This is a genomic window from Streptomyces sp. NPDC006393, from assembly GCF_040628575.1.
Classification (GTDB): domain Bacteria; phylum Actinomycetota; class Actinomycetes; order Streptomycetales; family Streptomycetaceae; genus Streptomyces.
In genome coordinates this window covers 1-41,246 of record NZ_JBEXZD010000076.1, presented here as the reverse complement: position 1 = coordinate 41,246, position 41,246 = coordinate 1, and the positions used below count along the sequence as shown (strand labels likewise).

General features: G+C 73.2%; 39 protein-coding genes. 20 read left to right on the top strand and 19 right to left on the bottom strand.

Annotation, left to right across the window (positions count from 1 at the left end):
* Positions 1 to 809, top strand: an 809-nt coding sequence (locus ABZ484_RS26610) for a SigB/SigF/SigG family RNA polymerase sigma factor (RefSeq protein ID WP_358868445.1), incomplete at its 5' end; no start/stop codon positions are given.
* Between the two features lie 145 nt (positions 810 to 954).
* On the opposite strand, the gene ABZ484_RS26605 is transcribed toward ABZ484_RS26610, so the two are convergent.
* On the bottom strand, positions 955 to 1,845 hold the full coding sequence (locus ABZ484_RS26605) for a DMT family transporter (RefSeq protein WP_358868444.1): 891 nt from the start codon (positions 1,843 to 1,845) through the stop codon (positions 955 to 957).
* 185 nt (positions 1,846 to 2,030) lie between these two features.
* Between ABZ484_RS26605 and ABZ484_RS26600 the strand changes: the two genes are divergently transcribed.
* Positions 2,031 to 3,395, top strand: coding sequence for an FAD-dependent oxidoreductase (locus tag ABZ484_RS26600; protein WP_358868443.1), 1,365 nt, complete (start codon positions 2,031 to 2,033; stop codon positions 3,393 to 3,395).
* Between the two features lie 283 nt (positions 3,396 to 3,678).
* Here the strand turns inward: ABZ484_RS26600 and ABZ484_RS26595 are convergent, their stop codons facing one another.
* Entirely contained in the window at positions 3,679 to 3,918 is a 240-nt protein-coding gene (locus tag ABZ484_RS26595; protein ID WP_358868442.1) for a chaplin, read from the bottom strand.
* A gap of 313 nt (positions 3,919 to 4,231) precedes the next feature.
* On the opposite strand from ABZ484_RS26595, the gene ABZ484_RS26590 reads away from it, so the two are divergent.
* Complete coding sequence (locus ABZ484_RS26590; protein ID WP_358868441.1) at positions 4,232 to 5,410, top strand: hypothetical protein; 1,179 nt, start codon at positions 4,232 to 4,234, stop codon at positions 5,408 to 5,410.
* Between the two features lie 105 nt (positions 5,411 to 5,515).
* Here the strand turns inward: ABZ484_RS26590 and ABZ484_RS26585 are convergent, their stop codons facing one another.
* Positions 5,516 to 6,592, bottom strand: coding sequence for a hypothetical protein (locus ABZ484_RS26585; RefSeq protein WP_358868440.1), 1,077 nt, complete (start codon positions 6,590 to 6,592; stop codon positions 5,516 to 5,518).
* A gap of 295 nt (positions 6,593 to 6,887) precedes the next feature.
* Here ABZ484_RS26585 and tgmA point away from each other — a divergent pair, with 295 nt between their 5' ends.
* Both tgmA and tgmB read left to right on the top strand, forming a co-directional pair.
* A complete protein-coding gene (gene tgmA / locus ABZ484_RS26580; RefSeq protein ID WP_030175376.1) occupies positions 6,888 to 7,079 on the top strand; it encodes a putative ATP-grasp-modified RiPP in 192 nt (63 codons plus the stop codon).
* Positions 7,080 to 7,094: 15 nt separating this feature from the next.
* Entirely contained in the window at positions 7,095 to 8,078 is a 984-nt protein-coding gene (gene tgmB, locus ABZ484_RS26575) for an ATP-grasp ribosomal peptide maturase (protein ID WP_358868439.1), read from the top strand.
* 74 nt (positions 8,079 to 8,152) lie between these two features.
* Here tgmB and ABZ484_RS26570 read toward each other — a convergent pair whose 3' ends face one another.
* From ABZ484_RS26570 to ABZ484_RS26555, 4 genes are all read right to left on the bottom strand, one after another.
* On the bottom strand, positions 8,153 to 8,410 hold the full coding sequence (locus ABZ484_RS26570) for a DUF5133 domain-containing protein (RefSeq protein WP_358868438.1): 258 nt from the start codon (positions 8,408 to 8,410) through the stop codon (positions 8,153 to 8,155).
* A 145-nt stretch (positions 8,411 to 8,555) separates the two neighbouring features.
* Positions 8,556 to 8,801 carry a WhiB family transcriptional regulator gene (locus ABZ484_RS26565; RefSeq protein ID WP_358868437.1) on the bottom strand — a complete coding sequence of 82 codons (246 nt, stop codon included), beginning with the start codon at positions 8,799 to 8,801 and terminating at the stop codon, positions 8,556 to 8,558.
* A gap of 425 nt (positions 8,802 to 9,226) precedes the next feature.
* Positions 9,227 to 9,772 (bottom strand): hypothetical protein, encoded by a 546-nt coding sequence (locus tag ABZ484_RS26560; protein WP_358868436.1) that lies wholly within the window; start codon positions 9,770 to 9,772, stop codon positions 9,227 to 9,229.
* Positions 9,773 to 9,815: 43 nt separating this feature from the next.
* Positions 9,816 to 10,343: an ATP-binding protein gene (locus tag ABZ484_RS26555; protein WP_358868435.1), complete on the bottom strand. Its 528-nt coding sequence runs from the start codon at positions 10,341 to 10,343 to the stop codon at positions 9,816 to 9,818.
* Between the two features lie 209 nt (positions 10,344 to 10,552).
* On the opposite strand from ABZ484_RS26555, the gene ABZ484_RS26550 reads away from it, so the two are divergent.
* Both ABZ484_RS26550 and ABZ484_RS26545 read left to right on the top strand, forming a co-directional pair.
* Positions 10,553 to 10,783, top strand: a complete 231-nt coding sequence (locus ABZ484_RS26550; protein ID WP_358868434.1) for a DUF397 domain-containing protein — start codon at positions 10,553 to 10,555, stop codon at positions 10,781 to 10,783.
* 120 nt (positions 10,784 to 10,903) lie between these two features.
* Entirely contained in the window at positions 10,904 to 11,824 is a 921-nt protein-coding gene (locus ABZ484_RS26545) for a helix-turn-helix transcriptional regulator (protein ID WP_358868433.1), read from the top strand.
* Positions 11,825 to 11,951: 127 nt separating this feature from the next.
* On the opposite strand, the gene ABZ484_RS26540 is transcribed toward ABZ484_RS26545, so the two are convergent.
* Complete coding sequence (locus ABZ484_RS26540) at positions 11,952 to 12,770, bottom strand: SAM-dependent methyltransferase (protein WP_358868432.1); 819 nt, start codon at positions 12,768 to 12,770, stop codon at positions 11,952 to 11,954.
* A 315-nt stretch (positions 12,771 to 13,085) separates the two neighbouring features.
* Here ABZ484_RS26540 and ABZ484_RS26535 point away from each other — a divergent pair, with 315 nt between their 5' ends.
* From ABZ484_RS26535 to ABZ484_RS26525, 3 genes are all read left to right on the top strand, one after another.
* On the top strand, positions 13,086 to 13,964 hold the full coding sequence (locus ABZ484_RS26535; RefSeq protein ID WP_358868431.1) for a Gfo/Idh/MocA family oxidoreductase: 879 nt from the start codon (positions 13,086 to 13,088) through the stop codon (positions 13,962 to 13,964).
* Between the two features lie 278 nt (positions 13,965 to 14,242).
* The gene (locus tag ABZ484_RS26530; RefSeq protein ID WP_358868430.1) at positions 14,243 to 15,439 is read left to right on the top strand and encodes a beta-1,3-glucanase family protein; all 1,197 of its coding nucleotides are present in this window, start codon (positions 14,243 to 14,245) and stop codon (positions 15,437 to 15,439) included.
* Positions 15,440 to 15,495: 56 nt separating this feature from the next.
* The gene (locus ABZ484_RS26525) at positions 15,496 to 16,611 is read left to right on the top strand and encodes a PP2C family protein-serine/threonine phosphatase (RefSeq protein WP_358868429.1); all 1,116 of its coding nucleotides are present in this window, start codon (positions 15,496 to 15,498) and stop codon (positions 16,609 to 16,611) included.
* 269 nt (positions 16,612 to 16,880) lie between these two features.
* Here the strand turns inward: ABZ484_RS26525 and ABZ484_RS26520 are convergent, their stop codons facing one another.
* Positions 16,881 to 18,350, bottom strand: a complete 1,470-nt coding sequence (locus ABZ484_RS26520; protein ID WP_358868428.1) for an MFS transporter — start codon at positions 18,348 to 18,350, stop codon at positions 16,881 to 16,883.
* 525 nt (positions 18,351 to 18,875) lie between these two features.
* Positions 18,876 to 20,375: a helix-turn-helix domain-containing protein gene (locus ABZ484_RS26515; protein ID WP_358868427.1), complete on the bottom strand. Its 1,500-nt coding sequence runs from the start codon at positions 20,373 to 20,375 to the stop codon at positions 18,876 to 18,878.
* Between the two features lie 682 nt (positions 20,376 to 21,057).
* Between ABZ484_RS26515 and ABZ484_RS26510 the strand changes: the two genes are divergently transcribed.
* Both ABZ484_RS26510 and ABZ484_RS26505 read left to right on the top strand, forming a co-directional pair.
* Positions 21,058 to 21,678, top strand: coding sequence for an L-threonylcarbamoyladenylate synthase (locus tag ABZ484_RS26510; protein ID WP_358868426.1), 621 nt, complete (start codon positions 21,058 to 21,060; stop codon positions 21,676 to 21,678).
* A 187-nt stretch (positions 21,679 to 21,865) separates the two neighbouring features.
* On the top strand, positions 21,866 to 23,368 hold the full coding sequence (locus ABZ484_RS26505) for a metallophosphoesterase (protein WP_358868425.1): 1,503 nt from the start codon (positions 21,866 to 21,868) through the stop codon (positions 23,366 to 23,368).
* A 15-nt stretch (positions 23,369 to 23,383) separates the two neighbouring features.
* Here the strand turns inward: ABZ484_RS26505 and ABZ484_RS26500 are convergent, their stop codons facing one another.
* Positions 23,384 to 24,376 carry a TauD/TfdA family dioxygenase gene (locus tag ABZ484_RS26500; protein ID WP_358868424.1) on the bottom strand — a complete coding sequence of 331 codons (993 nt, stop codon included), beginning with the start codon at positions 24,374 to 24,376 and terminating at the stop codon, positions 23,384 to 23,386.
* Between the two features lie 282 nt (positions 24,377 to 24,658).
* Here ABZ484_RS26500 and ABZ484_RS26495 point away from each other — a divergent pair, with 282 nt between their 5' ends.
* Positions 24,659 to 25,489, top strand: coding sequence for an aldo/keto reductase (locus tag ABZ484_RS26495; RefSeq protein WP_358868423.1), 831 nt, complete (start codon positions 24,659 to 24,661; stop codon positions 25,487 to 25,489).
* Positions 25,490 to 25,606: 117 nt separating this feature from the next.
* On the top strand, positions 25,607 to 26,221 hold the full coding sequence (locus tag ABZ484_RS26490) for a DNA polymerase ligase N-terminal domain-containing protein (protein ID WP_358868422.1): 615 nt from the start codon (positions 25,607 to 25,609) through the stop codon (positions 26,219 to 26,221).
* 64 nt (positions 26,222 to 26,285) lie between these two features.
* On the opposite strand, the gene ABZ484_RS26485 is transcribed toward ABZ484_RS26490, so the two are convergent.
* The gene (locus ABZ484_RS26485; protein WP_358868421.1) at positions 26,286 to 28,625 is read right to left on the bottom strand and encodes a SpoIIE family protein phosphatase; all 2,340 of its coding nucleotides are present in this window, start codon (positions 28,623 to 28,625) and stop codon (positions 26,286 to 26,288) included.
* A 31-nt stretch (positions 28,626 to 28,656) separates the two neighbouring features.
* On the bottom strand, positions 28,657 to 29,037 hold the full coding sequence (locus ABZ484_RS26480) for a MauE/DoxX family redox-associated membrane protein (protein ID WP_358868420.1): 381 nt from the start codon (positions 29,035 to 29,037) through the stop codon (positions 28,657 to 28,659).
* 215 nt (positions 29,038 to 29,252) lie between these two features.
* Between ABZ484_RS26480 and ABZ484_RS26475 the strand changes: the two genes are divergently transcribed.
* Complete coding sequence (locus tag ABZ484_RS26475; RefSeq protein WP_358868419.1) at positions 29,253 to 30,236, top strand: ATP-dependent DNA ligase; 984 nt, start codon at positions 29,253 to 29,255, stop codon at positions 30,234 to 30,236.
* 612 nt (positions 30,237 to 30,848) lie between these two features.
* Positions 30,849 to 31,784 carry a hydroxymethylbilane synthase gene (hemC, locus tag ABZ484_RS26470; protein ID WP_358868418.1) on the top strand — a complete coding sequence of 312 codons (936 nt, stop codon included), beginning with the start codon at positions 30,849 to 30,851 and terminating at the stop codon, positions 31,782 to 31,784.
* 84 nt (positions 31,785 to 31,868) lie between these two features.
* Here the strand turns inward: hemC and ABZ484_RS26465 are convergent, their stop codons facing one another.
* From ABZ484_RS26465 to ABZ484_RS26450, 4 genes are all read right to left on the bottom strand, one after another.
* Positions 31,869 to 32,399 (bottom strand): hypothetical protein, encoded by a 531-nt coding sequence (locus ABZ484_RS26465; protein ID WP_358868417.1) that lies wholly within the window; start codon positions 32,397 to 32,399, stop codon positions 31,869 to 31,871.
* 214 nt (positions 32,400 to 32,613) lie between these two features.
* Positions 32,614 to 33,474, bottom strand: coding sequence for an ABC transporter permease (locus ABZ484_RS26460; RefSeq protein WP_358868416.1), 861 nt, complete (start codon positions 33,472 to 33,474; stop codon positions 32,614 to 32,616).
* Positions 33,434 to 34,312 carry an ATP-binding cassette domain-containing protein gene (locus ABZ484_RS26455; RefSeq protein ID WP_358868415.1) on the bottom strand — a complete coding sequence of 293 codons (879 nt, stop codon included), beginning with the start codon at positions 34,310 to 34,312 and terminating at the stop codon, positions 33,434 to 33,436. Before ABZ484_RS26455 ends, ABZ484_RS26460 begins: the two co-directional genes overlap by 41 nt.
* On the bottom strand, positions 34,309 to 34,764 hold the full coding sequence (locus tag ABZ484_RS26450; protein ID WP_358868446.1) for a MarR family transcriptional regulator: 456 nt from the start codon (positions 34,762 to 34,764) through the stop codon (positions 34,309 to 34,311). The genes ABZ484_RS26455 and ABZ484_RS26450 overlap by 4 nt, the downstream gene beginning before the upstream one ends.
* Positions 34,765 to 35,140: 376 nt before the next feature.
* Between ABZ484_RS26450 and ABZ484_RS26445 the strand changes: the two genes are divergently transcribed.
* Both ABZ484_RS26445 and ABZ484_RS26440 read left to right on the top strand, forming a co-directional pair.
* Positions 35,141 to 35,932: a SigB/SigF/SigG family RNA polymerase sigma factor gene (locus ABZ484_RS26445; RefSeq protein WP_358868414.1), complete on the top strand. Its 792-nt coding sequence runs from the start codon at positions 35,141 to 35,143 to the stop codon at positions 35,930 to 35,932.
* A gap of 191 nt (positions 35,933 to 36,123) precedes the next feature.
* On the top strand, positions 36,124 to 36,933 hold the full coding sequence (locus tag ABZ484_RS26440) for a VOC family protein (protein WP_358868413.1): 810 nt from the start codon (positions 36,124 to 36,126) through the stop codon (positions 36,931 to 36,933).
* A 25-nt stretch (positions 36,934 to 36,958) separates the two neighbouring features.
* Here ABZ484_RS26440 and glgX read toward each other — a convergent pair whose 3' ends face one another.
* Positions 36,959 to 39,109, bottom strand: a complete 2,151-nt coding sequence (gene glgX, locus ABZ484_RS26435) for a glycogen debranching protein GlgX (RefSeq protein ID WP_358868412.1) — start codon at positions 39,107 to 39,109, stop codon at positions 36,959 to 36,961.
* Entirely contained in the window at positions 39,106 to 39,633 is a 528-nt protein-coding gene (locus ABZ484_RS26430; protein ID WP_358868411.1) for a pep a2, read from the bottom strand. The genes glgX and ABZ484_RS26430 overlap by 4 nt, the downstream gene beginning before the upstream one ends.
* A gap of 358 nt (positions 39,634 to 39,991) precedes the next feature.
* Here ABZ484_RS26430 and ABZ484_RS26425 point away from each other — a divergent pair, with 358 nt between their 5' ends.
* Both ABZ484_RS26425 and ABZ484_RS26420 read left to right on the top strand, forming a co-directional pair.
* On the top strand, positions 39,992 to 40,297 hold the full coding sequence (locus ABZ484_RS26425; protein WP_358868410.1) for a DUF5133 domain-containing protein: 306 nt from the start codon (positions 39,992 to 39,994) through the stop codon (positions 40,295 to 40,297).
* 260 nt (positions 40,298 to 40,557) lie between these two features.
* A partial coding sequence (locus tag ABZ484_RS26420) for a maltotransferase domain-containing protein (RefSeq protein ID WP_358868409.1) occupies positions 40,558 to 41,246 on the top strand: 689 nt, incomplete at its 3' end.

The window sequence follows — 41,246 nt, the reverse complement described above, 5'->3', positions numbered from 1 at the left end:
GTACGGAGCTGCCGGAGGTGGCCGACCCCTCGCAGATCGCGCCGAGTGACGCGCGGGCGCTGTCGCGGCTGTTCTTCGACCGGCTGGCGACCCTGGAAGAGGGCACGCACGAGCATCAGTACGCCCGTAACACGCTGATCGAGATGAACATGTCCCTGGTGCGCTACGCCGCCGGCCGCTTCCGAAGCCGGGGCCCCCAGGAGATGGAGGACATCGTCCAGGTCGGCATGATCGGGCTGATCAAGGCGATCGACCGGTTCGAGCTCGCCCGCGAGGTGGAGTTCACGTCCTTCGCCGTGCCCTACATCGTCGGCGAGATCAAACGCTTCTTCCGGGACACCTCCTGGGCCGTGCACGTGCCGCGTCGGCTTCAGGAGGCGCGGGTGGAGCTCGCCCGGGCCACGGAGGAGCTCGGCAGCCGGCTGGGACGCAAGCCCACCACGCAGGAGCTGGCCGGGCTGATGAACCTGCCGGAGCATGAGGTCGTCGACGCCATGGTGGCCTCCAACGGCTACACCTCCGCCTCCCTGGACGCGGCCGTCGGCGGCAGCGAGGAAGGTGAGAGCGTCCTGGCCGACTTCATCGGCGCCGAGGACATGACCATGGAGCTCGTGGAGGACGTGCACAGCCTGGCCCCGCTCCTGGCGGACCTCGACGAGCGGGACCGGCAGATCATCCACATGCGGTTCGTCGAGGAGCTCACCCAGGCACAGATCGGGGAGCGGCTGGGCATCTCCCAGATGCACGTGTCCCGTCTGCTCAACCGTCTGCTCGCCCGGCTGCGGCAGGGACTGCTCGCCACGGGCTGAGCCGACACCGGGTCCAGGGGCCGGACGCCGCCGTCCTGGGGAGGTGGGCGGCGTCCGGCCCCGTTTCGCGTGCCCGCCGAGGCGGGGGCGGGGGCGAGGTTCGTACGTACGGTGGCTCAGCGGCCTGCCCGGGTGCCCGTGCGGCTCAGCGGCCGGCCCGGGTGCCCGTGCGGCCGTCGCCGACCAGGGTCTGCTGGGCGTGCGGGACCACACGCGTCAGCCGGACCACACCCCACGCGATGAGCCCGGCCCCCACGAGTTCCGGCAGCAGCCACACGCCCGTACGGACGTGCTCGCCGAACAGCATGACGCCCAGCAGCAGGCTCACCGTCGCGTCGCCGATGGTCAGCGCCGGCTGGGAGGCCGCCAGCGATCCGGCCTGGAGGGCGTTCTCCAGCAGCAGCAGCGAGCTGACGCCCACGATGGCGAATCCGTAGGTCTGCCAGGTGGCGAGGAAGGCATCGAGGCCCTCGGCGTCGAGCACGCCGCTCGCGGACTTCAGCATGGCGGCGGTCAGGGCGTTGCCGATGGCCGCGGCGGCGGCCAGGACGGCGGCCCGGAACAGCGGAGGACGCCCCGGGCGGGCCAGGACGACCGCCCCCGCCATCGCCCCCAGGCACAGGATGAGCGCGGGGACCCAGCGCACCATGGACGCCTGGTCCTTGGACCCGGAGGGCGAGGCCGCGACCAGGACCAGCACCAGACCGCAGACGACGCCGGCCACGGCCCACCATCCGGCGCCGGGCAGCCGGCGGCGCATCAGGACGCCGGCGGCCAGCAGGGCGAACGGCAGTTCCATGATGAACAGCGGCTGCACCAGCGCCATCGGCCCGTTGACCAGCGCGAGCGCCTGGAACATGGCCGAGGCGAGCACTCCGCAGATGCCGGCCAGCCAGACCGGCCGCCGTGCCAGGGCGAGCAGGAGCCGCAGTCCGCCGCCCTGTGCGACGGTGGAGGCGGCCTTCCGCTGGAAGGCGGTGCCCATCGCATTGCTGGCCGCCCCCAGGACGGCGAAGACCACGGCCAACCCGATCACAGCTCCACCATGCCCGACGGAACGCGTCCCGTCCTGCCGCAGGGCACCGCCACCCATCACGGCTCCTTTGTCAACCCATAATCGAGCCTTATGACCTCATAGACCGGACCCCGGTACCAACTTAGGTTTGCCTTAATTTAGGGTTGCCGTCGAGTCGCCTGTCACCGCTCGAAGGGAACCTGATCATGCCCCGCCCCCTGCGGGTAGCCATCGTCGGAGCCGGCCCCGCCGGTATCTACGCCGCCGACGCCCTGCTCAAGTCCGGCGTGGCCGCCGAGCCGGGCGTGTCCATCGACCTCTTCGAGCGGATGCCGGCGCCGTTCGGCCTGATCCGCTACGGCGTCGCCCCCGACCACCCCCGTATCAAGGGCATCGTCACGGCGCTGCACCAGGTGCTCGACAAGCCGCAGATCCGGCTCTTCGGCAACGTCGACTACCCGAACGACATCACCCTGGACGACCTGCGCGCGTTCTACGACGCCGTGATCTTCTCCACCGGCGCCACGGCCGACCGGGCCCTGCCCATACCCGGCATCGACCTGGACGGCTCCTACGGCGCCGCCGACTTCGTCTCCTGGTACGACGGCCACCCGGACGTGCCGCGCACCTGGCCGCTTCAGGCCGAGAAGGTCGCCGTGCTCGGGGTCGGCAACGTCGCCCTCGACGTCGCCCGGATCCTGGCGAAGACGGCGGACGAACTGCTGCCGACCGAGATCCCGCCGAACGTGTACGAGGGCCTGAAGGCCAACAAGGCGCTGGAGATCCACGTGTTCGGCCGGCGCGGTCCCGCGCAGGCGAAGTTCAGCCCGATGGAGCTGCGCGAGCTGGACCACTCCCCGAACATCGAGGTCATCGTCGACCCCGAGGACATCGACTACGACGAGGGCTCCATCGCCACCCGGCGCGGCAACAAGCAGGCCGACATGGTCGCCAAGACGCTGGAGAACTGGGCGATCCGCGATGCGGGCGACCGGCCGCACAAGCTGTTCCTGCACTTCTTCGAGTCCCCGGCCGAGATCCTCGGCGAGGACGGCAGGGTGGCCGGCCTGCGCACCGAGCGCACCGAGCTCGACGGCACCGGCAACGTCAAGGGCACCGGCACCTTCAAGGACTGGGACGTCACCGCCGTCTACCGTGCGGTGGGCTACCTCTCCGACCCGCTGCCCAAGCTGCCGTGGGACGACGAGACGGGCACGGTTCCCGACGAGGGCGGCCGGATCATCGGCGAGAGCGGCGAGCACGCGCAGTCGACGTACGTCACCGGCTGGATCCGCCGTGGCCCGGTGGGCCTGATCGGTCACACCAAGGGCGACGCCAACGAGACGGTCGCCAACCTGCTGGAGGACTACGCGGCGGGGCGCCTGCACACCCCCGCCTCCCCCGGCCCGGAGGCCGTCGACGCCTTCCTGGCCGAGCGGAACGTGCGCTTCACCACCTGGGAGGGCTGGTACCGCCTCGACGCCGCGGAGAAGGCGCTGGGCGAGCCGCAGGGCCGGGAACGGGTGAAGATCGTCGAGCGCGAGGACATGCTCCGGGCCAGCGGGTCGTAGCGCCGCGACGGCAGGCAAGGCGCGGCGGGGAACCGCGTGCCGCGCACGGGACCCGCGCCCCGCGCACGGGGTGTGCGCGCCCCACCCGGCCGCGCGCCCGCACTCCTGTGTCGCGGGACGGCACCGGCGACCACAATGGTCGGCGGACGGGGCCCGCCCACCATCCGCATCGGGGCGTGCCCCGTCCGCGGTGCCGGAGGAACACACCGGGCCCCGCGCGCGAACGAGCCGTACCCCGGGATCGGGGTACGGCTCGTCCGGCTGCTGCCCGTCGGGGGCTTCCTTACTTGTTCGCGCACGCGTTCCCGGCGGCGGGATTGAGCACACCGATCACGTCGACGGTGTTCCCGCACACGTTCAGGTCGAGGTCGAGTGGGACCTGGATGACGTTGCCGGAGATCAGGCCCGGGCTGTTGGAGGCGGTGCCGGTCGCGGTGGCGCCGTCGTCGGCGACGGCCGTGCCCGCGCCCGCCACCAGTGCCGCACCAGCCAGGACCGCGGCGGCCGTCATTCGGATCCTCATGAGAACTCCTGTCGCTCGAAGTAGCAGGTGCCTCCACAGTGAGGGCGTCAACCGCCGCCAGACCATCACCCCACGGCCGAACGGAGTAGACATGTCAGTCTCCCCGGGCGTCGGTTGGACCGAACGGGGAACCGGGTGTGCGGCCGTACGGGCGACGCCGCAGGCAGATCGGGCGCGCGGCGACCTCACGCCGCGGCGCTCCGGGCCGGCCGGCGCGCCCGACGCGGGCCCGGCACGCGCCCCGGTCGGCCGATCATGATCCGCTCTGGTTGATACTGGAAAGCGCACGCCGTCCCCGCACGCAGATTGGCCCATGTCGAACTCTTCCTCCTCCCGTCCCGCGGCCCCGCCCACGGTGTGGTCGGCGCGCGGCCGCCACACCGGTCCCGGCGCGGCGGACGCCGTACGGCGCCACCTGGAGAAGCTCAAGGCCGACGACGTCGTCCACAGCCATCTCGAACCCGACGATGCCGACACCGCCCGCGAACACGTCTTCGAAGCCCGCTGGCTCGCGCCCGGCGAGGTGACCGTACGCGCCCGGCTCGCCCTGTCGCCCCGCCGCGGCTCCGCGGAGGAGCAGGACTGGGTGCTGGTGGCGGAGGCGGAACGGGCCTGGGATCCGCGGTGGCCGTCCCCCGCGACCATGTTCTGGCCGCGGCGGTCCGACGCCGGCTGGGACCGGGAGGCCGTCACCGGACTGCGCCTGGGGGACGTCAACCCGCTCCCGGACGACGACAAGGAGCTCCGGCGCGTGCTGCGGCACGCGGTGCGCGACACCTGGTGCGTCCATGTCGTCGTGCACGAGGCCATGACTCCCGACGAACGGGGCCGTGCGACGCTGCTGGGGCCGCTGCCGGAGGGCCTGCGCCACCGGGTCGTGGAGCACCGTGCCGCACCGCACCGGCTCAGGGCCGTCAACTGGGTGCTGGACGACTTCGGCACCCGGGTGCCCCGCGGCGGCGCCGTCGTCCTGCCCGGCCACCCGGCGGCGCCCGGCTACGAGGCGCAGGAGTTCTCCGTGCGCAGCGTCTTCCTGGACGGCACCGAGCCGACCGAACTGCTCGACGCGATCACACGGTTCGCCGCGCTGCGCCGGCCCCTGCCGGACGGCGCCGACGACGCCCTGACCGCGCTGCGCGAGCAGTGGCACCTGAGGACGCTGGAGGAGGAGCTCGCCCACGCCCGTGAGCTGGTGGCCATGTACGCCGAGGCCCTGGAGGCGATGACGAAGTCCCGGGACCTGTACCGCGAGGCGGCCGACCGGGCCCACGAAGCCCTCGCCGTCCTCCGCGAGGCCGGAGCCGAGGGCGTTCCCCCCGCGCGGAAACCGGCCCGTGCCGCCACGGGATCTCCCTTCCGGCAACTGGCGCGCGGCCTGGAGCGGCTCAGGGGCTCGGCCCCGTCGCCGCGCCCGGGCACGGTCCCGGAGCAGGAGGACGCCGGGGATGCGGGCCCCTCACCGGGCCCCTCGGACCCGCACGGCGGAACCTGACCCCGCCGCCCTCCCCCACTGCCTCAAGGGCGTGGGGGGACCCTCAGCGGCGTTGTCGTCGGTTGCCGACTCCCCCGCGTCCGCAGACGTGCCGGCCGGGCCGGGTCAGCCGGAGGGCCGTGGAGCCGGATGCCGCTCGGCCACGTGCACCATGAGCAGCAGCGAGAGGGCGGCCAGCGAGGCCAGGGACGCGCACACCGCGGTGAGCCCGGCGCTCGCCGGGGGAGCCAGGGTGATCGCCAGCGCCCGGGACAACTCCGCCGAGGCGAACCGGCCTTCGACGTAGCCGAGGGCGGCCAGGGCTCCCGGCACCACCGCTCCCGCGACCAGCACCGCCACCCCGGGCCGCAGGGCCAGCGCGAGGGCGAGCGCCCCGCACAGCACCGAGGCCGCGAAGGTCATGCCGTAGGCGTAGACGGGCGCGCCCTCGCGGCGCAGCGGGAAGTGGGCGGCGCCGCACACCACGAGCGCCGCCGCGGCCAGCCAGCTGGGCCAGAAGGCCAGCCGGCCCTTCCACCCACCGGACCGCGGCGTGCCGCTGTCCGTCCCTTCGGCCTCGGGCGCGTCCGGGGCTCCGGAGTAACCGCCGGGTCCGATCGTCCCGGTCATCGGCTCCTCGCCGGGGAGCGCCGGCGCGTGCCCGGCGCCGTGGGGCTGCGCGGGGTCCCGGTCGCGGGCGAGCCGGCCGATGAGTTCCACGAGGTCCTCCGCGCTGCGGGCGTCGGCCGCCGCCCGGACCGCCGCCCGGCCGCAGTGGGGCAGTTGAGGTTCCCGGTGCAGCAGGGTCACCAGCCGGGTGACGTCCTCGACGGGCCGGTGTTCGACCGCGGCGCGGATGGTGTCGTCGGCGCTGTCGGCAGGAGACGGCGGCCGGGTGAGCTCGGCGACCAGCCGGGCCACGTCCTCCACCGGGCGGTCCACCGCGACCGCGCGCAGCACGGGGACGGCGGCGTCCGCGTACTGCGGCGACTCCCGGAGCAGGGTGACGAGCCGGGCGACCTCCTCCACGCTCCGGTCGCCGACGGCGGCCCCCGTCAGCCCGCTCGGCGCATCGCCGTCCGCACGCTCACCGGCGCCCTCGCCGCCGCCCGCCGTCCCGCCGGGCGGTCCGGCCCAGGGGACCTCCTCGGTGAAGGAGATGACGGACTGGTCCGACTGGGGTGGTGAAGGGCGGGTGGTCATCTGGGCTCCAGGGGAGGGGTGCGGCCGCTCCTGCAACCCCGAAGTGCGGCACGCGACTTACCCTGACCATTACTAGAGCGGGCTCCGCCCGTTCGCCACCCGGGAGAGCCACCGGGGTGAGCGAGGCGCACGGCAGGCGCGCGGTGCCCCGGCGGCCATGACTACGCTCCGTAAGGAAACCATTCACCCGTTCGATTCGTATAAGTCTCGGGAACCCGAAACGAAGTCAGCGGGCCAAGCGACGCCGCAAGGACGACCACCGCTTGATCGCGGCTGCACCGACAGGGGAGAGACGATGCAACCGTTCGCGCTCAACTACGCACGTCCGGCCGTGGAACGCGAGGCCGCCACGCCGTACGTCTACGACTCCGGACTGCAGCTGAACGTGCTCCTCGACGGCCGGATCGCCGCCTGCGACCACGCGCTGCTGAGGGAGCTGGGCACCACCACCTCCACGGCGGGCTCCAAGACGCACTTCGACGACTGAACACGGCCGGCGACGATGACCGTACTCATCCTCACCGGCGAGGAGGACGTGACGGCGGACATGGTGGTGGTGCACCTGAACGCCTCCTCGGTCCCGGTGGTCCGGCTGGATCCGGCCGATCTGACCGCGGGCGTCGCCCTCTCGGGCGAGTACGTGCACGGCTCCTTCCGCGGCCATCTGTCCGCGGGGGGACGGCTGGTGAGCGTGAGCGGCCTGAGGTCCGTCTGGGTGCGCCGGCCGGGGGTTCCGGCCGCCCGGGCGCCCGAGCCCTCGGCGTGGCTCACCGAGGAGGCGTCACAGGCGCTCTACGGCATGCTGCGTGGCAGCGGGGCGCGCTGGATGAACCATCCCGACGCGGCACGGCGGGCCCGGCACAAGCCGTGGCAGCTGCGGCTGGCACAGCGCTGCGGCCTGCCGGTGCCGGCCACGCTCATCACGACCTTTCCGCAGGTCGCCCGGGAGTTCGCCGAGCGGTTCCCGGATCTGGTGGTCAAGCCGGTCTCCGGCGCGCATCCGCAGGATCCGCCGAGGGCGGTGCCGGCCAGCCGTGTCGCACCCGACACGGACTTCGCGGCGGTGGCCTACGGCCCCACCCTGCTGCAACGGCGGATCGCCAAGCGGGCCGACATCCGGCTGACCGCGGTCGGCGAGACGCTGCTGGCCGCCCGGAAGGCGACCCCGGCGGACGCAGACCCGGACGAGGTGGACGTCCGTTTCGCCCCCTCCACCACTGAGTGGCTGCCGGTGGAGGTCCCGCCGCGCGTGGCGGCGACCGTGCGCCGCTATCTGAAGGAGGCGGAACTGGCCTACGGCGCCTTCGACTTCGCCGAGGACTCCGACGGGACCTGGTGGTTCCTGGAGTGCAACCAGTCCGGTCAGTTCGGGTTCGTCGAGGTGGAGGCCGGTCTGCCCATCGCCCGCACCGTCGCCGCGTGGCTGGCCCGCTCCGCCCCGGGGGAGCCCGGGTATGTCGACGACCGGCGCACCGTCGCTCCGTGAGACGGCGGCGGTGCGCCGCGTCGGCACGCAGTGCCATGAAGTGCCGCGGAGGTCCCGGACGTTCGTGCGAAGCGTCACACGGCCAGGGACAGGCCGTCCGCCCCGTCGGTGTCCGTGGGGGCCTGCGCCGCCCGGCCCGCGTCCAGCAGCAGCGCGTCCGCCCGGGCGATGGCGTCGTCGATGCTGGTGGCGCCCATCATGACGCACAACGTGTAAGTGACGTCCTCCAGCTCCCGAGCCGTCTCGGCCCGTTCCCTCTCCGCCTGAGCGATCTTCAGCGATGCGTACCGAGTCAGCAACGTCCTGACGACCTTCGGGTCCGGAACCAGCACGGAGCGCCCCTCTCTCGAATTTTTCCTGCGTATGCCCCAGGCACGCCGTGCCATGCATACCGACCGCCTAGCGGCACATGATTGTCCGGTTTCCGTCGATTTCCGGTGGATCAACAGCGGAGCGACGTCGGGGGCCCGTGGGCCGTCATCGGCGACGGTCCCCGGATCTGCCGCGCGCCGTGGCGCGGCGCTCCCCCGCGGTCATGCCGCCCCAGACGCCGTCGTACTCGCTGTGGCGCAGGGCGAAGGCCCGGCACTCGCGCAGCACGGGGCACCGTCGGCACACCGCGCGGGCCTGTTCCGTCTGCCGCAGCGACAGAACGCCGTCCCCGAGCGGGAAGAACAGTTCGGGGTCCTCGAAGCGGCACGCTCCGCGCTCGCGCCAGTTCATGGCCACTTCTCCGTCGCACCGCGCGCGGTGCGGGACGCCTGGAGCAGCGCGCGGCTTGCTCGCGCGCCGCGCTCGATTCCTTGGGTGATGCCCACCGGGGCCTCCGCTGAACACTCGGCCGCACATGTCCGGGCAGCTCCCGTCTGCGGCGTCTCGGCGCCGCACGACCCGGCAGAGGTATCCGCAATATAGGTGCTTTGAGGGCCTTCGGCCAAGATTGGGTCAACGGCACGCAGCAGGCGGCCAGAAGAACAAGCCGTCATGAGCCGCCCAGGACGCACGCCTTGCGGCGACGGCGGTGGTTCGGCGGGGAATCTCCGCGCCCGCTCGGGGACCCGAGCCGCCCGGGCACACGGCGAGGTGCCGGCCGGTGCCGACGGAGAAATGCCGGCGCCCGCCCGGCCGGCGAGCGCTTCGGCACCCGCTCAGTCGGCGAGGGCGTCGGCGAGCTCGCCGGAAGCCCGGGTGATCTCCCGGTCCTGTTCCGCCAGCAGCGTCCGCAGGGCTCCCCGTCGCGCCCGGACGGCCTGCCGCGCCCTGCGCTCCCACACCACGGGGTTCTCGCGGTGGTTGAGGAGTTTCGGGTAGACGGCGGCGACGGACTCCCACTGGCGGGCGTCGGCGATGTTCTTGAGCAACTGGATGATCTGCGCCCGGCAGGTCACGTGCGGCAGCTGGGCGAGTTCCCACAGGAACGGGACCGTGGCGGCGGTCGCCTGCTCCACGACGAAGCCGTACTGGCAGATGCGGGTGCGCAGGTCCTCCAGTGCGGCCCGGGCGGTGTCCGCGTCCGCGCGGGCCACGCTGCGCAGCAGTTGGGGGATGGCGCTCGCGGGGCCGGTGGAGTCCCTGATCTCGCTCCAGGGCACCTGTCCCAGTGCCGACAGGGGCGTGGTGGCGGCCACGCCGGTCGGGGTCGTCGCGCGGTCGGTGCGCTGTGTGCTCGGCTGCTCCGTCGGTGCGGTGCGCATGGCGTCGGGCCTTTCCGCGGCGGGCGTACGGGGGAAGGGTGGGTCAGTGGGGCGGGCGGGTCGGCAGCCTGGCCCAGACGGTCTTGCCCTCCGGCGGTCTCGGGGTCCAGCCCCACTCCTCCGCCAGGGCGTCGACGATGCCCAGGCCCCGGCCGTGCTCCGCCAGGCCGGGGCCGGCCGGGTGGGTGGGCACGGGGCGGCTGCCACAGGGGTCGGAGACGGTGAGCACCAGGTGAGCGCCGTCGAGGGCGAGCCCGAGCCAGACGTCCGTACACCCCTCGGGGGCGAACGGCACCGCGTGCGTCGCGGCGTTGGCCGCGAGCTCGGTGACGACCACGGCGGCATCGTCACCGCAGTGGTCGAGCGACCAGCCGGACAGTGTCCGGCGCGTGAAGGAGCGGGCCCGGGCGAAGCCCTCCCGGCCGCACTCGATGCGCAGCGCCGCGGCCGCGAGCGCCCCGGTGACCACGTCCGGCTCCCGACCGGACGGGGTGCCCGGCGGAGCCGTCCACGGCGCTGCCATGGTCGGCGCGCTGGGCGTTCCGAGCTGCGGGCTCGCGGGTGAAGGCACGGCATCTCCCTGATGCGACGTCACCGTGGGGCGCCGACCGAGGGGTTGACGCCACGGCTATTATCCACGCTGAAGGCCTCCGCGTGCAATTGCACGCGAAATTTCTCGTGAAAGTGCTCGGCGACGTGAAGGGTCCGGTGGGACGCGGCCGGCCCCGGCAGCGGGCCGGGCACTCCTCACGGCGGAACGTGAACAGCAAGGAGAATGTGGTGCCACCAGTGCGCAACGGAGTGCGGGCCAGTTCCCTGGACACCCGCTGGATCAAGAGCCGGCACAGCAACGCCGAGGGCAACTGCGTGGAGGTCGCCGCCCTCGTCGGCGGGGACATCGCGCTGCGCAACTCCCGCGACCCCGACGGCCCCGCCCTGGTCTACACCCCGGCGGAGGTGGCCGCGTTCCTGGCGGGCGCGAAGGAGGGCGAGTTCGACCACTTGCTGTGAGCCGCGCCGCCCGCGCGGCGAAGCGGAAGGGGTGTAACGACTTGCGCTGACGGATGCGCTCCGCAGCGGGGCGGTGCGATAGTGTAAACCTCAAGTCTGCCGGTCCACTGGGGAGTCAGGATGTCAGCCGAGCCGCATCGCCTCTCCCGCCTCGAACCGTATCTGGACCGGTCAGAGCCGGCCCCGACGCTTTTGAAGATGCTGGTCGGCGTCCAGCTGGCGGGTTTCCGCGAGGACGCCGGTCTGTCGCAGGAGCAGGCGGCACGCGCACTGGGGTTCAGCGCCGCCAAGCTCTCCCGTATCGAGTCGGGCAAGGGACGTCGCCCTCCGGCGGAGGCCGACGTCCACGCCCTGCTGCGGTTGTACGAGACCGACGACTACGAGTCCTCGGTCCTGCTGAAGCTGCTGCGGCGCGCCGGCGAGCCCGGCTGGTGGCAGCGCTACGACAAGCGGCTGATGCCCGAGTGGTTCGACCGGCTGGTCGGGCTTCAGGAGGCGGCCGCCGCGATCCGCACCTTCGAGATCCAGTACGTTCCCGGTCTGCTCCAGACCCCGGCGTACACCCGGGCCGTGGTGGAGCGCGGGCTGCCGACCGCCTCCGCCGGCGAGGTGCAGCGGCGCGTGGAACTGCGCACCCGACGCTCGGAGTTGATCACACGCCAGGACGCGCCCCAGCTGTGGGCGATCATCGACGAGTCGGTGCTGCTGCGCGTGCTGGGCAGCCGGGAGGTCATGCGCGACCAGCTCACCCGTCTCGTCGAGATGGCCCAGCGCCCCAATGTGACGTTGCAGGTCGTGCCGTTGGACGTGACGAACGCCTCCGCGCCCAACATCCCGATCACGTATCTCCGATTCGGCGGGCTCGACCTGCCCGACGTCGTCTACCTCGAGCACATCCGGAGCGCCAACTTCCTCGAGGACCGCGACGAGACGGAGGAGTACCGGATCGCGCTCGACCGGCTGGCCGACGAGGCGCTGACGCCTCTGGAGTCCCTGGCGCTGCTGCGCAAGACGGTGAAGGACCGCTACGCGGCGCCCTGATCGGCACCGACACCGCCCCGATCACCGGCGCCGACACGGTCCTGATCATCGGCACCGCCACCGCGCCGATCGCACCGCCACCGCGCCGTGTGCCGGAGCCGGCCGTTCGCCGGCCCCGGCGGGATGCCTAGCGGAGCAGCCCCAGACCGCCGAACTCCACCCACTCATGGGTGAGCTGACGGGGCGCCACCTCGGTGTCCGGCCGCCAGGTGGAGACCTCCACCAGTCCCGGTTCGAGGATCTCCAGGCCGTCGAACCACTCGTGCACGTCCTTCTGCTCGCGCACCCGGCCCCAGTGGCCCTGCGTGGCCTGGTCCATGAAGTTGGTGACGAAGTCGCGGACCTCGGGGTCCTCACTGACCAGTTGGCACATGAGCATGATGCTGCCGGGCGCGAGATGCGAGCGGACACGCTCGACCACCGCGAGCGGGCCGTCGGTGTCGCTGTCCGGGATGCAGTGGAACACCGAGTTGAACAGCACGGCGACCGGCTCGGAGAAGTCGATCAGTCGCTTGGTGTCCGGGTGCGCGAGGATCTCGTCGGTACGGCGCATGTCGGCGTGGATGACCGCGGTGCGCTCGTCCTGCTGCAACAGGGCGCGGCCGTGGACCAGCACCATCGGGTCGTTGTCCACGTACACCACGCGCGTCTCGGGGGAGATCCGCTGGGCGACCTGGTGGACGTTGTCCTGGGTGGGCAGGCCGGAGCCGTGGTCGAGGAACTGACGGATGCCGTACTCCTCGGCGATCACCCTGACGGCCCGCTGGAGGAAGCGGCGGTTGTTCAGGGCGAGCCGGCGCGTGCTGGGGACGACCTTGTCGAGTTCCTCGCACGCGGCGCGGTCCGCCGCGTAGTTGTCCTTGCCGCCCAGGTAGTGGTCGTACATGCGCGCGGCGGTCGGCACATTCTCGTCGATCTTCGTGGACAGCTGGTTCTCCGTAGGCATCGATCCCCCAGATTCGCCGAATCCACCGCGCCAACTGGGCCGGTTTGACAGAGAGTACATCGTACGGAAGCGGTGTTCGGCCGAACCAGTCCACGAACGAACGACAGCACGGAACATGCGCCCGAACTGCCCGATCGTCACGAAGTCTTCACTTCGGAAGGCCCTCGGCCGAGTCCTCAACACCCCGGTTTTCGAACGGACTTGCGGTGCCCGCCTGTCCGAGCCCCGGCGGCTGTGACACGCTCGGTCACGACAGGCCAGGAGGGGCGGAACCGATTCCGCTCCGCTCGTTCGACACCACGGAGAGGCAGCGGCATGCGCATAGGACTGCTCGGCACCGGCCCCTGGGCCCGGATGGTCCACGCTCCCGCCCTGAGCGGGCACGGCGAACTGGAGTTCGCCGGCGTGTGGGGACGGCGGGCGGACGCCGCCAAGGAGCTGGCCGGACGCCACGGCACCCGCGCCTACGACGACGTTGACGCCCTGCTGGCCGAGGTGGACGCGGTCGCGGTCGCCCTCCCCCCGGACGTACAGGCCGATCTGGCCGTGCGTGCCGCGCGCGCCGGGTGCCATCTGCTGCTGGACAAGCCGCTGGCCGCGACGGTGTCCCAGGGCCGTGCCGTGGTCGAGGCGGCCCGGGAGGCCCAGGTGGCCTCGGTGGTCTTCTTCACCACCCGGTTCCAGACCGGGCCGGCGTCCTGGATCGCGTCGCAGGCGGGGCGGGACGGCTGGTTCACGGCGCGGGCCGAGTGGCTGGGCGCGGTGTTCACCGGTGACAGCCCGTTCGCCGACTCGCCGTGGCGGCGGGAGAAGGGCGCCCTGTGGGACGTGGGCCCGCACGCGTTGTCGGTGCTGCTGCCGGTGCTGGGCGACGTACGCCGGGTTTCGGCCGCCGCGCACGGGCCCGGGGACACCGTGCACGTGGTCCTCGATCACACCGGCGGCGCCTCGAGCACCCTGACCCTGAGCCTCACCGCGCCGCCGGCGGCGGCGGGGGCCGCCGTGGAACTGCGCGGCACGGCCGGGGTGACCACCCTTCCCGAGAGCTCCGAGGAGGCGGTCGCCGCCTTCGCGCGGGCGGCCGACGCGCTGCTCACCGCCGCGCGCACCGGCCGCCCGCATCTGTGCGATGCCGCGTTCGGCCTGCGGGTCACGGAGATCCTCGCGACGGCGGAGTCACTGCTGGCGCGCTGAGGGGCGGGGCGGAAGGCCGAGCCGGTGAGCGGGCGCCCGCACCGGATTAAGGGGCCCCTTAAATTAAGGGGCCCTTAAACGTGGATTAAGCGACGGCCGGCCCCCGACCGCGTTACCCGAGTAGGCGCGGATTCAAGCACTTTGGGTCGGCGCCGCGACGGTTGCGCGCTCCGCGGTGCTGCGTAGCATCGGGGACCCCGACGGCCGTGAGAGCGCTCTCAGCGCGCCTGCCGCCGTCGCTCCCCCACGCACGCGTCGCCCCAAGGAGGCACCCCCACATGGCCCCTCGCCACCAGCGCACCCTCGGCCGCAGGAAGTTCCTCGCCGCTCTCGGCGGCGTGGCGGTCGCCGCGCCCGCCGCCGCCGTGATCGCCCCGCACGCCCTGGCGGGCACGGCGTCGCGGACCACCGCGGCCACGGACACGCTTCCGCTGACGATCGTCAACAGCACCGGATCCTTCGGCAACGCCTCCGTCCACGTGTACATCGTGGGCAACCAGGACGGCCGGCAGGTCAGGGTCACGCCCGAGGGCACGCTCGCGCCGATCGCCGTCTCGGACAACGGCGCCGACGGCTTCACCGACTACGCCATACCGCTGGCCGGCAGCGGCGAGACACACCTGTCCCTGCCGCGGATGTCCGGCCGGATCTATGTGTCCCTCGGGCAGAAGCTCAAGCTGCGGGCCGTCACCGACGGGGCCGGCAACCCCGCCCTTCAGTACCCGGCGGGGTGGGTGTCCTCCGACCCCAACCATCCGGTGCTGCACGACTGCGCCGAGTTCACGTACAACGCCTCGGGCATGTTCTGCAACACGACCATGGTCGACATGTTCAGCGTGCCGATGAGCATCCGCCTGACCGGCGCCCGGGACCAGACGACCGGTACCCTGCGCGACGGCGGGCGGGCGGCGGCGTTCGCCGCCGTGCGGCAGGCCGAGGGGTTCGGGAAGTTCGTCGTGGACGACACCCGGGTGATCGCCCCGGGCCACGGACTGGACGCCGGGCTGTTCGCGAAGGACTACTTCGCCCCGTACATCGACGAGGTCTGGAGCACGTACACGGGCAGGGACCTCACGGTCGCCACCGCCGCGGGCACGTTCACCGGCCGGGTGCGCGGCGGGAAGCTCGTCTTCGCGGGGCCGGCCGCCGTCTCCTTCGACCGGCCGTCCACCCGGGACGTGCTGTTCTGCGACGGCGCGCTCGCCGCGCCCAACGACGGGACGACCGGGCCCGTCGCCGCGGTGCTCGGTGCCGGTTTCAACCGTTCCACGCTGCTGGCCTCCGCCGCCCAGCCGGTGACCGGCGCCTCCTCCTTCTACCGCACCGCCGTCACCAACCACTACGCCGCCGCCATGCACGCGGCGACCACGGACGGCAGGGCGTACGGCTTCGCCTTCGACGACGTGGCGGACTTCGCCTCCTACATCCAGGACACGGCCCCCACGGAGATCCGCCTGACCCTTACCTCCTTCTAGATTCCGCCGGGGGGTCTCGACGTGCGGGTGGGGTGGGGGCGTAGCAGCGTGGTGGTGTGGTGAAGGTGCCTGTTCCGGCGGCGCGCCGGGATCCGCACCGGCGGGGCTGGCTGCGGGGCGCGCCGCCGCCTCGCTGGGTGCGGGTGCTGCCGCTCGCGCTGATCGCCGTCGTGGGCGCGGTCACGCTGGCGAGCCCGAACCCGATCGACATCGGCTTCCTGCTGGGTGCGATCCCGCCGCTGGCCGTGATGTCGTACGGTCCGCTGGCGACCGCGCTGCTGGGCTGCGTGGTGGTGGTTCTGCTCACCGTGCCGGTGTTCGGGCTGGACCGCCCGGGCAACACCGATCTGGAGACGATCTGTTTCGTCGCCGTGCTGAGCGTGTTCCTGTCCTATGTGCGCAGCCGCCGGGACGCTCAGCTGAACCTGGAGCGCATGGTCGCCGAGGCCGCGCAGCGGGCCGTCGTCCCGCCGCTGCCCGAGCGGGTCGGTACGGTGCGCTGCGCGGGCCTGTACCGGGCGGCGCAGCTCGGGACGCTGGTCGGCGGGGACTTCTTCGACGTGCGGCGGGGCCCCGCGAACGGCGTACGGGCGGTCATGGGCGATGTGCAGGGGCACGGCCTGGCGGCGGTGTCCACGGTCGCCGCGCTGCTGGGGAGCTTCCGCGAGGCGGTGCTCGACCGGCCGGACCTCACGGCGGTCGCCGCCGCCCTGGACCGCCGGCTCGTGGTGGACTCGGCGGAAGTGAGGAACGCGGAGCTGTTCGCGACCGCCGTTCTGCTGGAGTTCTCCGGCGACGCGCGGTCCGTGCGGATGGTGACGTGCGGCCATCCTCCCCCGGTCCTGCTGCGGGACGGGAAGGCCATGGAGATCGAGCTCGTGCCGTGGACACCCCTGGGTCTGGGCCTGTCCGACGGGGTGCCGGACCAGGACGGGCATGTGCTGTCGCTGCGGCCGGGTGACACGTTGTTCCTGGCCTCCGACGGGGTCACCGAGGCCCGTGACGCCCACGGCGCGTTCTACCCCCTGCTGGACCGTCTGCCCGGCCTCGCCGACCGGGACCCGGCCGTTCTCGCCGGTCATGTGCTGGCCGATCTCCTGGCGCACAGCGGCACGCTCCGCGACGACGTGACGATGCTCGTCCTGACCCCCTGCCCGCCGGACGCTCCCTGACCGGGCTGGTACAGGCGGCGGAGACGGAGCCGGCTCGATCGACGGCGACCAGGTTGGCTCGGTCGACGGCCACGGGGCCGGCTCGGTCGCCGACGACAGGGCCGCGGGCCGGGGGCCGGCCGACGGCGACAGGGCCGCGAGGCCGGCCGACGGCGACAGGGCCGCGAGGCCGGCCGACGGCGACAGGGCTGCGGGCCGGCCGACGGTGACAGGACCGGGGCCGGCCGACGGTGACAGGACCGGGATCAGCGGATGGTGACGGGGTCGGCTCAGGCGGCTGCGGCGCAGCCCGCGGCGCAGAGCTCGCCATGTCCGGGAGTGGTGCAGGCGGCGGGGACGGGCCGAGACGGCGCCGGGCGTCGCGCGGCGGGGACTGTGGTGCCGATCGTGACGGGCAGCACGCCGGCCGTACGGTCCGCGGGGGCGCGGCGTGCGCGGCGGTCGCGCAGGAGGGCGCCGGTGCCGATGGCGCCGGCGATGAGGACGCCGCCGATCACCAGGGCGCCCCTCGCCCCCGCGGTCTGCATCAGCAGACCCAGCAGCGGCGGGCCGACCAGGCTCCACCCGGTGCTCGCGGTGCGCCACACACCGAGGACCCGGCCGCGCATGTGCGACGGCGGGTCGGTCTGCAGGACCGTCGTGCCCGCGGTGTCCGAGACGGACTCCACCACGGCCATCGGGGCGACGAGCAACAGCAGGACCCACAGGGTGGGAGACAGACCGGCGGCGATCTGGAGCACCGCTCCAGCCGCGGCGAGGGCGCCCACCAGGCGTACGGAGGGGCTGCGCAGGCGTCCGGCGAGGACCGCGCCCGCCACACCGCCCACGGCCAGCACGCTGGAGACCGTGCCGAAGGCCCCGGCGGCGCCGCCGAGCGGCCCGGTGACCAGCACGGCGAGGGTCAGGCCGTAGTTCCGGCCGAAGACGCTGCTGAGCGCGGTGATGCCGGCCAGGGCCATGAGCCGCGGTCGGCGCAGGAAGAAGCCGAGGCCTTCGCGCGCTCCGGTGCCCCGCCGGGAGGCCGGCCCGGCGGCCGCCTCCTGCCGGGCCCCGGCGGCCTTCCGCTTCCGCTGCCGGGGCGCCGCGGCCGGCGCCTGCCCGGCCTCGGGGTGCGGGCGCAGGAAGGGGATCACCGCTGCGACGGCCAGGAAGGACACTCCGTTGGCGGCGTACGCCGCTCCGGGGCCCCACAGGCCGACCACGACTCCGGCCAGCGCGGTTCCGCCCACCCGGCCGGCCCCGCTCACCACCGAGCCGAGCGCGATCGAGGAGGGCACGTCCTTGGTGGGTACGAGATCGTTGCCGAGCAAGGCGCAGGCGGGCGCGTCGACGGTGGCGATCAGTCCGGTTACGGCGGCGAGCACCATCAGGACCGGCACCGTCAGATGGTCGGTGACGACCAGGCCGGCGGTGAGGAAGCCGACCAGGGCGAGCAGGGCCTGGCTCACCGAGGCGGTGAGCCGGCGGGGCCAGGCGTCGACGGCGGCGCCGCCGAGGAGGCCGAGCAGCAGCCCGGGCGCGGCCTGCGCGGACAGCGACAGGCCGGTCGCCGCCGCGGAGCCCGTGAGGTGGAGCACCAGCAGGTTCTGCGCGGTCAGCTGCATCCAGGTGCCGGCGTTGGACACCAGGTTGGCGGCCGACCACCAGCGCATGCTGTGGTGGCGCAGCGCCCGCCACGGGGCGCGGTCCTCGCTCTGTGCCGCCCGGCGGTCCGGGCGGCGGAAAGAGGGCAGGAGCACGCGGCGCGGCGTGGTCGAGCGCTGGGGGGAAGGAGCAGTGGTGGAAGAAGCCACAGAAAGACGTTCTCTGTCGGAGACCGGACGGCTTGCCGTGCTGTGGCGCCAGGGGCGGCTCGACGGTGAGACGTGGCCGGCACAGCGGCTGCCCATCTTGACCCAGGGCAGGGGACAGTCGACGATCACACCGCTTCCCGGTGGCCGACGCGTACCTCAACTGGCATGCGCCGCACGGGAGTTCGCGGTGTGGTGGTGTTCCTCACAGGCCACGCCGCGGACAGAGACCTGGAACACACCGCCGTACGGGAAAGGGCTCCGCTGTGAGATGCGTCCCTGTACCGTCTCCGTGTCCGGTGGAGGCCGGACCGGTCCCCCGCTCCGGTCCCGCCTCCGCGGTGTGTCGAACCTACGTCGCTCTCCGCAGCCGTCGACATCGCGACGGTGCCCTCTCGGCGGGCCGAAGGGCTCACCCGTGCACAACTGAGTCCGCTATGCCCTCGTTCGTGCACACCGATGGCCTCGAGGCGCTCATCCGGGCCCGTCCAGGGCCGGCGGTTCCAGGTCGCCCACCACGAGATGGGCCAGGACGACCTCGTACAGATCGCTGCCGGTGTCGAGGAGCCGTCGTTCCAGAACGGGCTCCACGCCACGGACATGCTCCCGCACGGTCTGTGCGTGGACACCGAGCAGCCGTGCGGCGCGCTCGGCGTTGCCGCCGGCGGCGATCCAGGCGCGCAGGGTGCCGCGCAGGTCCCGCGTGTCCGCCGCCAGCCGCCCGAGGAGCTCGTGCGCCCAGGTGCGCAGCGCCGGCCCGGACAGCAGATCACCGAAGCCTGAGGCGCGGTCCCGCGGCGCGGGGGCGGCGGTCCCGTCGTGGAGGCCCGCCTGGGCGTTCAGGGCCAGGTGGATGGCGGCACGGACGGTCAGCGGGGAGAAGTCGGTGCCGAGCAGCCGCTCCATCCGTTCCATCCGGGCGCGGACGGTGTTGCGGCTCACACCGAGGATCCGCGCGGCGCTGACCGCGGTGAACTCCAGCCCCAGCCGCACGGTGGCGACCAGCTCGGCCCGGGTGTGGTGGGGCAGGGCGTCCAGCGGCCGCAGCAGCCGGTCCGACCAGGCGAGCAGCGCCCCGGGGTCCATGAGGCGCTCGGGGTGGGTGCGCTCGGCGTACACGGCCGTGCCGTCCGGGTGGAACCGGGCCAGGGCGAGTGCGCTCACCGCCTGGCCATACGCCGTCGCGGTCCGGGCGAGGCTGTGCCGGGTGCTGCCGCCGAGGAAGGTGTGCGGGCGCCCGCCCACCAGCGAGCGCAGGGCCGGGCCGGTGGTCTCGGCGGGGGCGACCACGATCACATGGCCGTCCACCGCCGGGCAGCGTACGACCAGGGCCTGCCCGCCGGTGGCGTCCAGGCAGTCGGCCGCGAGCCGCTCGCGCTCCTCACGGTGTGTCTCCAGGACGTAGACGTGCGCGGTGTCGGTGTCGAGGAGACCGGGCCACGGGCCGGCGGCCACCCGGCGGGCCGAGACGGTGTCCTCCACCATCAGCAGTTGCAGGACCGCCAGCCGCAGCGCGGACGTCGCCTCCTGGAGCCGTCGTCCGGCCTCGCCGCTCTCGTGGGCGCGCAGCAGCAGCTCGACCACTCCCGCCGTGTGGCTGAGCATGTCGGCCGCCTCCCGGTCGAACGGCGCGGCGCGGGAGACGGCCAGCACACCGGCCGGAGGCGAGTGCGGATCCCCCAGGCGCACCACGCGCAGGTGGTGCCCCTCGTCCTCGAGCGCCGCGGAGGCGAACCGGCCGGAGGCGACGTCCGCGACCAGCTCCTCGGCCGGGGGCAGGGGCCGGCCGGCGAGGAGTGCGCCGCTGCCGTCGAGGAGGCAGGCCGTGCCGTGCGCGGCCTCGGCGAGCCAGGCCACGACCTTGCGCACGTCCCGCCCGGCCGGCCGCAGCTGGCCGAGGAGCTCCTCGGCCCATGTGGTACGGCGGCTCTCCCGCCCGCCTGCCGTGACGGCTCCGTCCTCCTGGCCGGCCATGTCGGCCCCTGCCCCTCTCGTCGTGCGCCGCGCTGACCTCGGCGTTCTCGGTCAGGGACGTTACCAGCGGCCTTCGCCGGCCGCCCGGGCCGAGCGCTGTGACCCATGCCGGGGGCGACGGGGAGTGCGGAGGGAGGGAAGGGGCTTCGCCGGCGCTGCACGGGGGGAGGTGAGCGGCCGGCGAAGCCACACGCCCAGGGCCGGGGGGCAGCCTCCGAGCGGTATACAGCTCTGGTTCCCCGGTACGAGCCGTGTAAGCACGCGAAGTTGACGGCGTTTCGGCGTGTCGCACGTCCCGCCGGCCGGCCGGCACGTGTCACCCGGCGCGTCGCACCCGTCACCGGGCCTCGTACGCGGCTACGGGACGCGGAGAGCGACGCGGGCGCGGAACGCGGGCGCGGGCGCGGGACCCGGGATGCGGAACGCGGGCGCGGGCGTGGGACCCGGGATGCGGAACGCGGGCGCGGGACGCAGGATGCGGAACGCGGGCGCGGGCGTGGGACCCGGGATGCGGAACGCGGGCGCGGGACGCAGGATGCGGAACGCGGGCGCGGGCGCGGGACCCGGGATGCGGAACGCGGAACGCGGGCGCGGGATGCGGGTCGGGGCGGGCGCGGCGCGCTGAGAGGTTGGGCACCCCGTCTGCGCGGCGCCGGCCGGGTGTACGGCATAAGCTCGGCGGATGGCGAAGTACTTCGACGTGCACCCGGACAACCCCCAGCCACGCGCCATCCGCCAGGTCGCCGACGGCGTGCGTGAAGGGGCGTTGATCGCGTATCCGACCGACTCCTGTTACGCCCTGGGCTGCCGGCTGGGCAGCCGCGACGGCATCGACCGGATCCGCGCGATCCGACAGCTGGACGACCGGCACCACTTCACGCTGGTGTGCCAGGACTTCGCCCAGCTCGGCCAGTTCGTACGCATCGACAACGACGTGTTCCGCGCGATCAAGGCCACCACACCCGGCAGTTACACCTTCATCCTGCCCGCCACGCGTGAGGTGCCGCGCATGCTGCAGCACCCGAAGAAGAAGACGGTCGGGGTACGCATCCCCGACCACGTCGTCGCCCAGGCGCTGCTCGCGGAGCTCGGCGAGCCGCTGCTGTCCAGCACGCTGCTGCTGCCCGACGAGGACGAGCCGATGACCCAGGGCTGGGAGATCAAGGACCGGCTCGACCATGTGCTGGACGCGGTGGTCGACTCGGGCGACTGCGGCACCGAGCCGACCACGGTCATCGACTTCTCCGGCGGCGAGGCCGAGATCGTCCGGCGTGGAGCGGGCGACACCTCACGGTTCGAGTGAGGCCACGGCCCCGGGGCCGGTGCGGGCGCGCGCCGGGTGAGGTGCGGCGGCCCCCTGCCCGGATCCGTGCTGGACGTCACGGAGCGTCAGCGGGGCGCCGCGCCAGGGGAGTTCGGCCCGGGCGGCGGACGCGCTGATCGCGGGGCCCCTTCCTCGGCGCGGCCACGGCGTTGTTACGGTGCACCGCGTGTCTGACTCCTCACGCGATACCGTCGAAGGCGCCGGCTGGAGCGCAGCCGAGCGCGGCACCTACCGGGAGCTCATGCCCGCCCGGGTCGAGAAGCTGTCCTGGCTGAACCCCCGGACGCTGTGGGCCGCGCGCAACGGCGTGGTCGCGTCCTGGTTCGGGGACCCCACGGGCCGTACCCGGAGCCGCTGGGTGGCCCAGCGGGCCGCGTCCGGGGCCCCGGCGGACAAGGTGATCCGGCGTACGGAGGGGGATCGCTTCTCCTTCATGGTCGTCGGGGACACCGGCGAGGGCGACGACTCCCAGTACGCCGTGGTGCCCGGCTTCCTGAAGGCCTCCGAGGGCACGTCGTTCGCCGTGATCGCCAGCGACGTGAACTATCCGGTCGGCGGCACGGACGACTACGGCACGAAGTTCTTCCGGCCCTACCGGGACTATCCGGCGCCGATCTACGCCGTCCCGGGCAACCACGACTGGTACGAGGACCTCGGCGCCTTCATGCGGGTCTTCTGCGACGACGCCCACCCGCTCGCCCCGGAGCCGAGACCCCGCCCGCTGAGCCGCGCCTGGTGGCGCGCGCTGCTGTGGCACCGGCCGCGCCCGGCGGACGAGCAGCGCCTGGCCGACGCGCGGAAGCTGCGTTCCGCGCCGGGGCAGCAGGCCGTCCAGCCGGGCCCGTACTGGGCGATCGACGCCGGGCCGGTGCGGATCGTCGGCATCGACACCGGCCTGCTCGGCACCATCGACGCCGAGCAGGGCGCCTGGCTGCGGGAGGTGTCCCGAGGGCCCCGGCCGAAGATCCTCGTCACCGGCTCACCCCTGTACGTGGACGGCGAGCACCACCCCTGCGCGATAGAGGGCGGCGGCACCGTCGACGACATCGTCCGCGCCCCGGAACACCACTACGTGGCGGCGATAGGCGGCGACATCCACAACTACCAGCGTTACCCGGTGGACGTGGACGGCCGCACCATCCAGTACGTGGTCTCCGGTGGCGGCGGCGCCTTCATGCACGCCACCCACACGATCCCGCGCGTGTCGATCGGGAACGTCACGGAGTCCGACTTCCGCTGTTATCCGCTGCGCGGCGACTCCCTCGCCTTCTACAGCAGGCTCTACGGCCGCCGGCTGCGCATGCCCCGCCTGTTCACGATCAACGAGGCCGAGGGCATGGCCGTCATCGCCGAACGGCTCGGCATCCCCCTGACCCGCGCGCAGAGCGGCCCCGTACGGGTCACCCGGCGGGTGCGCCTGATCGCGAGCCTGCTGGGCAGCGGCCGGCGCCCGGACCGCAGGGCCCGCCTCCGCCTGCCGGTCCGCAAGCTCTACACCCGGCTGTTCTCGCCCGGCTCGGCCACGTACAGCCCGCCGTTCTTCAAGTCGTTCCTGCGTCTGGACGTCACACCGGAGGCGGTCCGGCTGCGCTGCTTCGCCGCGACCGGCAACCTCGCCCAGGAGATCGACCCGCCGGTCGAGGACGAGGTGACCATTACCTTGCGCTGAGCGGCGCCCGGTCCGTCACCAGCGGCCCGGCTCGCTTCCGGTGATCGGCTCGGACGCCTTTCCGTCCACCCCGACCGGCACCTCACCCGAGAGCATCACCCGGTGCATGATCCGGGGGAAGCCGAGGTGGGCGTTGTCGCCGGGCGCCAGGTGGATGGTGGCCCGGTTGTCCCAGAAGGCCACGCTGCCCGGCTCCCACCGGAACCTGACGGTGTACTCGGGCCGGACCGCCTGCTCCAGCAGCATCTGAAGGATCGCGGCGCTCTCCGCGCGGGAGACGCCCTCGATCTGCTCGACGTAGTACCCGTTGACGAACAGCACCCGCTCCCCCGTCTCCGGGTGGACGCGCACCAGCGGGTGCACGCTGGCGACCTGACGGTCCAGCAGATGACGGACGTACGCGTCGTCGCCGGGCCGGGGCTGGTAGCCGACCCCGAGCCGGTGTTCGGCGCGCAGCCCGTCGACGAACGCGCGGACCGGGGCCGACAGTCCCGCGTAGGCGGCGGCCAGGTTGGACCAGGTGGTGTCGCCGCCGTAGGGCGGCACGGTCTCGGCGCGCAGCACGGTCGCGGCGGGCGGGTCGACGCGGGCGCCGTGGTCGCAGTGCCAGCCGCGCAGCAGTGTGTGCCGGCGCCGCTGGAGCCACTCCTCGTGGTCCATCCCGAACCGCCCGCCCAGCTCCAGCCGGTCGGCGGTCGTCTCCACCTCGGGAACGTCCGGCGGTGACGCGCCGCCCCGCCTCGGCAGCACCACGGGCTCGCCGAAGCGGCGGGCGAACGCCACGTGGGCCGCGTGGTCCAGCCGCTGCCCGCGGAAGAACACCACCTTCCAGCGCAGCACCGCCGCCCGGATCCGCGCGACCACGGCGTCCTCGAGGTCCGCGGCGAGATCCACTCCGGTGATCTCGGCGCCGATGTGCCCGGCGACCGGCTTCACCTCGATGCCCGCGATGCCGTCGAATCCCTCGGTGTCCTGTGCGCCCGCTCCGCCCGTGCCTGTCGTCGTCATCCGCGCTCCGATGGTCGCCCGTCAGGTTCCACAGAGATCGTGACAGGCTTTCCGGCGGGCTGCGACAGGGCGCCGCTGCACCGAGAACTCCCGTACCACCGTGTCGCGTGGCGGGCGAGAGGTCGCCCTCGGCCCGGCCGTCGCACACGAAGGGGACGGCGGTGTGCGAGACACCGGCGAGCCGGGCGACGCCCTCACCCTGTCGGCGACGGAGCCGGCGGCGCCGGGCGGCGGGCGCCGCCCATACTGGCCGTACGCCACCGCCAACGGGAAGGTTCCGACGTGATCAGCATCCCGGCACACACCCTGAACGACGGCACGCGGATCCCCGCGGTCGGTCTGGGCACCTGGCCGATGAACGACGCCGAGGCCGAGCGGGCCGTACGGGACGGCCTGGGGCTGGGCTACCGGCTGGTCGACACCGCGGCGAACTACCGCAACGAGACGGGTGTCGGCCGCGCTCTCGCCCGCGGCGACGTGCCCCGCGAGGAGATCGTCGTGACGACGAAGCTGCCCGGCCGGCACCACGGGTACGAGGAGACCCTCGCCTCCTTCGAGGAGTCCCGGCGCCGCCTCGGGCTGGAGTACGTGGACCTGTATCTCATCCACTGGCCGCTCCCCCGGGTCGGGAAGTACGTGGACTCCTGGAAGGCCATGATCAGACTGCGCGAGGACGGCCTGGTGCGCTCGATCGGTGTCTCCAACTTCACCCGCGGGCACATCGAACGGCTGGAGAAGGAGACCGGGGTCCTGCCCTCCGTGAACCAGATCGAGCTGCACCCGCTCCTCCCGCAGGAGGAACTGCGCGCCTTCCACGCGGACAAGGGCATCCTCACCGAGAGCTGGAGCCCGCTGGGCCGCGGTTCCGGGCTGCTGGAGGATCCGGCGGTCGTCGCGGTCGCTCAGGCGCTCGGTGTGACGCCCGGCCAGGCGGTGCTGCGCTGGCACACCCAGCTCGGCGCGGTCCCGATCCCGAAGTCGGCGGACCCGGGGCGGCAACGGGAGAACCTCGACCTCTTCGGCTTCGAGCTCGCCCCCGACCAGCTCGACGCGCTCGCCCACGAGGTCCCGCGGCGCCTGGGCGGGGACCCGGAGACGCACGAGGAGTTCTGAGCGGACCGAGGAGTTCCGAGCGGTCATCCGGGTACCCGCGGCCCGTCTCCCGGCCTCCCGCGTCGCTCCGCCCGCCGCGGGTACCCGGATCACCGGTGACGTGCGGAGGAGGTTCAGGTGGAGGCGGAGGAGCGGCTGCGGGAGTACCGCGGCAAGCGGGACTTCGGGCGGACCCGGGAGCCCTCGGGGCAGCGGGAGCCCGCCGGGGCCGGACCGCGGTTCGTGGTGCAGATCCACGACGCGCGCCGGATGCACTTCGACTTCCGGCTTCAGGTCGACGACGTGCTCAGGTCCTGGTCGGTCCCCAAGGGGCCGTCGGACGACCCGCACGACAAGCGCCTCGCGGTGCCCACGGAGGACCACCCGCTGGAGTACGAGGACTTCGAGGGCGTGATCCCGAAGGGCGAGTACGGCGGCGGCACGGTGATCGTCTGGGACCGGGGCACGTACGAGCCGCTGAGCCACGACCGCAGGGGGCGGCCGGTCGACTTCGCCGAGTCCCTTGAGCACGGGCACGCCACCTTCCGGCTGCGCGGGGCGAAGCTGCACGGCGAGTACGCGCTGACCCGCTTCCGCGGCGGCCGGGACGGCGCCGAGGAGGAGGCGTGGCTGCTGGTGAAGAAGGCCGGCGGCCGCATGAGCGGGCACGGCACCCCCGACCCGCGCCGCGCCCGCTCGGTACGCACCGGCCGCACCCTGGCCCAGGTCGCGGCGGAGGACGGCGAGGGCTGATCCCGCGCCGGGCGGGCGCGGGCGCCGGCGCCGCGACTCCTCGGCGCCGGTCGTCGCGGTGCGGTCAGCCGGAGGGCAGTGGCTGTTCGCACCAGATGGTCTTGCCGCGTCCGGTGGGGCGGCTGCCCCATCGCTGGGTGAGCTGGGCGACCAGGAGGAGGCCGCGGCCTCCTTCGTCGTAGGCGTGGGCCCGGCGCAGGTGCGGCGAGGTGGAACTGGCGTCGGAGACCTCGCAGATGAGCGCCTGGTCGCGGATCAGCCGCAGCTGGACGGGGGGTTCGCCGTAGCGGATGGCGTTGGTGACCAGTTCGCTGACGACCAGTTCGGTGACGAACGCGGTCTCCTCCAGCCCCCAGGCGGCCAGTTGCTCCGCGGCGGCCTGGCGGGTGGCGGCCACGTGCGCCGGGTCCGGTGGGACGTCCCAGGTGGCGATCTGGTCCGCGCCGAGCGCGCGGGTACGGGCCAGGAGCAGGGCCACGTCGTCGCCGGGCTCCTCCGGCAGGACGGCCTTGAGCACCTCGTCGCCCAGGTCCTCCAGCGATGCCGCGGGGACGCACAGGGCGCGGCACAGTTCGGCGGTGGCGCGGTCGACGTCGCGGTCGCGGTGCTCCACGAGGCCGTCGGTGAACAGGGCGACGACCGAGCCCTCGGGCAGCCGCAGCTCGGTCGCCTCGAAGGGCAGGCCGCCGACGCCGAGCGGTGGCCCGGGGGCCACGGTGACCGGCGCGGCGCCTCCGCCGGGTGCCACGACGACCGGTGCCGGGTGGCCGGCGGTGGCCAGGGTCAGGCGCCGCGAGACGGGGTCGTAGACGGCGTACAGGCAGGTGGCGCCCAGTTCGGGGACCTCACCGCCGTCCTGTTCGTCGGCCAGGTGGGCCACCAGGTCGTCGAGGTGGGTGAGGAGTTCGTCCGGGGGCAGGTCCACGTCGGCGAGGGTCCGTACGGCCGTGCGCAGACGTCCCATGGTGGCCGACGACTGGATGCCGTGGCCCACCACGTCGCCGACGACCAGGGCGACCCGGCTGCCGGAGAGCGGGATCACGTCGAACCAGTCGCCGCCGATGCCCGCCTGTGAACCGCAGGGCAGATAGCGGTGGGCCACCTCCACCGCCGCCTGGCCGGTCAGCCCGCGCGGCAGCAGGCTGTGCTGCAGGGCGAGCGCGGTGGAACGCTCGCGGGCGAAGCGCCGGGCGTTGTCGATGCAGACGGCGGCCCGGCTCGCGAGTTCCTCCACGAGCACGGCGTCGTCGGCGGCGTAGGCGTCCGGCTGGCTGATCCTGAGGCCCACGGCGACGCCCAGGGTGGTGCCGCGGGCCCGCAGCGGCACGGTGATCATCGAGTGGGCGCCCCTGCGGTAGGAACGCCCCGCGGGGTCCCGTCTGTCGCGGTCCGTGATCCATCCGGCGAACTCGGGCTGGTCGGCCTGGCTGAGAACCGCCCGCCCGGCCCCCATCGCCCGTGCGGCGGCCGAGCCGGGAGGGCGCACGTCGCTCTCGCCCAGGCGTACGGCCGCCTCCGGTGTGCCGCGGGTGACGGAGCTGTGGGCGACCCGGCGCAGCACGATCTCGTCGGCCTGCGCGTCCGGCGGTTCCTCCGCACCGAGGACCCACTCGAGGAGGTCCACCATGGCGAAGTCGGCGAACTGCGGCACGAGGAGCTCCACCAGTTCCTCGGCGGTGCGCACCACGTCGAGGGTGGTGCCGATGCCGGCCGCCGCCTCGTTCAGCAGGGCGAGGCGGCGCCGGGCCCAGTACTGGTCGCTGCTGTCGAGGGCCGCCAGGGCGACCCCGGTCAGTGTTCCGCGGGCGTCGCGCACGGGCCACATCTCGATCGTCCAGGCCTGTTCCCGGTCCAGGGCGGGGGCGCTCGTGAAGCTCTCGTAGCGGGCCGGGCGGCCGGTCTCGGCGACCTGGCGCAGATGCTCCAGGAAACCCCGGTTGGGCGCGGTGTCCGCCACGCTGTCCAGGTAGGGCCGGCCGAGCAGGGTCTCCTCGGGCACGCCCATCACCCGGCAGGCCATCTCGTTCAGCCGCAGGTAGTGCTGCCGGGTGTCGAAGACCGACATCGACACGGAGGCCTGCTGGAACGCCTGCCCGGCCAGGTCGTGCCCGGGCGGGGTCTCGGGTCCGGCGGTCACCACGAAGCCGTCCGGCCGGCCGTCCGCGCCGAGCACCGGGCAGGCCCGTAGCGTGGTCGTCACAGTGGAGCCGTCCCGGTGACGCAGGACGGCGGGGCCCGAGAGCGCGGTCGGGGCCCCGGGCGGCGGCTCCTCGGCGAGCAGGGCGCGCACCGGCCGCCCGACCGCTTCCTCGGCCGGGTATCCGGTCAGCCGCCGGGCACCTTCGCTCCAGCCCGTCACGATGCCGTGGGCGTCGACCACGGCCGTGGCGGAGACCTGCTCCATATCCTCAGAATGAGGCGGTTGTCACACCACATCAAGCGCGGCGGTCGGCGGTCCTGGCGACCCCTCGGGCCCACAGCACGAGGGGCAGTTGCAGGGGCAGGCGTCCGACGGCCGCCGCCTTCTGCGGGGCGGGCCGGTGCCGCCAGTCCACGGCCATCTGCACGTTGGCGGGGAAGACGCCGACGAAGAAGGCGGCGGTGGCCAGTGCCGCGGCCCTACGGGTCCGGGGCAGCGCCAGGCCCGCGGCCAGCGCGAGTTCGGCGGCGCCGCTGGCGTAGGTCCAGGTGCGGGGGCGGCCCGGCAGGGCGCGCGGGATGGTCGCGTCGAACTGCCGGGGAGAGGCGAAGTGGGCGACACCCGCCGTGGCCAGCAGGCCGGCCAGCAGCAGGGGTGAGCGTTCGGACCGGGGCACGGTTCCTCCTCCGAGGGTCTGCCGCGCGATCATACTGGACGGTAGGTATGCGATACTACTGAACGGTAGGTATGTGAGGGGCGCACGTCTCCTCCCCCGCTTTCCGCCTCCGCTTTCCTCCTCCGCTTTGTCCGCCCTGTCCCCCGCAGCCCCCGTTCAGGGGAAAGTGAACCGGAGGGCGCTTGACGGCGGGCCGGTTCGTCGACACCTCAGCCGTGACCCTGCCGCTGATCCCGCCCATGCTCGCCACGCCCGGTTCGCTGCCCTCCCCCGCGCAGGACGCGCGCTGGGCGTACGAGACGAAGCAGGACGGCCAGCGCATGGTGGCGTATCTGCCCGGTGACGGCTCACTGCTGCTGCGGGCCCGCTCCGGCGAGGAGATCACGGCCGCCTATCCCGAGCTGCGCCCGCTGGGCCGGGCCCTGGGCACCACGCCCGCGATCCTGGACGGCGAGATCCTGGCGCTGGACGAGGCGGGCCGTGCCAGCTTCCAGCTGCTCCAGGGCCGCATGGGCCTGGCCCACGCCCCCGGCCTGGCGGCACGCCGGGCGGCGCGGATCCCCGTGCACGCGGTGCTGTTCGACGTGCTGTACCTGGGCCCCGAGCCGCTGATCCGGCTGCCCTACGTCGAGCGCCGCGAGCGGCTGGAGGCGCTCGGTCTCGACGGACCCTACTGGTCGACGCCCGGCGCCGTCTTCGGCCACGGCGCCCAGGCCCTGGCCGCCACCCGGGAGCACGGTCTGGAGGGCCTGGTCTGCAAACGGCTGGACTCGGTGTACGAGCCGGGGGTGCGCTCCCGGGCCTGGATCAAGATCCGCAACATGCGCAGCGAGGACGTCGTGGTGGGCGGCTGGCTGCCCGGCAAGGGACGGCTGACCGGGCTGCCGGGCGCCGTGCTGGTGGGCCAGCGCGGGGGCGGGAGACTGCGGTACGTCGGCAGCGTGGGCACGGGCTGGAGCGAGGCCGAGCGCTCCGAGCTCGCCGCGCTGCTCGCGGACCTGGCGACCGACGTCTGCCCCTTCGACCCCGTACCGGCCGCGCGCGGCGCCCACTGGGTGCTGCCCCGCCTGGTCGGCGAGGTCCGCTACAGCGTCCGCACCCGCGCGGGCATGCTGCGCCAGCCCTCCTGGCTGCGACTCCGCCCGGACCTCACCCCCGAGCAGTCGGCGGCGGACCTGCCGGACGACCCGCTGAGGTAGCGGCGCCGTGCGGAGGCGAGGGCGCTGTGCCTCCGGACCGGCCACCGGGGGTGTCTCGCCGATCAAGCCGGCCGGGACCCGCCGTACCGGGCCATCCTGGCCGGCCACGCCCCGTGCCCTGTGCCGCGCCCGGGCCGCGCGCCCACCGACCGGGGCGCCACACGGCCGGGGTACCGCCGGCCGGAGGCGCCGCACCACCGGAGGCGCCGCACGACCGGAGGCACCGCACGACCGGAGGCGCCACACGACCGGAGGCACCGCACCACCAGAGGCGCCACACGACCGGAGGCACCGCACCACCGGAGGCACCGCACCACCAGAGGCGCCACACGACCGGAGGCACCGCACCACCGGAGGCACCGCACCACCGGAGGCACCGCACCACCGGAGGCACCGCACGACCGGAGGCGCCGCACGACCGGTGTACGGGCACCTAGCACGCGGGCACCGGTGTGCGTCGTGCCGGGCGATCACGGCCGAACGGCGGCCTCGGCGACGTCGGCGACGTCGGGCGCCGTACCCGGCGGTCCCGCCCGCCCGCCTGCCCTCGGGTGCTGTCGTGCGCGGCGTCCGGTGACCTGAGGGGTCCGTGGAAGGTCTATCGTGTGCCGCATGGCCGTGCCTGAAATGATCCGTGTCGTCTCCCGGGACTCGCCGATGGCGTTGGCTCAGGTGGAGCGTGTCCGTGCCGAGTTGGCCGCCCTGTACCCCGGTGTGCGCACCGAGGTGGTGCCGGTGAAGACCACCGGCGACAAGTGGCTGGGTGAGCTGGCCAAGGTCGAGGGCAAGGGGGCCTTCACCAAGGAGGTCGACGCCGCGCTGCTGGCCGGGGAGGCGGATCTCGCGGTGCACTGCCTGAAGGACGTGCCCGCCGACCGGCCCCTGCCCGCGGGCACCACGTTCGCCGCGTTCCTGAAGCGGGACGACATCCGCGACGCCCTGGTGCACCCCGGCGGCCTCACCCTCGACGAGCTTCCGCCCGGCACGAGGATCGGTACGTCCGCGGTGCGCCGTATCGCTCAGCTGGCCGCCACCCACCCGCACCTCACGTGCGTCCCGTTCCGCGGCAACGCCAACCGTCGGCTGGAGAAGCTCGCCGCCGGGGAGGCGGACGCCCTGCTGCTGGCCGTGTCCGGTCTGGAGCGCATCGGACGTCAGGACGTGATCAGCGAGGTGCTGTCCCCGGAGACGATGATGCCGCCGATCGGCGCGGGCATCCTCGCCCTTCAGTGCCGCGAGGGGGACACCGAGCTGATCGAGACCGTCAGCGCCCTCGGCGACACCGACACCTACCGCGTCGCCACCGTGGAGCGCATGTTCCTGCACGTGCTCCAGGGGCACTGCAACAGCCCGATCGCCGGGTACGCGCAGGTCGACGGCGGCGGTGAGCTGTCGCTGCGGGCGTGCGTGTTCACTCCCGACGGCAAGACCCGGCTGAACGCCCACGAGTGGGCGGGCCGCCTGGACGCCGCCACGCTCGGCACCTCGGTCGCCGTGGCCCTGCTGCGCCAGGGCGCCCGCGAGATCATCGACGGCATCCCGCACTGAGGCGACCGCGGCGACCCGGGCGCCTGGTCCGGCCCGGCACCGACCCGGCATCGCCGCGCGGCGCCGGGGCGGGGCCGGGCCGTGTCAGCCGGCGGTGCCCGGTTCGGCCTGGTCGCGCAGGAAGTTGCTGATCTGGTGCACCAGCCCGCCCTGGGCGCCCGCGCAGGCCGCGCCCGCCGCGACGGACTCCTCGTGCGCACCGATGCCGCCGGTCCACATCCGCCGGTCGGTCCACTCCTCGTCGACGCGCAGCTGGACCTGGACGTCGACCTGGGACAGGGACGACTCCGGGCCCGCCGCGTACAGCACGGCGGTGACCCGGCGCAGCGGGTAGACGTCGTAGCCCTCGATGAACTGCGAGTTGCGCCAGTCGACGAACGCGCCCTCCCCGTCGGGGCCGAGCCGCACGTCGATCTGGCCGTCCTCCAGGTGGACGCCGAAGCTGCGCGTGCCGCGGTTCTCGACGGTGACGCGGATACGGAAGTACGTCAGCCCTTCGGCCGCGTCGTCACGCCCGCGCGGCGGTTCGGCCGGCTCCAGGCGGTGGACGCGGACGCGCAGACCGGCATGCCCGTCGTACTCCTGCCAGTCCCCGACCACGTTCGGCTCGTACACAATGCACCTCTCGACTACCAAGAGCTGCTTCCTATCTGTGCGCCGAGCACACTGTCAAATGTGCCGAATGCGGCGTGGCCTGGGAATTCGCCGGCAATTGATCGCTGATCAAGCCGTGTGCTGGAGAAACCTCCGATTCGGCCCTTCCGGCCGCCGCCGCGGGCGTGCCGCACATCACGCCGTACGGCCGCCCGACGGATGGGTGAGCCCCGCGTCAGCGGGCGAGCCGGCCGAGCAGCCCGGAGGCCGCGGTGATGCCGAGCGCGGCGGCCGCCACGAGGACGGCGAAGTCGAGGGCGAGATGCGCGGAGGTGCCGAGCAGCAGCCCGCGCAGCGCGTCGACCTGGTAGCTGAGCGGGTTGGCCTTGCTGACGGCCTGGAGCCAGCCCGGCATGACGGCCACGGGATACAGCGCGTTGGAGCCGAAGAACAGCGGCATCGTGATCGCCTGTCCGATGCCCATCAGCCGGTCGCGGCTGAGCACGATCCCGGCGATGGTCATCGACAGGCACGAGAAGAACGCCGAGCCGAGGATCACGGCGGCGGCCACGCCGAGCAGCCGCAGCGGGTTCCAGGTCAGCGCCACCCCCAGCAGGGCGGCGATGACGATCACGACGATCGCCTGGATCAGCGACTTCACGCCGGCCGCGAACGCCTTGCCGGTGACCAGGGCCGAGCGTGGGGTCGGGGTCACCAGGAGCTTGTTGAGGACGCCCGCGTCCCGCTCCCAGATGATCTGGATGCCGTAGAAGATGGCGATGAACATGGCGGACTGGGCGATGATGCCGGGCGCCATGAAGTCGATGTAGGGGATCCCGCCGGTGGGGATCGCCCGGATGCGGGTGAAGGTCTGACCGAAGATCAGCAGCCAGAGCGCCGGCTGGACCGCGCGGGTGTAGAGCTCGGTGCGGTCGTGGCGCAGCTTCTGGAGCTCCACCGCGCACATGGCGCCGACGCGGGCGGGCAGCAGCCGCCAGCCCGCGCGGGGCCGCGGGGGCCGCACGAGGAGGCCGATGCCGCTCTGACCGGCCGGCTCAGCCGAGACGGTGGGCGGTGCGGCGGGTGCTTCGGACATCGCGGAAATCTCCTGAGGTGTCGTCGAGGCCGCTGCCGGCCACGTCACGGAAGACGTCCTCGAGCGTGGGCGGCGGATCGGTGGCCGGAGCGCCCTGGGCGCGGCGCCGTTCGCCGAGCCCGTGCCGCAGTTCGGCGGGCGTGCCCAGGGCCCGGATCCGGCCGCGGTGCATCAGGCCGACCCGGTCGCAGTACTGGTCGGCCTCGTCCATGTAGTGCGTGGTGACCAGGACCGTCATGCCGGTGGCGGCGCGGACGGCGTTGATGTGCTCCCACACTCCGGTGCGGGCGATGGGGTCGAGGCCGATGGTGGGCTCGTCGAGGATCAGCAGGCGGGGCGCGCTGACCAGGGCCTGGGCCAGTTCCAGGCGGCGGACCATGCCGCCGGAGTACGTCTTGGCCAGCCGGTCGGCCGCGTCGGTCAGGTCCACGGCGGCCAGGGCCTGGGCGACCCGGGCGGCGCGTTCGCGGCGCGGGACGTCGAAGACACGGGCGAACAGGGTGACGTTCTCCCGGCCGGTGAGGGCGGCGTCGGCGGACAGCTGCTGGGGGACGTAGCCCAGCAGGCGGCGTACGGCCATCCGGTCGCGGGCGGGGTCGTGGCCGAAGACGCGGACCATGCCGGCGGGGACCGGCAGCAGCGTGGTGATGCAGCGGATCGCCGTGGTCTTCCCGGCCCCGTTGGGCCCGAGCAGCCCGAACACCTCTCCCTCGCCCACGGCCAGGTCCAGGCCGTCGACGGCCTTGGTGCCGCCGAAGGCGTGGGCGAGTCCGGTGCAGGTGACCGCGTCGTCGGCCGCGGCCCGCTCGGCGGCGGCCTCGGCGGTGTCCTTCGTCATGGTCGGTCGGCCTCCTCACGCAGGTTGTCGGCCAGCCTGCGCAGGGCGGGGATCGCGGCGCGCAGGGCGTCCCGGTCGGCCTGGTCGAGCCGGTCGACCTGGCGGCGGACCAGGGCCGCCCGGCGCTCGCGCCAGTCGCGCAGTCGGGTCCCGGCGGCCTCGGTGAGCCGCAGCCGGGCGGCCCGCCGGTCGGCGGGGTCCGTCTCACGGACCAGTTGCCCGTCCCGGACCAGCCGGTTGACCAGTGTCGACACGGAGTTGCCCGCCAGGTGCAGCTCCTTGGCGGCCTCCGAGACACCGATGCCGGGGCGCGCCTCGACCAGGCGCAGCAGTTCCACCTCGGCGCCGCGCAGCCGCGGCACGGTCAGCCCGGCGCGCAGCCGGCGCCGGATCGGCCGCAGGACGCCGACGAGCGCGTCGGCCAGCTCCTCCGCGTAGGCCTCCGGCTCCACTTCGGTGTCGGTCTCCGCTTCCACGACGGCAGATTACCTCTGTGACAGAGGTAAGTGCCCCAAGAGACGGTCAAGACGGCGCGACCGCGGGATTCACGCCGGATCACACGCGGTCACTGAAATTCCCAATATTCACCGCGACAGCATTTCCGGAACCCATCGCTCTACGATTCAGAATCATCCGGTCGCGCACCGTCACCGAATTCCGGAATTGTTTCAGAATCGCCGACATCGGGAATCCGCATTTCAGTGCTTCGGACAGGAGGCACGTCCGTGGGAGCCGGCGCGCCGGGCCCCGATGTCTGTCCCCCAGGTCCGAGCCCCGCGCCTCCCGCGGTGTCCGTCCATCGAGCACCTGCTGAGGGAGGCGCAGCGTATGCGTACCACCGGCAGAACGAAGTCTCATCCGCACGACGACGCCCCCGACACCGCGGCGGCGTTCGATCGGCTCGCGCGACTGCCGGACGGCCCCGAGCGCAAGGCGCTCCGGGACGAACTGGTCCAGGTGTGGCTGCCGATGGCCGAGCGGATCGCCGTCCGGTTCCGCGGGCGCGGCGAGGCCCTGGAGGATCTGTACCAGGTGGCGGCGCTCGGCCTGGTCAAGGCCGTCGACCACTACGATCCGGCGCGCGGCTACGCGTTCGAGGCGTACGCCGTGCCGACCGTGACCGGGGAGATCAAGCGGCACTTCCGCGACCACATGTGGACGCTGCACGTGCCGCGCCGGGTCCAGGACCTGCGCAACCGGGTGCGGCGCGCGGCGAAGGAGCTGGCGCAGACCACTCCGGGCCGGGCACCGACCGTCGCCGAGATCGCCGAGTACACCCATCTGAGCGTGAGCGACGTGCACACCGGCATGGAGGCCCTGGACTGCTTCGCCGCGCTCTCCCTGGAGGCGGAGGTGCCGGGCACCGAGGGCTACGCGCTCGGCGACGGCCTGGGCGAGGCCGACCCGCGCTACGACCTCGTGGTGGACCGGGTGGCCGTCAAACCGTGTCTGGAGGCGCTGCCCGAACGCGAGCGCATGATCCTCTACCTGCGCTTCTTCCGGGGCATGACACAGAGCCGGATCGCACAGCAGCTCGGGATCTCGCAGATGCACGTCTCACGGCTGCTCAGCGGCTGCTTCGCCCAGCTGCGCGAGGAGTTGCTCGCCGAGACGCTCTGAACGCCGGCGCCCCGGTCACCCCGGCCGTTCGCCCGGCTGACGCCCCGCTCGAGCGTCCGGTCGGGTGACCGGTGCGGGCCGGGCACCGTTTCGGCGGCATCGGGAGGGTACTCGGCAGGCGCCCCAGGGCGTTCCCGTCGGACACTGGTGTGAGACCGGTGGCCACCGGTCGACGAAAACCAGGACGTGCGATGAACCACGACGCGACACCCTCCAGCCACCCCGAGACCGGCGTCCTCTCCACCCACTCGGTGTGCGGCGCGCCCTGCTGGGTCAGCCTGACCAGCCGCGACCTGGAGGCCACCGAGAACTTCTACCACGCCGTGCTGGGCTGGGACTGGCGCTCGACGGCCAAGCTCGGTGAACACTTCCGGATCGCGCTCGCCGACGGTGCGCCGGTCGCGGGGATCGCGGCCGTGGCCTCCATGTGGCAGATGGCGGTGGCCTGGACCCCGTACTTCGCCGTGCCCAGCGCCGACGACGCCGTCTCACGGGTGCAGGAGCGCGGCGGTACGGCGGCGGTCGGTCCGATCTCGCTGCCGCCCGGGCGGGCCGCCCTGCTGGCCGACCGGGACGGCGCGACCTTCGGGATCTGGGAGGGCGAGCTGTTCACCGACTGGGAGACGTGGCGCAAGGCCGCGCCCGCCTTCATCCGGCTGCACACGCGTGACGCGTTCGACGCCGCCATGTTCTACGGCGAGGTCCTGGACTGGGCCTCGGACCGGCCCGGCTGCTGCCAGGTCCGGTACGAGGGCGAGGAGGTCGTGCTGCGCAGCCACGGCGAGGTGGTGGCCCGCATCGAGTCGGGGGCGCTGGAGGCGGCCCCCGACCCCACGATCCGCCCGCACTGGCAGATCCACTTCCGGGTGGCGGACGTGGCCGCCTGCGTACGGGCCGCCGAGTGCCACGGCGGCAGCGTCCTGCGCGAGGGCGCCGAGGAGGCCGTGCTGCGCGACGCGGACGGCGCCCAGTTCACGGTGACCTCGCGCCGGGAGATCTGAACCGGCCGCGAGGAGACCCGGACCTTCAGCGTGCCGTCCTCGGCGGCCGGGACAGCAGGACCAGGCTGCGGGACTCCACCAGGAGGTCACCGGCCGGCTTGTGCTCGGCCTCGTCCGGGGGACCGTGGGGTTCTGCCGTGTCGAGGACCGTGGTCCAGCGCTCGCCGTAGGCGGGGCCCGGCAGACGGAAGTCGACCGCTTCCCAGTAGCCGTTGAGCAGCAGCAGGAACGAGTCGTCCACCACGCGCCGGCCCTTGCGGTCGGGCTCGGCGATGGCGTCGCCGTTGAGGAAGACCATCACCGAGTGCGCGTCGGAGCGCAGCCAGTCCTCCTCGGTCATCTCGCGGCCGTCCGGGAGCATCCACACCAGGTCCGGCAGCGGCTGGTCGTCGCGGGTCGCCGTCTCGCCCTGGAAGAAGCGGCGGCGGCGCAGCACGGGATGGGCGGCGCGCAGGGCGATGACGTACCGCGTGAAGTCCGCGAGCTCCCGCTGCGCGGCGGTCGGCCGCCAGTCGATCCAGGAGACCTCGTTGTCCTGGCAGTAGGCGTTGTTGTTGCCACGCTGGGTGCGACCCAGCTCGTCGCCGTGGCAGAGCATCGGGATGCCCTGGGAGAGCAGCAGCGTGGCCAGCAGGTTGCGCTGCTGGCGGGCGCGCAGGGCGAGGATCGCCGGGTCCTTGGTCTCCCCCTCGGCGCCGCAGTTCCAGGACCGGTTGGCGCTCTCCCCGTCCCGGTTGCCCTCGCCGTTGGCCTCGTTGTGCTTGTCGTTGTACGACACCAGGTCGCGCAGGGTGAAACCGTCGTGCGCGGTCACGAAGTTGACGCTGGCGCGCGGCCGGCGGCGGTTGTGGGCGTACAGGTCCGCGGAGCCCGTCAGACGGGAGGCGAAGTCGCCGAGCGTGTGCTCCTCGCCGCGCCAGAAGTCCCGTACCGCGTCCCGGTACAGGCCGTTCCACTCCGACCACAGCGGCGGGAAGTTTCCCACCTGGTAGCCGCCCTCGCCGACGTCCCACGGCTCGGCGATCAGCTTCACCCGGCTGATCACCGGGTCCTGCTGGATCAGGTCGAAGAACGCCGACAGCCGGTCCACCTCGTGGAACTGCCGGGCCAGGGTGGCCGCCAGGTCGAAGCGGAAGCCGTCGACGTGCATCTCGGTGACCCAGTACCGCAGCGAGTCCATGATCAGCTGGAGTACGTAGGGGTGGCGCATCAGGAGGCTGTTGCCGGTGCCGGTGGTGTCGTAGTAGTGCGCCCAGTCGCCGTCGACGAGGCGGTAGTAGGAGGCGTTGTCGATGCCGCGGAAGGACAGGGTGGGGCCCTTCTCGTTGCCCTCGGCGGTGTGGTTGTAGACGACGTCGAGGATCACCTCGAGGCCGGCCGCGTGCAGCGCCCTGACCATCGACTTGAACTCGGCGACCTGCTCGCCGCGGGTGCCGCGGGCGGCGTAGCCGTTGTGCGGCGCGAAGAAGCCGATGGTGTTGTAGCCCCAGTAGTTGGCAAGGCCCCGGCCCTGGAGCACACCGTCGTGGACGAACTGGTGCACCGGCATCAGTTCGACGGCCGTCACGCCCAGCGAGGTCAGGTGCTCGATCACCGCCGGGTGCGCCAACCCGGCGTAGGTGCCGCGCAGTTCGGGCGGCACGTCGGGGTGGGTGCGGGTCAGGCCGCGCACATGCGCCTCGTAGATCACGGTGTCGGAGTACGCCCGCCGCGGCGGGCGGTCGTCGCCCCAGTCGAAGGCGGGGTCGGTGACCACGCCGAGCATGGTGTGCCCGGCGCTGTCGGCCGGATCGGGGCCGTGCGGGGCGCGCTCGTACAGGGAGGGGTGGTTGTCGATCTGCCCGTCCACCGCCCTGGCGTAGGGGTCCAGGAGCAGCTTTCTCGGGTTGCAGCGGTGGCCGGCCGCCGGGTGCCAAGGCCCGTGCACCCGGTAGCCGTAGCGCTGCCCGGGCCCGACGCCGGGCAGATAGCCGTGCCACACGAAGCCGTCGGCCTCGGTCAGCGGGACGTGGCGATGGGTGCCGGCCTCGTCCACGAGGACGAGTTCGACGTGTTCGGCGACCTCGCTGAACAGCGCGAAGTTGGTGCCCTCGCCGTCGTAGGCGGCGCCCAGCGGGTAGGGGTACCCGCTCCACACGGGAACGGGTACCCCTTTATGGCGCCCGCGCGCGGTCACCGGGCCTCCTCCAGGACGGCCGCCTCCAGGATGTCCTCCGGGCCGCTCGGCGGAGAGGCCAGCGCGGCGACCGGCATGGCACGGGGCGTCTTCAGGCCCTCGCGCAGGGTCGGCTCGGGAGCCCTCGGGACCAGCGGGACACGCACCCCGGCGCGGGCCCGCTGCGAGAACCAGATGACCTTGCTGCCGGTCTCGGAGGCGCAGCAGCCCCAGCCGTCGCTCGTCGCCGCGATGCGGGCCAGGCAGCTGCGCAGGTCCTGGTCCGGGCGCAGGTCGTGGTTGTTCTCCCCGACGGCGGTGATGAGGTGCTGGCCGGTCCACCACATCTCGATGGACGTGTGCTTGTCGCGGGCGTGCTCGTCGATGGCCTTCAGCAGCATCTCGGCTCCCCCGCACACGGGTTCGACGAGGTCCTCCAGGTCCCAGAAGCGGAGGTGAGCGGCCAGGATGCGCCTGACCTGTCCGACCCGTTCCGGGCTGACTTCCACGTCGAGGTGGTAGTAGCAGGGCACTGCGGTCTTCATCGTCGTTGGCTCCTCACGGCGAGGCTCGCGCTTGCTCAAGGCCCCTGTGTCGGGCTCAGCCCCCGAGTACGAAGCGTGAGCACGTGTTGCCTCTGAGTCAGATCCCACACTGAGCGCGCTACGCCATTCGTGCAACCCGAGCGGTCGGCGAGGAGGCGTCGGGCGCTCTGGCCAGGACCGCGGCGATCAGGCGAAACACGCTGGTTGAAGATCCAACAGGACGGTGGGTCGTTGAACGTGCACCATGAGTGAAAGTCTCGAGCGCCGTGAACGGGACCCGTGCCTCCGCGGGCGCGGTCACCGCCCCGACCGTCGGGGAAACGTGCCCATCGAGCGCATCCGAAAGGTGAACGGCGCCATGCTGCTACCCGCCAAGGCCGAAGTCGCACGGCATCTGCGGCACTACCGGGCGTGGGAACGCGCGATGCTCGCGTCCCCCGACGACCGCAGGGTGCGGGCCACCTTCGAGGATTCGGGCTACACCCTGTGCGTGCTGATGGGCAAGCGCTGCGCACGGGAGGCCGCGGACGCCGCGGAGCGCTATCTGCGCACCAACCTCGTCACCTATCTGCGTGAGCAGAGCAGCGGCCGGCCGCACGTCGGTGTCGTCACACGGCGCAACCGGCGCACGGCGAAGAAGAGGCGTTCGCCCGCCGGGGCATAGAGCCCACCGGGACGCAGAGCCCACCAGGACGCGAGGCCCACCAGGACGCGAGGCCAACCGAGATTCGAAATCCGCCGGGACTCGAAATCCGCCGGGTCACGAGCCCACCGGGTCACCGAGCCCCCGGGTGCGTGGAGCCACGCCCCCGCATGCCCTCCCCGGGCAGGACATGCCGGGGAGGGCGCCGAGAAGGACATGCCGAGAAGACGCGGTTCCCGGCCGGGCGCGAGCCCGGCCTCAAGCACGGTGGAGGTGACACCATGAGTTCGACCCCGAGTTCGACCACGGTCCCCGGCCGCATTCCGGTGCGGGACGTCCGCCCGGCCGTGGAGTACGGCCGTCGTCCGGCCAAGGCGGTGACCGGCGAGTCGTTCCAGGTCACCGCCACCGTGTTCCGCGAGGGCCATGACGCCGTGGCCGCCAACGCGGTACTCACCGATCCGGAGGGCCGTCCGGGTCCCTGGACGCCGATGCGCGAGCTGGCGCCGGGCAGCGACCGCTGGGGAGCCGAGGTCACCCCGGACGCGCCCGGGCGCTGGACGTATCACGTGGAGGCCTGGAGCGATCCGGTCGCCACCTGGCGGCACACCGCCTGTATCAAGGTGCCGGCCGGCATCGACGCCGGGCTGGTGCTGGAGGAGGGCACCGCGCTCCTCGAGCGTGCCGCGGCCGGGGTCCCGCAGGGACCGGAGCGCGACACGGTGCTGGCCGCCGCCGAGGTGGTGGGCGACGACTCGCTTCAGGTCATGACGCGGCTGGCGGCGGCGTTGACGCCGGAGGTGGACGCGATGCTGGCCCGGTATCCGCTGCGGGAGCTGGTCACCGCCTCCGACGCGATGCCGCTGCTGGTGGAGCGGGAGCGGGCCCTGTACGGCGCCTGGTACGAGTTCTTCCCCCGCTCCGAGGGCACGCCCGAGCAGCCGCACGGCACCTTCACCACCGCCGCCCG

What these genes read in the sequence shown, in the direction of transcription:
- ABZ484_RS26600 (WP_358868443.1), top strand. Translation starts at nt 2,031, where the DNA reads ATGCCCCGCCCCCTGCGGGTAGCCATCGTCGGAGCCGGCCCCGCCGGT.
- ABZ484_RS26595 (WP_358868442.1), bottom strand. Translation starts at nt 3,918, where the DNA reads ATGAGGATCCGAATGACGGCCGCCGCGGTCCTGGCTGGTGCGGCACTG.
- ABZ484_RS26590 (WP_358868441.1), top strand. Translation starts at nt 4,232, where the DNA reads ATGTCGAACTCTTCCTCCTCCCGTCCCGCGGCCCCGCCCACGGTGTGG.
- ABZ484_RS26585 (WP_358868440.1), bottom strand. Translation starts at nt 6,592, where the DNA reads ATGACCACCCGCCCTTCACCACCCCAGTCGGACCAGTCCGTCATCTCC.
- tgmA (WP_030175376.1), top strand. Translation starts at nt 6,888, where the DNA reads ATGCAACCGTTCGCGCTCAACTACGCACGTCCGGCCGTGGAACGCGAG.
- tgmB (WP_358868439.1), top strand. Translation starts at nt 7,095, where the DNA reads ATGACCGTACTCATCCTCACCGGCGAGGAGGACGTGACGGCGGACATG.
- ABZ484_RS26565 (WP_358868437.1), bottom strand. Translation starts at nt 8,801, where the DNA reads ATGAACTGGCGCGAGCGCGGAGCGTGCCGCTTCGAGGACCCCGAACTG.
- ABZ484_RS26560 (WP_358868436.1), bottom strand. Translation starts at nt 9,772, where the DNA reads ATGCGCACCGCACCGACGGAGCAGCCGAGCACACAGCGCACCGACCGC.
- ABZ484_RS26545 (WP_358868433.1), top strand. Translation starts at nt 10,904, where the DNA reads ATGTCAGCCGAGCCGCATCGCCTCTCCCGCCTCGAACCGTATCTGGAC.
- ABZ484_RS26540 (WP_358868432.1), bottom strand. Translation starts at nt 12,770, where the DNA reads ATGCCTACGGAGAACCAGCTGTCCACGAAGATCGACGAGAATGTGCCG.
- ABZ484_RS26535 (WP_358868431.1), top strand. Translation starts at nt 13,086, where the DNA reads ATGCGCATAGGACTGCTCGGCACCGGCCCCTGGGCCCGGATGGTCCAC.
- ABZ484_RS26530 (WP_358868430.1), top strand. Translation starts at nt 14,243, where the DNA reads ATGGCCCCTCGCCACCAGCGCACCCTCGGCCGCAGGAAGTTCCTCGCC.
- ABZ484_RS26515 (WP_358868427.1), bottom strand. Translation starts at nt 20,375, where the DNA reads ATGGCCGGCCAGGAGGACGGAGCCGTCACGGCAGGCGGGCGGGAGAGC.
- ABZ484_RS26510 (WP_358868426.1), top strand. Translation starts at nt 21,058, where the DNA reads ATGGCGAAGTACTTCGACGTGCACCCGGACAACCCCCAGCCACGCGCC.
- ABZ484_RS26500 (WP_358868424.1), bottom strand. Translation starts at nt 24,376, where the DNA reads ATGACGACGACAGGCACGGGCGGAGCGGGCGCACAGGACACCGAGGGA.
- ABZ484_RS26485 (WP_358868421.1), bottom strand. Translation starts at nt 28,625, where the DNA reads ATGGAGCAGGTCTCCGCCACGGCCGTGGTCGACGCCCACGGCATCGTG.
- hemC (WP_358868418.1), top strand. Translation starts at nt 30,849, where the DNA reads ATGGCCGTGCCTGAAATGATCCGTGTCGTCTCCCGGGACTCGCCGATG.
- ABZ484_RS26460 (WP_358868416.1), bottom strand. Translation starts at nt 33,474, where the DNA reads ATGTCCGAAGCACCCGCCGCACCGCCCACCGTCTCGGCTGAGCCGGCC.
- ABZ484_RS26455 (WP_358868415.1), bottom strand. Translation starts at nt 34,312, where the DNA reads ATGACGAAGGACACCGCCGAGGCCGCCGCCGAGCGGGCCGCGGCCGAC.
- ABZ484_RS26445 (WP_358868414.1), top strand. Translation starts at nt 35,141, where the DNA reads ATGCGTACCACCGGCAGAACGAAGTCTCATCCGCACGACGACGCCCCC.
- ABZ484_RS26440 (WP_358868413.1), top strand. Translation starts at nt 36,124, where the DNA reads ATGAACCACGACGCGACACCCTCCAGCCACCCCGAGACCGGCGTCCTC.
- ABZ484_RS26430 (WP_358868411.1), bottom strand. Translation starts at nt 39,633, where the DNA reads ATGAAGACCGCAGTGCCCTGCTACTACCACCTCGACGTGGAAGTCAGC.
- ABZ484_RS26425 (WP_358868410.1), top strand. Translation starts at nt 39,992, where the DNA reads ATGCTGCTACCCGCCAAGGCCGAAGTCGCACGGCATCTGCGGCACTAC.